Origin of the sequence: Butyrivibrio sp. VCB2001 (assembly GCF_000423965.1) — a bacterium.
Classification (GTDB): Bacteria; Bacillota; Clostridia; order Lachnospirales; family Lachnospiraceae; genus Butyrivibrio.
Genome location: NZ_AUIZ01000012.1, coordinates 56383 through 114053 on the forward strand (window position 1 = coordinate 56383; position 57671 = coordinate 114053).

At 45.6% G+C, this 57671-nt stretch carries 54 protein-coding genes and 1 pseudogene (2 of these 55 only partly in view); 46 read left to right on the forward strand and 9 right to left on the reverse strand.

Annotated features, from left to right (window positions below; all coding sequences use genetic code 11):
* The 12 genes from G589_RS19725 to G589_RS0111445 form a co-directional block, all read left to right on the forward strand.
* Positions 1–1510, forward strand: the 3' portion of a protein-coding gene (locus tag G589_RS19725; protein WP_051192338.1) for an ABC transporter ATP-binding protein. It extends 389 nt beyond the left edge of the window; 1510 of the gene's 1899 nt are visible here — the last part of the coding sequence; its start codon lies off the left edge, out of view; the stop codon is at positions 1508–1510.
* Between the two features lie 17 nt (positions 1511–1527).
* Positions 1528–2007 (forward strand): methylglyoxal synthase, encoded by a 480-nt coding sequence (locus G589_RS0111395; protein ID WP_026522235.1) that lies wholly within the window; start codon positions 1528–1530, stop codon positions 2005–2007.
* Between the two features lie 25 nt (positions 2008–2032).
* Positions 2033–2425 carry a pyridoxamine 5'-phosphate oxidase family protein gene (locus tag G589_RS0111400; RefSeq protein ID WP_022770239.1) on the forward strand — a complete coding sequence of 131 codons (393 nt, stop codon included), beginning with the start codon at positions 2033–2035 and terminating at the stop codon, positions 2423–2425.
* Between the two features lie 36 nt (positions 2426–2461).
* Entirely contained in the window at positions 2462–3193 is a 732-nt protein-coding gene (locus G589_RS0111405; RefSeq protein WP_026522236.1) for a PrsW family intramembrane metalloprotease, read from the forward strand.
* A gap of 146 nt (positions 3194–3339) precedes the next feature.
* A complete protein-coding gene (locus G589_RS0111410; RefSeq protein WP_035775948.1) occupies positions 3340–4443 on the forward strand; it encodes a TRAP transporter substrate-binding protein in 1104 nt (367 codons plus the stop codon).
* A gap of 20 nt (positions 4444–4463) precedes the next feature.
* Complete coding sequence (locus tag G589_RS0111415) at positions 4464–4988, forward strand: TRAP transporter small permease (RefSeq protein WP_026522238.1); 525 nt, start codon at positions 4464–4466, stop codon at positions 4986–4988.
* Positions 4988–6283, forward strand: a complete 1296-nt coding sequence (locus tag G589_RS0111420; protein WP_026522239.1) for a TRAP transporter large permease — start codon at positions 4988–4990, stop codon at positions 6281–6283. Before G589_RS0111415 ends, G589_RS0111420 begins: the two co-directional genes overlap by 1 nt.
* A 20-nt stretch (positions 6284–6303) precedes the next feature.
* Positions 6304–6774, forward strand: coding sequence for a YcxB family protein (locus G589_RS0111425; RefSeq protein WP_022770245.1), 471 nt, complete (start codon positions 6304–6306; stop codon positions 6772–6774).
* Positions 6775–6849: 75 nt separating this feature from the next.
* Positions 6850–8352: a sensor histidine kinase gene (locus G589_RS0111430; RefSeq protein ID WP_081669019.1), complete on the forward strand. Its 1503-nt coding sequence runs from the start codon at positions 6850–6852 to the stop codon at positions 8350–8352.
* A 10-nt stretch (positions 8353–8362) separates the two neighbouring features.
* Entirely contained in the window at positions 8363–9136 is a 774-nt protein-coding gene (locus G589_RS0111435; RefSeq protein ID WP_026522241.1) for a response regulator transcription factor, read from the forward strand.
* Positions 9133–10149 (forward strand): TRAP transporter substrate-binding protein, encoded by a 1017-nt coding sequence (locus G589_RS0111440; RefSeq protein ID WP_035775949.1) that lies wholly within the window; start codon positions 9133–9135, stop codon positions 10147–10149. Before G589_RS0111435 ends, G589_RS0111440 begins: the two co-directional genes overlap by 4 nt.
* Positions 10150–10165: 16 nt before the next feature.
* On the forward strand, positions 10166–10843 hold the full coding sequence (locus G589_RS0111445; protein ID WP_026522243.1) for a hypothetical protein: 678 nt from the start codon (positions 10166–10168) through the stop codon (positions 10841–10843).
* On the opposite strand, the gene G589_RS21210 is transcribed toward G589_RS0111445, so the two are convergent.
* The 3 genes from G589_RS21210 to G589_RS0111460 form a co-directional block, all read right to left on the reverse strand.
* Positions 10844–13333 (reverse strand): EAL domain-containing protein, encoded by a 2490-nt coding sequence (locus tag G589_RS21210; RefSeq protein ID WP_051192339.1) that lies wholly within the window; start codon positions 13331–13333, stop codon positions 10844–10846.
* 82 nt (positions 13334–13415) lie between these two features.
* Entirely contained in the window at positions 13416–13925 is a 510-nt protein-coding gene (locus G589_RS0111455) for a helix-turn-helix domain-containing protein (RefSeq protein ID WP_022770252.1), read from the reverse strand.
* Between the two features lie 67 nt (positions 13926–13992).
* On the reverse strand, positions 13993–14637 hold the full coding sequence (locus tag G589_RS0111460) for a phosphoribosyltransferase (RefSeq protein ID WP_026522244.1): 645 nt from the start codon (positions 14635–14637) through the stop codon (positions 13993–13995).
* 96 nt (positions 14638–14733) lie between these two features.
* Here G589_RS0111460 and G589_RS0111465 point away from each other — a divergent pair, with 96 nt between their 5' ends.
* Positions 14734–15720 (forward strand): diaminopimelate dehydrogenase, encoded by a 987-nt coding sequence (locus G589_RS0111465; protein ID WP_022770255.1) that lies wholly within the window; start codon positions 14734–14736, stop codon positions 15718–15720.
* A 72-nt stretch (positions 15721–15792) separates the two neighbouring features.
* On the opposite strand, the gene G589_RS21215 is transcribed toward G589_RS0111465, so the two are convergent.
* Positions 15793–17268 (reverse strand): diguanylate cyclase, encoded by a 1476-nt coding sequence (locus G589_RS21215; protein WP_051192340.1) that lies wholly within the window; start codon positions 17266–17268, stop codon positions 15793–15795.
* Positions 17269–17446: 178 nt separating this feature from the next.
* On the opposite strand from G589_RS21215, the gene G589_RS0111475 reads away from it, so the two are divergent.
* From G589_RS0111475 to nadE, 4 genes and pseudogenes are all read left to right on the forward strand, one after another.
* Positions 17447–18724, forward strand: a complete 1278-nt coding sequence (locus G589_RS0111475) for an O-acetylhomoserine aminocarboxypropyltransferase/cysteine synthase family protein (RefSeq protein ID WP_026522245.1) — start codon at positions 17447–17449, stop codon at positions 18722–18724.
* Between the two features lie 40 nt (positions 18725–18764).
* Positions 18765–18974, forward strand: a pseudogene (locus G589_RS22430) (adenylyltransferase/cytidyltransferase family protein); the annotation flags it as partial.
* Positions 18975–19286: 312 nt separating this feature from the next.
* The gene (gene pncB, locus G589_RS0111485; RefSeq protein ID WP_026522282.1) at positions 19287–20498 is read left to right on the forward strand and encodes a nicotinate phosphoribosyltransferase; all 1212 of its coding nucleotides are present in this window, start codon (positions 19287–19289) and stop codon (positions 20496–20498) included.
* On the forward strand, positions 20485–21225 hold the full coding sequence (gene nadE / locus G589_RS0111490; RefSeq protein WP_026522246.1) for an NAD(+) synthase: 741 nt from the start codon (positions 20485–20487) through the stop codon (positions 21223–21225). The genes pncB and nadE overlap by 14 nt, the downstream gene beginning before the upstream one ends.
* A 163-nt stretch (positions 21226–21388) precedes the next feature.
* On the opposite strand, the gene G589_RS0111495 is transcribed toward nadE, so the two are convergent.
* Entirely contained in the window at positions 21389–22531 is a 1143-nt protein-coding gene (locus G589_RS0111495) for an aldo/keto reductase (RefSeq protein WP_026522247.1), read from the reverse strand.
* 24 nt (positions 22532–22555) lie between these two features.
* Positions 22556–23035, reverse strand: a complete 480-nt coding sequence (locus G589_RS0111500; RefSeq protein WP_026522248.1) for a cyclic nucleotide-binding domain-containing protein — start codon at positions 23033–23035, stop codon at positions 22556–22558.
* Between the two features lie 554 nt (positions 23036–23589).
* On the opposite strand from G589_RS0111500, the gene G589_RS0111510 reads away from it, so the two are divergent.
* The 5 genes from G589_RS0111510 (at position 23590) to G589_RS0111530 (ending at position 28814) form a co-directional block, all read left to right on the forward strand.
* Positions 23590–24918 (forward strand): DUF2130 domain-containing protein, encoded by a 1329-nt coding sequence (locus tag G589_RS0111510; RefSeq protein ID WP_026522249.1) that lies wholly within the window; start codon positions 23590–23592, stop codon positions 24916–24918.
* A gap of 192 nt (positions 24919–25110) precedes the next feature.
* Positions 25111–26505: an MATE family efflux transporter gene (locus tag G589_RS0111515; RefSeq protein WP_026522250.1), complete on the forward strand. Its 1395-nt coding sequence runs from the start codon at positions 25111–25113 to the stop codon at positions 26503–26505.
* Positions 26498–27172, forward strand: a complete 675-nt coding sequence (locus tag G589_RS0111520; protein WP_035775951.1) for an amino acid ABC transporter permease — start codon at positions 26498–26500, stop codon at positions 27170–27172. The genes G589_RS0111515 and G589_RS0111520 overlap by 8 nt, the downstream gene beginning before the upstream one ends.
* A 12-nt stretch (positions 27173–27184) precedes the next feature.
* On the forward strand, positions 27185–27925 hold the full coding sequence (locus tag G589_RS0111525) for an amino acid ABC transporter ATP-binding protein (RefSeq protein ID WP_026522252.1): 741 nt from the start codon (positions 27185–27187) through the stop codon (positions 27923–27925).
* A gap of 70 nt (positions 27926–27995) precedes the next feature.
* Positions 27996–28814: a transporter substrate-binding domain-containing protein gene (locus tag G589_RS0111530; RefSeq protein WP_026522253.1), complete on the forward strand. Its 819-nt coding sequence runs from the start codon at positions 27996–27998 to the stop codon at positions 28812–28814.
* Positions 28815–28879: 65 nt separating this feature from the next.
* Here G589_RS0111530 and G589_RS0111535 read toward each other — a convergent pair whose 3' ends face one another.
* Genes G589_RS0111535 through G589_RS0111545 form a run of 3 tightly spaced genes read right to left on the reverse strand, consistent with a single transcriptional unit; the run spans position 28880 to position 31163 of the window.
* A complete protein-coding gene (locus tag G589_RS0111535) occupies positions 28880–30454 on the reverse strand; it encodes a DUF4153 domain-containing protein (RefSeq protein ID WP_026522254.1) in 1575 nt (524 codons plus the stop codon).
* A 2-nt stretch (positions 30455–30456) separates the two neighbouring features.
* Positions 30457–30669, reverse strand: a complete 213-nt coding sequence (locus G589_RS0111540) for a helix-turn-helix domain-containing protein (protein WP_022764961.1) — start codon at positions 30667–30669, stop codon at positions 30457–30459.
* A 17-nt stretch (positions 30670–30686) separates the two neighbouring features.
* Entirely contained in the window at positions 30687–31163 is a 477-nt protein-coding gene (locus G589_RS0111545) for a DUF2975 domain-containing protein (RefSeq protein WP_026519844.1), read from the reverse strand.
* A 277-nt stretch (positions 31164–31440) separates the two neighbouring features.
* Between G589_RS0111545 and G589_RS21220 the strand changes: the two genes are divergently transcribed.
* From G589_RS21220 to G589_RS0111665, 24 genes are all read left to right on the forward strand, one after another.
* Positions 31441–34353, forward strand: a complete 2913-nt coding sequence (locus G589_RS21220) for an EAL domain-containing protein (RefSeq protein ID WP_051192341.1) — start codon at positions 31441–31443, stop codon at positions 34351–34353.
* 794 nt (positions 34354–35147) lie between these two features.
* The gene (locus G589_RS0111555; RefSeq protein WP_026522255.1) at positions 35148–36077 is read left to right on the forward strand and encodes a transporter substrate-binding domain-containing protein; all 930 of its coding nucleotides are present in this window, start codon (positions 35148–35150) and stop codon (positions 36075–36077) included.
* Between the two features lie 3 nt (positions 36078–36080).
* On the forward strand, positions 36081–36602 hold the full coding sequence (locus G589_RS19750) for a GNAT family N-acetyltransferase (RefSeq protein WP_051192342.1): 522 nt from the start codon (positions 36081–36083) through the stop codon (positions 36600–36602).
* A gap of 13 nt (positions 36603–36615) precedes the next feature.
* Positions 36616–38079, forward strand: a complete 1464-nt coding sequence (locus tag G589_RS19755) for a glutathione S-transferase C-terminal domain-containing protein (RefSeq protein WP_051192343.1) — start codon at positions 36616–36618, stop codon at positions 38077–38079.
* 15 nt (positions 38080–38094) lie between these two features.
* Positions 38095–39141: a glutathione S-transferase family protein gene (locus G589_RS0111570; RefSeq protein WP_081669023.1), complete on the forward strand. Its 1047-nt coding sequence runs from the start codon at positions 38095–38097 to the stop codon at positions 39139–39141.
* 13 nt (positions 39142–39154) lie between these two features.
* Positions 39155–40153: a glutathione S-transferase family protein gene (locus G589_RS0111575; protein ID WP_026522257.1), complete on the forward strand. Its 999-nt coding sequence runs from the start codon at positions 39155–39157 to the stop codon at positions 40151–40153.
* Between the two features lie 9 nt (positions 40154–40162).
* Positions 40163–40678 carry a GNAT family N-acetyltransferase gene (locus G589_RS19760; RefSeq protein ID WP_022770490.1) on the forward strand — a complete coding sequence of 172 codons (516 nt, stop codon included), beginning with the start codon at positions 40163–40165 and terminating at the stop codon, positions 40676–40678.
* A gap of 99 nt (positions 40679–40777) precedes the next feature.
* A complete protein-coding gene (locus tag G589_RS0111585) occupies positions 40778–41518 on the forward strand; it encodes an amino acid ABC transporter permease (protein ID WP_022770492.1) in 741 nt (246 codons plus the stop codon).
* Positions 41515–42273 (forward strand): amino acid ABC transporter ATP-binding protein, encoded by a 759-nt coding sequence (locus tag G589_RS0111590; RefSeq protein ID WP_026522258.1) that lies wholly within the window; start codon positions 41515–41517, stop codon positions 42271–42273. Before G589_RS0111585 ends, G589_RS0111590 begins: the two co-directional genes overlap by 4 nt.
* Positions 42274–42298: 25 nt before the next feature.
* Positions 42299–43558 (forward strand): glutathione S-transferase C-terminal domain-containing protein, encoded by a 1260-nt coding sequence (locus G589_RS19765; protein WP_081669024.1) that lies wholly within the window; start codon positions 42299–42301, stop codon positions 43556–43558.
* A 24-nt stretch (positions 43559–43582) separates the two neighbouring features.
* Positions 43583–44713, forward strand: coding sequence for a M20/M25/M40 family metallo-hydrolase (locus G589_RS0111600; protein ID WP_026522259.1), 1131 nt, complete (start codon positions 43583–43585; stop codon positions 44711–44713).
* A 15-nt stretch (positions 44714–44728) separates the two neighbouring features.
* Positions 44729–45955 (forward strand): lactate racemase domain-containing protein, encoded by a 1227-nt coding sequence (locus G589_RS0111605; protein WP_035775958.1) that lies wholly within the window; start codon positions 44729–44731, stop codon positions 45953–45955.
* A gap of 97 nt (positions 45956–46052) precedes the next feature.
* The gene (locus G589_RS19770; RefSeq protein ID WP_051192344.1) at positions 46053–46961 is read left to right on the forward strand and encodes a transporter substrate-binding domain-containing protein; all 909 of its coding nucleotides are present in this window, start codon (positions 46053–46055) and stop codon (positions 46959–46961) included.
* 12 nt (positions 46962–46973) lie between these two features.
* Positions 46974–48155: a mandelate racemase/muconate lactonizing enzyme family protein gene (locus tag G589_RS0111615; protein WP_026522262.1), complete on the forward strand. Its 1182-nt coding sequence runs from the start codon at positions 46974–46976 to the stop codon at positions 48153–48155.
* Positions 48156–48176: 21 nt separating this feature from the next.
* The gene (gene cysK / locus G589_RS0111620; protein WP_026522263.1) at positions 48177–49106 is read left to right on the forward strand and encodes a cysteine synthase A; all 930 of its coding nucleotides are present in this window, start codon (positions 48177–48179) and stop codon (positions 49104–49106) included.
* 131 nt (positions 49107–49237) lie between these two features.
* Complete coding sequence (gene cysK / locus G589_RS0111625) at positions 49238–50173, forward strand: cysteine synthase A (protein ID WP_026522264.1); 936 nt, start codon at positions 49238–49240, stop codon at positions 50171–50173.
* A 176-nt stretch (positions 50174–50349) separates the two neighbouring features.
* The gene (locus tag G589_RS0111630) at positions 50350–51537 is read left to right on the forward strand and encodes a MalY/PatB family protein (protein ID WP_026522265.1); all 1188 of its coding nucleotides are present in this window, start codon (positions 50350–50352) and stop codon (positions 51535–51537) included.
* Between the two features lie 93 nt (positions 51538–51630).
* The gene (locus G589_RS0111635) at positions 51631–52779 is read left to right on the forward strand and encodes a trans-sulfuration enzyme family protein (protein ID WP_026522266.1); all 1149 of its coding nucleotides are present in this window, start codon (positions 51631–51633) and stop codon (positions 52777–52779) included.
* 99 nt (positions 52780–52878) lie between these two features.
* A complete protein-coding gene (locus tag G589_RS0111640; RefSeq protein ID WP_026522267.1) occupies positions 52879–53502 on the forward strand; it encodes a GDSL-type esterase/lipase family protein in 624 nt (207 codons plus the stop codon).
* A gap of 125 nt (positions 53503–53627) precedes the next feature.
* Positions 53628–54530, forward strand: coding sequence for a LysR family transcriptional regulator (locus G589_RS0111645; RefSeq protein WP_026522268.1), 903 nt, complete (start codon positions 53628–53630; stop codon positions 54528–54530).
* A gap of 107 nt (positions 54531–54637) precedes the next feature.
* Entirely contained in the window at positions 54638–55579 is a 942-nt protein-coding gene (locus tag G589_RS0111650) for a MetQ/NlpA family ABC transporter substrate-binding protein (protein ID WP_026522269.1), read from the forward strand.
* Positions 55580–55745: 166 nt separating this feature from the next.
* Complete coding sequence (locus tag G589_RS0111655) at positions 55746–56717, forward strand: methionine ABC transporter ATP-binding protein (RefSeq protein WP_026522270.1); 972 nt, start codon at positions 55746–55748, stop codon at positions 56715–56717.
* Between the two features lie 28 nt (positions 56718–56745).
* Positions 56746–57408: a methionine ABC transporter permease gene (locus tag G589_RS0111660; RefSeq protein WP_022770507.1), complete on the forward strand. Its 663-nt coding sequence runs from the start codon at positions 56746–56748 to the stop codon at positions 57406–57408.
* A 51-nt stretch (positions 57409–57459) separates the two neighbouring features.
* Positions 57460–57671, forward strand: partial view of a ZIP family metal transporter gene (locus G589_RS0111665; protein WP_026522271.1) — the 5' portion only. Its footprint extends 571 nt past the window's final position; only the first 212 of its 783 coding nucleotides appear in the window; the start codon lies at positions 57460–57462; its stop codon lies off the right edge, out of view.

The window sequence follows — 57671 nt, forward strand, 5'->3', positions numbered from 1 at the left end:
GCCACATTCCTTCTTTACCACAGAGAAACAGGGTGACATCATAACCCGCATGAATACTGATATCAGCGGAGTCAGCAGCGTCATTTCCGGAACGCTCTCAAGTGTTGTTTCAAACGCAGCGACACTTATAACCACGCTGGTTGCGCTCTTTGCCATGAGCTGGAAGCTGGCCATTGTGGGCGTTATCATCATTCCGCTTCTGATCCTTCCGACCAAGAGAGTCGGCAAGAACCAGTGGAAGATCCGCACGGATTCCCAGGCCAAGAACGACGAGATGAATCAGCTGATAAATGAAACCTTAAGCGTCAGCGGTTCAATGCTGGTCAAGCTCTTTACAAGAGAGGAGCGCGAGTTTGAGAAATTCAAAAAGACCAACGAGGAGCTCACAGCGCTGAACTTAAAAGAGCAGAGGAGCGGCAGCTGGTTCAGGGTTGTCATGGGCATGTTCACCCAGGTAGGACCTCTTCTTATGTACTTTGCAGGTGGTTACCTTATCATTTCAAAGCTTGATGAGAGCCTTACCGTCGGTATGATCACCGCCATGGTTGCCTTGATAAACAGGCTCTATCGCCCGGTTCAGGAGCTCTTAAACCTTCAGGTCGACTTCACAAGAAGCCTTGCGCTATTCACCAGGATATTTGCCTACTTCGACATGAAGAGCAATATAGTTTCACCTGAAAATGGTAAAAGACCTGACGTCCGCTGCAAGGATATCGAATATAGCCACGTGCGTTTCTCCTACGACCCGGAGGTTCCAATCTTAAAAGACGTGAACTTCACGGTACCGGGAGGCAAGATGTATGCCATCGTAGGCCCATCCGGTTCAGGCAAATCCACCGTTGTAAACCTTATCCCAAGGCTCTACGATGTGCTTGGAGGCTCAGTTAAGATAGGCGGCGTCGACGTCCGCGACTTCGATCTTTCATACCTTAGATCAAACATCGGAGTGGTAACTCAGGAGACATATCTTTTCAATGGAACGATCAAAGAGAACCTCCTCTATGCCAAGGAAGATGCCACGGATGAAGAACTGATACAGGCCTGTAAAAATGCCAACATCCACGATTTTATCGCATCCCAGCCTGAAGGCTATAACACAATGGTGGGTAACAGAGGACTTAAGCTTTCAGGCGGTGAGAAGCAGAGACTCTCAATCGCAAGAGTAATCTTAAAAGATCCCAAGATCCTGATCCTGGACGAAGCTACAAGTGCTCTTGATTCAATATCAGAGAACGCGATCCAGGATGCCCTTGAGCTGCTTATGCATGGCAGGACCAGCATAGTGATCGCCCACAGACTCTCGACCATCTTAAAAGCCGACGCCATACTGGTTGTCAAAGACGGCGTCATAGCCGAGCAGGGATCACACGAATCACTTCTTGCTCTGGGCGGTATATATAAAGAGCTCTACGAAACCCAGTTCCGACTTGTCCTTGATATGGAGGGCGAGGGAGACGTGCAGAAATCAGACTATTGGGGTAATATAGAAGAAGACACAATTGGCTTCTAGCTACAAAGGAGATTTATATGAACGAAACAGTTACACTTACAATCGGAAAACAGAAGAACATTGCCCTTATCGCCCATGACGGCAAGAAAGCTGAGCTTATAAAATGGTGCAAGGACAATTCAGAAATATTAAAAAGACATTTTCTCTGCGGAACAGGTACCACAGCCCGTATGATAACCGACGCGACAGACCTTCCCGTAAGAGGCTATAACTCAGGCCCTCTTGGAGGAGATCAGCAGATTGGTGCCAAGATAGTTGAGGGCAAGATTGATTTTGTAATATTCTTCTCAGACCCGTTAACAGCTGCACCTCATGATCCTGATGTAAAGGCCCTCATGAGAATTGCACAGGTTTATGACATTCCTTTTGCCAATAACAAGGCAACAGCAGACTTCCTCATCAACTCCAAATTTATGGATGAGGAGTACGACCACGAGGTTATCAATTTCAAGCAGAACATTGCAAACAGAGCAGAGACACTACCAACGCAGATGTAAATTGTATTTCAAAAGGAGAGAGATTATGCAGAGAGTAGTAGATTTTTTGAAAGCAGCAAACACATATTATCTTGCAACGGTTGACGGAGATCAGCCAAGAGTAAGACCTTTCGGAACAGCTCATGTTTTTGAGGGCAAGCTCTATATCCAGACAGGCAAGGTAAAAGACGTATCCAAGCAGATTCACGCTAATCCCAAGGTTGAGATCTGTGCATTTATGAACGGTGAGTGGCTCAGAGTAGCAGGTGAGCTTGTTGAGGATGACAGGATCGAAGCAAGACAGTCCATGCTGGATGCTTATCCATCACTTCAGGGAATGTATAAGGCAGATGACGGAAACACAGAGGTGTTCTACTTTAAGAATGCAACAGCAACCTTCAGCTCCTTTACAAAAGCACCTGAGACTGTTACATTCTGATAGGACAAAAACTAACGTTAGGAGATTTGAATTTACATGCTGTTCTTTTTGATGAACCCCGTTGTTATGCACGGCGGACTGCTTGTGGCAGCAGCTGCCATACCTGCGGTATTTCTTATGATCAAGGTTTACCGCTCTGACAGACTTGAGAAGGAGAGCCCATATCTTATCAAAAAGCTTATCTGGGCCGGACTGTTTTCAGTGCTGCTGGCACTTGTTGAAGAGACCGTGCTGTCGTTTATATTGGGGATCTTTGTACCGGTTGAATCGCCGCTTTATAACATCATCATGTTCTTTGTCATTGTGGCATTTTCCGAGGAGACTTCCAAATATCTTTTCATGTACAGAAAGACCTGGAGGAATCCTGAGTTTAACTGCCAGTATGACGGAGTTGTATATGCGGTCATAACATCCCTTAGCTTTGCACTCTTTGAAAACATCACTTATGTAGTGAGCTATGGCCTTGGTACAGCGCTGATAAGAGCTGTCACAGCAATCCCGGGTCATGCGAGCTTTGGTGTATTCATGGGAGTATTCTACGGAATAGCCAAGAGATGCGATTACAGAGGAAATAAGTCAGGTGCATCGTTCTTTAGATGCATGGCAATACTGGTTCCGGCTCTTTTACACGGAGCATATGACTACATCGCAACCATTGAGGCAGACAGTGGCGACTGGTCCTTCCTGGTGTTCATTATCATCATGTTTATCATCAGTTATATCCTCATTGGCAAGCAGGCAAAAAAGGACAGACCTATAAACTATTAATTAAGCAAGTATAAACAAATTGTTAAAAATGTGCTAGTCAATGCTAAGAATGTCCGATTTTTTTCTGAAAACTTCCAAAATATAATGACATTATCAAGACAAGATAATGTCATTATTTTTTTTTAGGAAAAGGGAGGTTTTAAGAAATGAAGAGAAGTCTTTCAGTAATCGTAACAGCAGCGATGGTTCTTTCACTTGTTGGCTGTGGTGTTCAGGCACCTGAGGCACCTGCAGCTACAGAAGCACCCGCTGCAACAGAAGCACCTGCAGCAGAAGCACCTGCAGCAGAGGCACCTGCAGCAGAAGCACCTGCAGCAGAGCCTGCAGCTGATGCAATCACACTGGTTATGGCAGAGGTTAACCCTCTTGACACAATCGTTGGTATGACAGACCAGAAGTTTAAAGAAGAGGTTGAGGCAAGATCAAACGGATCAATCCTCATCGACCTTCAGGCAAGTGGTGTTCTTGGATCAGAGAACGACGTACTTGATTCAATGCTCGGCGGCGGCGGAACAATCGATATGTCCCGTATCTCAGCTTTCGCTCTTACAAGCTACGGCGGACAGAAGTCAATGCTTCTTTCACTTCCATACATCTTCACAAGTCGTGATCACTTCTGGAAGTTCGCTACATCAGATCTTGCACAGGAATTCCTTCAGGAGTCTTCAGAGAACGGCTCAGGCGTAAGAGGTCTTTTCTATGGTGAGGAAGGTTTCCGTCATTTCTTCACATCTTATGAGATCACAGATATCAACTCCTTCAAGGGCAAGAAGATCCGTGTTTCTAACGACCCTGTTATGAACGGTCTTGTTGAAAGTCTTGGAGCATCTCCTACAGTTGTTGCATTCGGTGAGCTTTATTCAGCTCTTCAGACAGGTGTTGTTGACGGTGCTGAGCAGCCTATCGCTAACTACAAGTCAAACGCATTCCCTGAGGTTGCACCTTACATGATCCTCGACGGACATACACTTGGTGCTATCCAGGTTGTTATCACAGACGAAGCATGGAACAAGCTCTCAGCTGAGCAGCAGCAGGTTCTCGTTGATGCAGGTAAGGCAGCATCAGAGTATAACCGCTCAATCTCAGAAGAGAAGGAGAAGGAAGTTCTCGAAGAGCTCAAGGCTGAGGGTGTTACAATCGTTGAAGTTGACGACATCACACCTTGGCAGGAAGCAGTTAAGCCTGTAATCGAAGAGAACATCAAGGGTCTTGAGGACTACTACCAGAAGATAGTTGACCTTGGCAAATAATTTAGAGGAATAGGTGCCGTATGAAATCATTTTTCGATGCGGTAGATAAGATCAAGCCTATATACGATGTTGCTTATAAAATCGTACTTTTCATATGTAAGCTCTTGCTGGTGGCAGATATTCTGATCACCAGCATGAGCGTTCTTGGAAGATACGTGTCTTTTGTTCCGGACCCGGCCTGGAGTGAGGAGATAGTCCTCACCCTGATGTCCTATATGGCCGTTTTGTCAGCAGCCCTGGCCATCAGACGCGGAGCTCACATTCGTATGACTGCGCTGGATGTTTATCTCCCCAAAAAACTTTTAAAAATTTTAGATCTGCTTGCAGATGCATTTATCATGGTACTTGCATTTGTAATGCTCATAGTTGGTTGGCAGTATGCTACAACACTGGGTGCCAAGGCATCCTACGTATCACTGCCTAAGCTCTCAAAGTTCTGGATGTATTTCCCGATTCCAATCGCGGGATTTGCAATGATCATCTTTGAACTGGAAGCGATCTACAACCACATCAAAGGATTTTTCATAAAGGGGGAGGATAAGTGATGGCTGTGAATACAACTGCCATTGCGATATTGCTGGTAAGCTTTATCGTAATGATATTCTTAAGATTCCATATCGCTTACGCGGTAGCACTTTCATCTATCTTCTGCCTTTTGTATCAGGGACTTCCTCTGACAACAGTATGTCAGCAGATGGTTAAGGGAATCAGCTCCTTCAGTCTTATGGCTGTCCCCTTCTTTATCACCATGGGCTGTCTTATGGGCAGCGGTGGTATTTCCGAGAAGCTGATCGCCCTTGCTGACTCCTGCGTTGGATGGATGACAGGTGGAATGGCGATGGTTAACATCGTTGCTTCCTACTTCTTTGGAGGAATTTCAGGTTCTGCTGCTGCAGATACTGCATCCCTCGGAAGTATCCTTATTCCTATGATGGTTGAACAGGGATATGATGATGACTTTTCAACAGCGGTAACAATTACCTCATCCTGTGAGGGACTTCTTGTTCCGCCAAGCCATAACATGGTCATCTATGCCATGAGCGCCGGCGGTGTGTCTGTAGGAAGCTTGTTCCTCGCAGGATATCTTCCCGGAGCACTCCTTGCAGCTTCCCTTATGATCGGCTCTTACATTATTTCAAAGAGACGTCATTATCCTAAGGGAGATGCATTTAGTTTAAAGAAATTTGCAAAGCAGCTCAGTATTTCCTTCTGGGCGCTGGCAGCGATCATCATCGTTGTTGTGGGCGTTGTAGGCGGAGTTTTCACAGCTACTGAGTCAGCTGCTATTGCTGTTATCTACAGCCTTATCGTCAGCGTATTTATCTATAAGGGACTGGATTGGAAAGGTGTTTGGAAGACTCTCGAACAGTGCGTAGACACACTTTCAATCGTTATGATCCTCATCTCAACGTCCAGTATCTTCGGATATTGCCTGACAACACTTCATGTGCCGGATCTTGCAGCTAATGCAATCATCGGCCTTACAAGAAATCCGGTTCTTATAGCACTTCTCTTGAACCTGATCCTTCTTGTACTTGGATGTATCATGGATATGGCGCCGATCATCCTGATCGCAACACCTATCCTTCTTCCAATCGCAACATCAATTGGCATCAACCCTATCCAGTTTGGTATAATGATTATACTTAACTGTGGTATCGGACTCTTAACACCTCCTGTAGGTGCGGTTCTGTTCATCGGTTCTGCGGTTGGTAAAGTTAAGATGGAGAAAGTAGTTAAGGCAACACTGCCATTCTATCTGTGCATGATCGTTGTTCTTATGCTGCTTACTTTCATACCTGAGATCAGTATGTTCCTCCCGGATTTACTGACCAAATAAGATTTCCGAAAGGTCTTTTTATGGAATATAGATTTAAATGTGATGTGAAGGCCGGGGATCTGTGGAAGATGGCCATGGCCAGGACTTACAGGTCGCTGATAGGACTGGTCAATGTTATCTTCACTGTAGCGATGATCCTTTTGACAATTCGTTTTTGGCCGACAGCATCGGATCTATTCAGAGTACTTATGATTCTTGGATGCATTCTTTTTCCTGTTATCCAGCCTCTTGCGATCTACGGCAACAGCGTTAAGCAGCTGGAAGATCTGCCAAAGGATATGGAGCTTCTCTTTAACGATGGTGGCGTTCGCGTCTTCGTTGGGGAAAAGAGCGAGTCCCTTGCCTGGAAGAGAATTAAGAACGCAATAAAGAGGAGCAACATGATAGTGGTAATGTCCGATGACAGCCACGGATACATGCTCACCAACAGAGTCCTGGGTGATCAAAAGGAGGAGTTTTATCAGTATATCTGTAAGAAGATCAGGGGCTAGTTTTAAATAGTAATTTAAAAGGGGCAGCGCTATAATTATTGATATAACTATAACGCGGCCTCTTATTTTTTGATTATGGACAAGATACGAAATTTCTGGGAAACTCTCACCATTAAAAATAAAATAGCGGTCTTCACCATAAGCGTATTTGTGGCGCTATCTCTGTCGGTGCTCTTCGATGCATGGGTTGTTAAGCTCTTTACCAAGGACTTCAACGACATCATGGAAGATAACTCAAGAGGCGGAGAGATTGTAAATGCCATTAAGCGTGAGACAGACGCCTTTGATGAGTATATACGCGGAACAGGCTCCACGGATCAGGAGGCCTGGGAAAAGAGTGTGGAGGCTACCCGCGAGGCTATCTATGCCGTTCCGCTGGACTATACGCACCTTGGGGATTCCAGGTTTGCCGTACTTCAGTCGCTGCAGAGCGCTTACGAGGTCTACTGCAGCAAAAGAAATCAGGTCATAACGGACTATAAGTCCGAGAACATATACGTTGATAAACTCTACGACGTTTACAACATGCAAAGTTATCTCGCAGCTTATGCCCAGAGATTTGTTGACGTCACCATGCAGGAAGGAAATGAGAGCTACAGGACCATGCTCCCTGTGGTTGCAAGAGTTCCGTTTATCACAGCGGCACTCAGTATTGTCCTTTTCTTTGTAATATTCCAGATATCACAGATGCTTAACAGCAGTGTTACAAAGCCCGTACTTAAGCTGGCTAACGCCTCAAGGCGAATCGCCAACAACGACTTTTTTATCGACGACGTTGTGGTTGATAACAAGGATGAGCTTGGGCAGATGGTATCGGCCTTTAACAAGATGAAATTTGCCACCGGCGAATACATCAAGGCCATGGAGGAAAAGAGGGAAGCTCTGGATCAGCTCCACGTGCAGGAGCTTGAAAATCTCGAGATCGAGAAGCAGATGGAGACCATGAACTTAGAGCTCTTAAAGAGCCAGATCAATCCGCACTTCCTTTTCAATACCCTGAACGTTATTGCAGGAACAGCCAATCTTGAGGGCGCCCAGACCACCGAGCAGATGATAGAAGCCTTGAGCTCACTCTTTAGATATAACTTAAAGACCCAGGCAAAAGAGTCTCTCCTGGCCCAGGAGCTCAAGATTTCAAGGGACTATATGTACCTTCAAAAGATGAGATTCGGCGACAGGGTGCAGTTTGATATTGAATGTGATGTAGACGAGAACAAGGTGATCGTTCCCACCTTTACCTTCCAGCCGCTTCTTGAGAATGCCATAATCCACGGCATTTCCCCAAGGGTTGAGGGCGGTAAGGTACAGATAAATGTTAAGCAGCAGGAAGATAAACTCCTTATTGAGGTGTCGGATACAGGCGCCGGAATGGACGAGGAGACCCTTTTAAGGATAAGAGCCGGCCTTGAAGGCGGCGAGGATACGCCTCTTGATGCAGATATAGTCGGCATCGGACTTGGCAATATCAACAGGCGGATCAAGGGAATGTATGAGGGCGGAAGCCTTTCGATAAACAGCACACTGGGAGAGGGAACAACAATCCTTATGACCCTTCCCCTTCACAGAGTAGATGACTAAAGGAGCAGCGATGTACAGAATACTGGTTGCAGATGACGAGCCCATAGAGAGGCTGGTAATTGACAAGAAGATAAAAGCTTTTTTCCCTGACCAGGCAGAAGTGGTGCTGGCTGAGAACGGCATTCAGGCTGTGAAGCTCTTTTTTGAAAAAGACTGCCAGATCGCAATCCTGGATATTGAGATGCCGGGAATGAACGGCCTTGATGCTGCGGCTGAGATAAAGAAGGAAAGTCCTCACAGCAGCGTTGTGTTCCTGACGGCCTTTGATGAGTTTAATTACGCCAAAAGAGCTATCGAAATAAGGGCACTTGATTACCTGCTTAAACCGGGCTCTGATGAGGATCTTGTGAACGTACTTGAAGAGGCTTTTAATATCTGCGACAGATATGGAAGTGGCGTAAGTACCGTGGACAGAGCGCCCATAGCCCGGCCTCATGATGATGAAAATGATACACCACCCAACGTTTTTGTTGGTCAGGTGCAGGAATATATTGATGCACATTACAAGGAGGACATTGCTCTCCTTGATCTGGCCGGAGTTTTCGGATATTCGGATGTCTATTTCTGCAAGCTATTTAAGCAGAACTTTGGCAAGAACTTTATTACCTACCTCAACGAATACAGAATGGACAAGGCAAAAGAGCTTTTGGCAAACCCTGCAATTAATATCAAGGACGTCAGTGCCCTTGCCGGCTACAGGGATGCCAACTACTTCACCAGAGTATTCAAGAGAATGGTGGGCAAGACACCAAGTGAGTATAGAATAGGGGTTATGGGAATATGAACAGCAGACGCAGATATATAGCTATAACTGCATGTGTCCTTTTGCTCCTTGTTGTAGTAGCCTTTGGGATTAGTACCATCAGGGAAAAGAAAGCGGAGGAGTCGGCACCTGAGTATGTCTTTTTATACGCAGAGAACCAGATCGCTGACTATCCGACAACCCATGGAGCAAACAGGTTTGCTGAGCTTGTCTATGAGAGGACGGACGGCAGGATAAAGATACTGGTCAAGCCCGATGCGGAGCTTGGAAGTGAGATGCAGGTTATTCAGCAGATGCAGTACGGAGGCATTGCTTTTGCAAGAATATCTCTGTCACAGCTTGCTGAGTACATGCCTGAGATGAATGTGCTTCAGATGCCCTATCTTTACAGCGGACCGGAGCACATGTGGCGTGTTCTTGACGGTGAGATCGGGGATGAATTTCTTTTGAAAACAAGAGATCACGACCTGGTGGGGCTGTCCTGGTATGACGCAGGTGCGAGAAACTTCTACAGCACATCGCCTATTACCTGCCTTGAGGATTTAAAGGGCATGAATATAAGAGTTCAGGAGTCTGACATGATGGCGGACATGGTATCGGCTCTTGGAGCAAACCCGTCCAAGATCGTTTATTCCGAAGTATATTCTGCCATTGAACAGGGACTGGTTGACGGAGCTGAGAACAACTGGCCTTCTTACGAGGCCATGAGGCATTACATAGTTGCCAGATACTACACAATAGATGAGCACACAAGAGTTCCGGAGCTTCAGATTTGCTCCAAGGCAGTATGGGACAAACTCTCAGAGAGCGATCAGCAGATCATAGAGGAGTGTGCCAGAGAGTCAGCGCTTTATGAGCGCGTGTTGTGGGAAGAAAGGGAAAAGAGCTCCAGAGAAGTTGCGGAGAGGAGCGGTATAACCGTGATTGAGCTTTCACCTGAAGAAAAGCTCCGCTTCCGTGATGCGATGCAGTCGGTATATACCAAGTATTGCAGAGACCAGATGGATATTCTGCAGGCTATTATGGAGTACTGAGAAAGGGTTTGGATTTATGGAAAATATCTTTTCCATCATAATTGCAATGATTGTGAGCTTTGTATCTGTCACAGGTGGCATGGTGAACTTGCCAAAGGCGGCAGATACCAAAGAGGCAGCAGTCACAGAGAGCGTCAAGGCAGTAGATGAGACTGTACCTGAGCAGGTGGAATATGGGCGTATACTTGCTGTGGGTGATTCAAGAACCGTCGATATTTTCACCGGTGATCAGAGTGAGATTTTGGGAGCTGTATACGACGGAATTACAGTGTACTGCAGGGACGCAGTAGGATTTGGATTTCTTGAGGAGGCAGTCGGATCCTGTGGTATTAACAATTTTGATACGCTTCTTACACTTATGGGCTGCAACAGCTATGGTGATTTTAGTAAGTACGGGCCATACTATGACTCACTACTTGCTCAGGGGAAGAAAATAGTTGTCTGCACTGTGGGACCTACTGAGGACCGGTATCTGTCAAACGAATTTGACATGACGCATTATGAGAATGTAAGACAGATACAATACAATAATTCTCTTGTGGCCTGGGCAAAAGAAAGAGGAGTAAAGATCATAGATCTCTACTCCTACATTAGTAATAGCAGCACTGTTATAGTAAGTGAAGCGGATGGAATCCACTATTTTCCTCAGCCCACCACAGAGCTTTGGAACTATATTAAGGCTAATCTGAAATGATCACATAAATTCCTGAAGGACCGCGGAATACATGTTTTCGTCGGTTATTCCTTCGTCACTGCGGAGCTTGGAGGCAATCCTTATCTTAAGGGTTATGTTGTTGCCATCAAGCTCTTTTATTTTGCCAAGCTCAGTCTGAATATTATTCTTAAGAATATCAAGCTCAGAAGGATCACATATATTTGTCAGCAGCGCAAAGTCAGACGCGAGGCATTTTGCTATGGCGCCGCTTCCGCCGGAGCTTTCGACAATTGTATCTCCAATCTTTTTCAGGAGCCTGTTAGCGAAATCTTCTCCAAAGTCCTTTATTATTCGCTGATGAGTATCGTTTCTTATGATCAACAGAGTGAAATCAACACCGTTGCTTAAATAGTTTTGGGAATAGCTTTTGCTGACTTCTGCTAAGGCTGCTAAATTCATAAGGCCGGTTACGCTATCGAGTCTTCTTGCCTGATAAAGCTCATCAAGACGTTCAAGTTCCTGATCGACGTCTATGAAATATCCCATCAGTCCCACTATCTGACCGTTTTCATAAATGGGACTCTTGTTGACCATAATATTGTGAACAACGCCGTTTACAATACACTGACCCGGGGCGTTTTTGATGTAGACGCCCTCATTTAGAACATCGATCTCATCGTTATGGAAGTCGGCATTATTAATGTGCCAGTTCATTTCTTCATCGGTCTTACCGGTAATGTCATCGATGGTAAGTTCAAAGAACTCAAGGAACGCCTTGCTGGCACCAAGGAACCTGCGGTTTCTGTCTTTCCAGAAGAACTTGACGGAAGCGCCCGATAAAATATTCTCCCACATCTTGGTAAATAGGGACGGATCAAGGTTAGCGTTGCTGTAATGCGATATGTCGAAAACTGCGGTGTTCCTGGAAAGGAACTTTTGAGCATCGTCAGCTGTTGCCTTGGTGCTTATCATAAACTCTTTTCCATGAGTACCCGGGATCATCATAATGGCAACTTCTCGCCAGCCGTAATTTCCGTCTCTTTGCCTGAGTCTGAATAAATTCTCGATAAAGCCTTTTTCGGAGTGCTCAATGCGCTCACCCAGGGTTTCAGAGTCAGCAAATTCCAGAAACTTTTCTCTGTCGGTCGCAGCCACGATATTGTCAGCCATTCTCTTTATATGTTCGGATAAAACACCGATGGTCTCGTCTGAGTCTCTTCCGGAGTATGCGAAGTTTCCAAGCAGAGGAGTAATGGTGTTTCTGCTGGGATTGATCACAAGAACAGATTCAAAGATGTGATTTAATTCCTTGAGCTTATTATCTACATTATTCTGCTTCCTTAAATTGCTGTCCATGGAGATGTTGCGGTTAGAAGCTTTTATTATGTGCCTTCCACCGTGTTCAACAATCTCTTTTGCCTGAAGACACAATATGTTTCCGTTATAGGTGTAGTAGAAGGTCTCCAGGTTCTTAGTGGCTTCCAACTTGTTTGCAAATTCGCGATATTTCTTTAAAAGAGGCGACTTGGTCTTGTAAATGAGGTTATCAAGCTCTTCCAGGGAAAGAGAGGTCTTAAGCTGGATCTGCCTCTTGTACTCATCATTCATGAAAAGAGTGCTGAAATTCTCACCGTCATCCTCAATGATCTCTAAGGGCTCATCTGTATATCTTGCAGCAAAACCTGCTTCCTGATAGTAATGGCGCCACTGTCTGGGCTCTATTGTTATGCCGAATTCTTCAATGTGTTTAAAGAATTCATCTACAGGCATAGGCTGTCCGTAGAAATAGCCCTGAAGCATGCCACAGCCGATGGTCTTTAAAAACTCCACCTGTTCAGCAGTCTCAACACCTTCTGCCAAAGTCATGATATTGATGTCCTTGGCCATGGAGATGGCTGATGTCATGATGGATTTGGATCTGTCTGTGAAAGACTTAAGGAAGTCCATATCCATCTTGAGGGTGTCAAAGTAATAATCTTTAAGAAGGGTAAGAGAGGAGTATCCGCTACCGAAGTCGTCCATCCATACTTCATAGCCGGCATCTCTGAAGCTGTCGATGACTCTGCGCATCAGGTCAGCATCGGATACGATCATGCTCTCTGTTATTTCTACGTGAATATTGTCCTTGGGTATGTCGTATTTAGTGATGGCATCTTCGAGGACCTTAAGCATATCTGTAGCTTCGAAATCAAGACGCGAAAAATTCACCGATACCGGAACGGCATCGAGACCATTGTTTATACGCTCTGAGATGTCAGAGCAGACCTTGTTCACGATAAAGCAGTCCAGTTTGTGAATCTGACGGCTTGCTTCGAGAGCACCTATGAATTTGTCGGGGGAAAGAAATCCGAATTCGGGATCGACCCATCTGGCCAGGGATTCTGCACCACAAAGCTGCCCTGTGAGCGAACGAATAACCGGCTGATAATATACCTTTATCCAGCCGTTCTCAAGGGCAGTATCGATATTTTTGATCACGTATTCCGCAATCTTTCTGGTATCCTGTTGGTTTTGATCGCCAGATGCCATTTACGTAATCTCCATCACTAATTAGTGCTATATTGAGCATAACACATTAAGTGACAGAGATTGTAAATAAAGAATAAATTTTTTATTGTTTTCTTAAATTCTGTAATTTTGTTTTATTGATCTTGCCGTCTGCAATAGTGCTGGCAACCCAGATCTTGAGAGACTCTACTGTGGAATCAATAAGATCGAGCTGCTTCTCTATGCTAACAAAATCAGGAAGCTCATCATCTGAGATGACACCGTCTGCTGTGATGTCGATAAGGCGGTTTTTCTGGTCATCGAGAGAGTTAAGGGCTGCAAGCATTCCAAGAACTATCTCGGAGAGGCTGGCGTTCTTAACTTCCGGAACAGAGTCTTTTCCTATACGACACTCATGTGTGCAGTAGTAGTTGCAAAGCTCGGGCTTCTTGTAGGCAAGGGCCATATCTACGACGTCTTCCGGAACGATGGCTGTCTTGCCGGTCTCAAGCTTCTCAAGACGGCTCTCGCTGATGGTTCCGATGAGCTCACTGGCCTGGGCTCTGGTAAGGCCTGCCTCTTCCCTGGCTACGAAGTAAACATTCTTATCCTCTTTGATCGACTTTTTTCCCATTTTTTCCTCCATATATAAAAAGGGTCGGCGCTGATGCTTTCGGCGCCAACCCTGCATGATACTAAGATTATTTTAGCTCGCTGTAGCCAAAACTGTTAACCAGTGCATCGATCGGTGTTCCGTTTTTGCAAAGCGGACACTCAGCCGGTGAATAGGACTGGTAGTTAGGTATTTCTTCAGGGTGGAATACGGCATTTACAAGTATGCCATCAACCTCTTTTACCGCACTGAAGATTGCGCAGGCACCGGATACGTTGGCTCCGTAGTAGCGTACGCCCTCCATGAGGTGCTCTAAAGTTCTTCCGGTTGTAAGTGAGCCCATAAGAAGCAGTACGTGTTTGCCTCTGATGGCGAGCTGAAGATTGTCGCGGAAGATGATCTGGCCACTTGATGTGTACTCAGGCGCAATGACATAGACTGTTCTGTGTGCATTGTAGTTGAGAACTCCGGCTCTTGTGAGCTCTTCTGCAAGGTAAGTTCCGATAACTTCAGTTCCGTCAGCACATACAATGGTATCCACAGGTGTGGAAATTGTGTAGTGCATTGCCAGAATTGCTGCTACACCATGAGCTTCGCTGCAACGAGTCTTCATGGTACCAATCTCCATATAATTGGTGATATGAGAGTGGGTGGTAGCGTAGTGGCCTGGTATAATTTTGAGGGCCACATTCGAATTCATTGATGCTGGTATCTTGGTGTACTCACTTAGCATACCCAAAAACCCCCTTTTTTTCTTTTAGTATACCATCTTTTGCTGTATAATACACTTTAATTGCACATGATTTATCAGTTTGGAGGAGGAAATTTAATGAGTATCAGAATTGGTATCCTTGGTTACGGTAACCTTGGAAAAGGCGTAGAACTCGCAGTTGCAGCTGCTCCCGATATGGAGCTTGTAGCTGTTTTCACAAGAAGAGATCCGGCATCTCTATCTATCAGAACTGCCGGTGTTCCTGTTGTTTCTGTCAGCGAAGCTGCTGATTGGAAAGACAAGATCGATGTAATGATCCTTTGCGGCGGAAGTGCAACCGATCTTCCTGTTCAGACTCCTGAGTATGCAAAGCTCTTTAACGTAGTAGACAGCTTTGACACTCACGCAAGGATTCCTGAGCACTTTGCAAATGTTGATGCTTCAGCTAAGGAAGCCGGCAAGGTTGCTGTTATCTCCTGCGGATGGGATCCAGGAATGTTCTCACTTGCAAGAGTATATTCAAATGCTATTCTTCCGGACGGTAACGACTATACATTCTGGGGCAAGGGCGTATCCCAGGGACATTCAGATGCCATCAGACGAGTTAAGGGTGTCAAGAATGCCAAGCAGTACACAATCCCTGTAGAGAGCGCACTCGAGGCAGTTAGAAGCGGCAAGAACCCTGAGCTCACCACAAGAGACAAGCACACAAGAGAGTGCTTCGTAGTTCTTGAAGAGGGCGCAGATGCTGCAGCTGTTGAGAAAGAGATCAAGGAGATGCCTAACTACTTTGCTGACTACGACACAACAGTTCACTTCATCAGCGAAGAGGAACTCCTTAAGAACCACAGCGGAATGGCTCACGGCGGATTCGTATTCAGAAGTGGTAAGACCGGTGCTGACAAGGAGCACAACCACATCATCGAGTACAGCTTAAAGCTCGATTCAAACCCTGAGTTCACAACCAGCGTACTTGTTGCTGTTGCAAGAGCAGCATACAAGCTCCAGGCAGAAGGCGCTAAGGGCTGCAAGACAATGCTCGACATTCCACCTGCATACCTTTCAAGCCAGAGCCCTGAAGAGCTCAGAGCACATTTACTTTAATTATGAAGGAGTCAATGGGGACGGTTCTCATTGACTCCTTTTTTTGAGTCACCGGGGACGTTTCAGTTTGACTCATTTACTGAGTACAGTTTCAACACTTTCATCGCCGTCAGCATAAACAGCCATCCGGCAGCTTGCATTGTACCGCTCCCAAGCTGATACTGCACTATTCTCAGCAGTTTCTTTATATCTGTCTTTAAGCTCCTCAAAGAGCTTATCCCTGTCATAATAATCCCTGTTAGTCAGAACTACCGCAAAGTCATCTCCGCCGATCCTGAATACCTGAGAGTTCACAAATATCTGGCAGATAATCTTGGATGCTCCGACGATGTAGTCGTTTCCTTTATCATGGCCATATCTCTCATTGATCATGGCAACATCTAAGAGCTTAATTATAACGATACCGAACTGAGCGGTCTTATTTTGAATATCCCAGTTCAGGGATTCGATCATCTTATCATAAGCAGGTTTGTTCTTGACCCTGGTGAGCGGATCCTGATAGGAGGTTGCACTGTTATTTCCGCCGCCCATAACATTCACAACCTTATTCTTGCCGCTGTGCTTGCCGGCATAGAGCTTTTCATCCGCATCTCTGATGGCGCCGTAGAGTCCGTCACTTCCCCTGAAATATGACATTCCGAAGGTCATGGTAACAGCGAGCTTTTGGCCCTCATAACTGAAGTTGGTCTGCTCAATTTCTTTTCTTATGTCGTCAACGTACTTGAAGGGATCGGTGTCTTTTTCCATCTTCTTGAGGAAAAGAAATTCTTCTCCACCCCAGCGACCTACAAGAACATCTTTCTTTCCAAATATTTCACCTATTGTTTTGAGAACATAGTCTCCGCAGTTGTGACCGTAGTTGTCGTTTATCTTCTTGAAATTGTCGATGTCTGAGATAGCTATCCAGTAATCCGAATTCTCTTTTTCTACATTCTCAAACTGAGTGGAGAGGTAGTAGCGATTAGGAAGACCGGTGAGCTTGTCGTGGGAGAGCTGGTATTCAAGCTGGTTCTCCGAGGAGATTGCGATGTAGACCAGGAGCTGCAGGACAAACAGCATGATCACAAATACAATAACGCCCCATAAGAGGGAGAGTGCAAATTCAGTTTTTGCAGGAAGGGAGTATGGAGCCGGGTGATACTGAAGATACACGTAAGAACCAAGATAAAGAAACATGCCGAGAATGCATGCAGGCATCATTCTGATAATCTTAAGCTTAAGGGCTTTTCCTGTGTATTCCGAATAAAGGGCAAGAACGCTCATACCTATAAGCGTTATCTGAAATCCGCTGTTCCAGCCGGTAAGAATGACAGAGCAGGTCATGTGGGCTGCAACTTCCAGATATATGGCAACTGCAAAGAAGGGGAACCACTCTTTATATAGAACAAAGAGCATAAAGATGTAAAAGACAATGCTGAATGCGTTAAAGATCACCATAGGCGTAACGCCGCACTTATAAAAGACGCAGATCATCAGGATATGGATCATCAGGAAACTGATGGCCATACCCCAGCCGAGTATTTTAGTTCTTTTAAGGGTCATGAACATAAGCACAGCCGCCTTTAAGAGAAGCAAACACCTTTACACGATAATTTTACTATGGTTTTGCGTCAATGTGTCTAAAAAAAGCATAAAAAGAGTATGACCCGTGCGCTATACTTTTGAGGGCAATATTAGTATAATACTGTGAGGTAGAATCTAAAAAAAGTTTTTGGAGGAATTGAAAATGAGTCAGCAGGGAATTGGAACAAGATGTGTACAGGCGGGATACACTCCCGGAAACGGAGAGCCAAGGCAGATACCGATCATTCAGTCTACTACTTTTAAGTACGACACCAGCGAGGATATGGGTAAGCTCTTTGACCTTGAGGCTTCCGGATATTTCTACACAAGACTTCAGAATCCCACCAATGATTATGTAGCTGCCAAGATTGCAGCGCTTGAGGGCGGAACTGCAGCAATGCTGACATCTTCGGGACAGGCAGCAAACTTTTTTGCCCTGTTTAATATATGCGAGGCAGGAAGCCACATCGTAGCTTCTTCATCAATCTACGGCGGAACCTTCAACCTCATTGAAGTAACCATGAAGAAGATGGGCATCGATGTTACATTCGTTTCACCTACAGCTTCCGATGAGGAGCTGGATGCAGCTTTTAAGGACAACACACGTGCAATGTTCGGTGAGACCATCGCAAACCCTGCGCTTACAGTTCTTGATATAGAGAGATTCGCAAATGCAGCTCACAGACACGGAGTTCCGCTTATTGTGGACAACACCTTCCCGACACCTGTAAACTGCAGGCCTATCGAGTGGGGCGCAGATATCGTTACACATTCAACCACCAAGTACATGGACGGCCACGGAGCAGCAGTTGGCGGAGTTATCGTTGATTCCGGCAAGTTCGACTGGATGGCTCATGCTGATAAATACCCGGGACTTACAACACCTGATGAGTCCTACCACGGAATTGTTTATGCCGAGAAGTTCGGAAACGCCGGCGCTTTCATCACAAAGGCTACAGCACAGCTGATGCGCGACCTTGGTTGTATACAGTCACCTCAGAATGCATTTCTTTTAAACCTTGGTCTTGAATCCCTGCATGTCCGCATGCCTCGCCACGTTGAGAACGGCCTTGCTGTTGCTAAGTTCCTTCAGACAAGAGAGGAAGTTGCCAAGGTTAACTATCCCGGACTTGAGTCTGATCCATACTATGAGCTGGCACAGAAGTACATGCCAAACGGCGGCTGCGGCGTTGTTTCCTTCGAGCTTAAGGGCGGAAGAGCAGCTGCAGAGAGCTTCATGAAGAAGCTTAAGCTGGCAGCCATCGAGACTCACGTTGCCGATGCAAGAACATGCTGCCTGAATCCCGCAACATCAACACACAGACAGATGACAGACGAACAGCTCCTTGAGGCAGGAATCCCTGCAGGACTTGTAAGAATGAGCTGCGGCCTTGAGGACAAGGAAGACCTTATCGCAGATATCGCAAACGCTCTTGGCTGAAGTGCTATAATTGAGACGGCGATTTCAAAGGAGATAACCTATGGATAATATAGGAATAGTTTTCGGGTGCTTTATACCGTTTCATAAGGGACATGAATCTCTTGTAAAAAGAGCTTTAGACGAGAATGACAGAATGATCATCGCCGTGTGTGGTTATCAGGAGGACAGGGGAAAAGACTTCCTTCCTTTCACCGTGCGTTATAAGCTCGTCAAAGAGATGTTCAGAGATAACCCAAGGGTTACCGTTGCCATCATCGACGACAAGAAGATCGGCCTCGACGGTACCTTCACCCACGAGAACTGGGTTGCATGGGGAAAAGAGCTCTTTTCCTCCGCAGGTATAGACCCGGACAGCGCACACTTTAACTGGTACACCGGTGAGCCTTCCTATGTGGAAAAGCTGGGGCCTATCTATCCCGATCATACATTTAATCTGGTGGATCGAACCATTGTGCAGGTGAGCGGAACCGAAATCCGCGAAAACCCCATGGATCTGTCAGAGGACATAAATGTTGTATTTAGAAATTACCTGTTAAAAACAGGAAAATTAGAGGAGGATCCAATGAATCCAATTATTGACAGTTTACTTGAAACAGACCTGTACAAATTTTCAATGGGACAGGCAATCTATCACAACTTCCCTGATTACACCACAACCTGGACCTTCAGGTGCCGTAACAAGGACGTGAAGTTCACAGCCGAGATGGTTGAGGAGATAAAGAGACAGATATATCTCTACTGCGACTTAAACTTTACTGAGGATGAGCTTAACTACCTTGCAAGCATCAAGTGGATCAAAAAGTCCTACGTTGATTTCCTCAGACTGTGGCACCCAAGATATGAGGACTTCACCATTACAACAGATGCAGAGTGCGGACTTTCAATCGAGACCAACGGTACATGGCTCAACACTTCAATGTACGAGATTCCTACTCTTGCGATTGTAAACGAAGTATACTTCAGAATGAATTATGACTATGAGGAGCTCATGGAATCCTTTGAGCAGAAGCTCGTTGAGAAGATAGCTCTTTTAACAGATGGAACATACAAGATCGGGGCATTCTCAGAGTTCGGCTTAAGGAGAAGGCTCTCAGCTGAGGCTCAGGAGCTTGCAGTACTTAAGTTAAAGGAAGCTAAGCTCGACGGAACAGGCTCTAAGTTCGTTGGAACATCAAATGTACTTCTTGCCAAGAAGCACGGTGTTACACCTGTCGGAACCATGGCTCATGAGTGGATCATGTGCGTAGGACAGGGCAATCACAAGCACAATCCGGCTTACTCAAACTGGTACGCTCTTGACTACTGGGTAAAGGAGTACGGAATCCTGAATGGAACAGCGCTTACCGATGCAATCACTACAGACTGCTTCCTGCGCGACTTCCAGCTGACATTCTCAACTCTGTTCTCAGGTGTTCGTCATGACTCAGGAGATCCGATCGAGTGGGGCGAGAAGATGATCGCACACTATAAGAGCCTTGGCATCGATCCTGCCACAAAGACACTGCTCTTTAGTGACAGCCTTGATTTCAAGCGCGCTAACGACATCAATGCACACTTTGCCGGAAGAGCAAAGGTTGCTTTCGGAATCGGAACCTACATTTCAAATGATACCAAGGTTCCTGCTCTCAACATCGTTATGAAGACAACAGCCTGCAACGGACAGGATGTAGCAAAGGTTTCTGACGTTGAAGGCAAGGGAATGTGCAAGAATCCTGATTATGTTGATTACCTTCAGAGGTGTATAAATTGGAGGATGGAGAATGAGGAGCTTTGATGCAAAGAAAGAAATAGAAAATATTGTTGCCTGGATTCAGGAATGGTTTTCGAATAATGGTCCGAAGGCCAGTGCCGTCATTGGTATTTCCGGAGGCAAGGACTCAACGATTGTTGCAGCGCTCCTTGTTAAGGCTCTGGGAAAAGAGCGCGTGGTAGGCGTTATGATGCCTAACGGCGAGCAAAAAGACATCTCGGATTCACAGAAGGTTGTTGAGTTCCTTGGAATCAGGAATTACACAGTCAACATCGCTGAGGCTTTTGAGGGCGAGATGAATGCTCTTAAGGCAGCAGGCGTTGAGCCCGGTAAGGATGCAATCATCAACACTCCGCCAAGACTTAGAATGACTACACTATATGCAATTGCGCAGTCACTTCCCGAGGGAGGACGTGTGGCTAATACCTGCAATGCTTCCGAGGACTACGTTGGTTATTCAACCAAGTACGGCGATGCAGCCGGCGATTTCAGCCCCTGCTCAGACTTCCTCGTTTGCGAGATGCTTCAGATCGGTGATGAGCTGGGACTTCCTTCTGAGCTTATTCACAAGACTCCATCAGACGGACTTTCAGGAATGTCAGATGAGGACAAGCTTGGATTTACTTATGCGATGCTGGATAAGTACGTAAGGACCGGTGAGATTGAGGACCTGGAGATAAAAGAGAAGATCGACAGACTGCATAGACTTAACCTGCATAAACTGCAGACAATTCCGATGTATAAGAGATAAAGAAAAGGCCTGAGGAGCAATTCCTCAGGCTTTATTTTTTTGGGGTGCTTGCTTAGCCGTTTTGAACCCTGGGGACGGAGTCAGTGGCTCATTTTCAGAAAGAAGTTTCTTTTTGAAATAATTGTCAGAAAATGAGCCACTGACTCCGTCCCCAGGGTTCATTTTATCCGATTTCGGAAACAAAATCGCTCATCATGTCGGAAATCTTTATCTGCTGAGGGCAAACCTGCTCGCAGCAGTGGCAGTGGAGGCAGGAGGCAGGTCTTTTCTCATCAGGAATGGCTGAAAGTGCCATGGGAGCGATGAAGTCGAATCCTCCGCCTTCAATTGTAATAAAGTGTTCATTATAAAGAGAGATCAAATGTGGTATATCAAGGCCCTGTGGGCAGTGGCTTACGCAGTAGTGACAGGCAGTGCAGGGAATGGACTTTCTCTCGAGCATTCTGTCGACAACTGACATAAGTGCCGTCATTTCTTTTTCGTTAAGAGGCTTATCTTCCTTGAAGGTCCTGATGTTATCTTCAAGCTGCTGCATGTTGGACATGCCTGAGAGCACCATGGTTACACCCTTTGTGCTCTGAAGGAACCTGAAGGCCCAGGCGGGAATTGCTTCATCAGGTCTTAGCTCTTTTAACTCGGTTTCAAACTTATCGTCGAGCTTAGCCAGCTTACCTCCGCGGAGGGGCTCCATAACCCAAACGGGAATTCCCTTTTCATTTAAGAGATCTACCTTAGCCTTGGCATCCTGGAACTTCCAGTCAAGATAGTTGAGCTGGATCTGGCAGAATTCCATGTGCTCGCCATAGGCATCAATAAAGCGCTTTAGCGTCTCCATTTCGCCGTGGCAGGAAAAACCAAGATGCTTAATCCTGCCATTCTTTTTCTGTTCCATCAGATAATCGAAAATGCCAAACTTGGGATCCAGGTACTGATTGATATTCATTTCGCAGACATTGTGGAAAAGATAAAAATCAAAGTACTCCATGCCGGTCTTTTCAAGCTGCTTTTCAAAGATCTCTTTTACCTTGGACATGTTTGAAAGGTCATAGCCGGGGAACTTGGTGGCAATATAAAAACTCTCCCTCGGATACTTGGCGAGGGCTTCGCCCATGACGATCTCGGAGTTGCCGTTGTGGTAGCCCCAGGCAGTGTCATAATAATTGATGCCTTCGGACATAGCCTTGTCCACCATCTCAAAAGCCTTCGGCTTATCGATATTACTGTCATCACCGTCAATTACCGGGAGTCTCATTGCGCCAAAACCGAGACCTGAAAGCTTTATTCCCTGAAAATCCCTATATACCATAGCCATTACCTCCTGAAAAATGTATTATGCCTTTTGGTTAAAGTGTGCCATTGGATCCATCATCATTGTTGCGTTATATTGTGCAAACATCTTTGAGTAAAAACCTGAGAATTTCTTGAGACGGGCATTATTGCTGGACAGAGTCCTGTCCTCCATAACCATGTCCATCCCGAATTTCATGCTGTACATGGTTTCAGCAAAATGCTTCATTATCTTGTAGACGTCTACATGGTTTTTCAGGATGAATTCATCCACGTCTGCTTCTGTGATGCGCAGAAGCAATAGATCCGAGTAGGCAACAACCGTGTAAACAGCAGGCTTTCCGCCTGTAAAAAGACCCATCTCTCCAAAATAATCATCCTTGGATTTGATGGCCAGAATGGATTCGTATTCAGTACCATAGCCCGTGTATATTTCTGCGTGACCGGATATGATCTTGTACATATCCATATTGGATTCACCTTCCTGAATGATCACGGTGCCTGCAGGAATCTTCATCATCATAGTCGTATCCTCCGAGTGAGAGTATAGGGTGATGTGTTCGATAAGAAATAAATTAATGTTTTTTATATTATAACATGAATAACTATTCAATATGTAAAGTGAGTCACCGGGGACGTTTCAGTTTGACTCATTGCATGCAATGAGTCAGTGGGGACGGTTCTCTTTGACTCCTTGTGTGCAATGAGTCGATTGCGGGATTTATGGCAGGGCGAGGAGTTTTAGGTTTTTTGACAGGTAAAAAGAGTGCACGTAATCCTTTTTGGGGGATTATTTTATGGCAGGAAAGGGAGTAGTTGGCTTGTTAACAGGTAAAAAGCTTGCACAAAATCTTTTTTCGGGCTTTATTTTATGGCAGAGAGGAGGGGATGAGGTCTTTTGACAGGTAAAAAACTTTTGTGAGTCAAACTGAAACGTCCCCGGTGACTCACCCGGTGACTCAGAGGAGTCAAAGAGAACCGTCCCCAATGACTCCCCGGTGACTCACCAAAGAGGTGGCGGAACATGTTATAATTATCCAATGGGTAATCAAACTATGTATAACAGGGGGAATAACTATGGCAGAACTTAAGTGCCCACACTGTGGACAGGCATTTACGGTAGATGATACAGAGCTTAGCTCAATCGTTCAGCAGATTAGGGATAAGGAATTTGAAAAAGACCTGACAAGAAGAACGGAAGAGCTTCAGAAACACCTTCAGGAGAAACACAAACTGGAGCTTGATTCTATTGAAGACAAGATAGTCTTAAAGACCAGGCAGCAGTACGAAGAAGAGATAGACAAGTTAAGAGAAGAAAAGACCAAAGAGATTGAGAAGCTTAAGGAAGAGAAAGCTTCCGAAGCAGACAAACTCAAGGAACTTCTAAGGCAGGAGCAGGAGAAGAACACTAAGCTGTCTCTTGAAATGCAGAGCAGTGACGACAGGCAGAAGCTCGCTGTAATGGAGGCGGTCAAGAAGGTTGAGGATGAGAAGCAGGCAAGGCTCGATGAGCTGACCAGAAAAGCTCATGAAACGGAACTTGAGCTTTCCGAGAAAGCCCATGACCTTGAGAATCAGCTTCAGCAGGAGAAGGACCGCGGTAAAGTCCTGCTTGAACAAAAGGAGAAGGAAGTTGAGTTCTACAAGGACTTAAAGACCAAGATGTCCACTAAGATGGTGGGCGAGACTCTGGAGCAGCACTGCGAGATCCAGTTCAATCAGCTAAGGGCAACTGCCTTCAGGAATGCATATTTTGAAAAAGACAATGACATAAGAAGCGGAAGTAAAGGCGACTACATCTACCGCGAAACGGACGATAACGGCGTCGAGATCATCTCCATCATGTTTGAGATGAAGAATGAGATGGACGAGACAGCATCCAAGCACAAGAACGAGGATTTTTTCAAGGAGCTTGATAAAGACAGGAAGGAAAAGAACTGTGAATATGCGGTACTTGTATCCCTTCTCGAGAGTGATTCCGAACTCTACAATGCAGGAATCGTCGATGTTTCCTACAAGTATGACAAGATGTACGTGGTTCGTCCGCAGTGCTTTATTCCAATGATAACGCTCCTTAGGAATGCGGCCTTCAATGCCCTTACCTACAAGCAGGAGCTTGCAATGGTTCGCAACCAGGACATCGACATCTCAAACTTCGAGGATTCTCTTATGAAGTTCAAGGATGACTTTGGCAGAAACTATGAGCTTGCACACAGTCACTTCGACAAGGCTATTGATGAGATAGACAAGACAATTCAGCACCTTGAGAAGGTAAAGAAGGAGCTCCAGGGCTCTGATAATCAGCTGCGTATTGCTACCAGCAAGGTAGAGGATGTAAGCGTCAAAAAGCTCACCAGGAACAATCCCACCATGAAAGCTAAGTTCGACGCATTGAAGGACGACTGAACTAAATCGGGAGTCATTGGGGACGGTTCTTTTTGACTCCCTTTTTCTATAATCAAGAGGGCATAAAACATCCAAGCAAAAGGGAGTCAAAGAGAACCGTCCCCAATGACTCCCTACTGACTCAAAGACTTGACAGGTGTGATACCATAGATTACATACAAACAAATTGCGCAAAAGGAATACTAAAGATAAATGAAACAACCAAGAGACAGGCGTGAATATCTCACAACCACGCCGGTTCCGAAGCTTATCTTATCGCTCTCGGTACCAACAATCATCAGTATGCTGGTGACAGCAATCTACAACACAGCGGATACATTCTTTGTGGCGAGAGTATCCGATAACCCGGCGGTGAACACCGCAGCTACAGCATCCGTAGGCCTTGTGTTCACGGTAATGGCCATAATCCAGGCTTTTGGATTCTTCTTTGGACACGGATCAGGCAATTACCTCTCAAGGATGCTTGGAGCAGGAAATCACAAGGAAGCTAATGAGATGGCATCCACCGGTTTTGCCATGGCGGCAATCGTCGGAGTCATCTTCGCAATTGTAGGAAATATCTTCGCTGCACCCATAGCCCATTTCCTAGGAGCTACGGACACAACAATGCAGTTCACCATAGACTACATGAGGATAATCCTCTTCGGAGCGCCTTTTATGATGGCTCAGTTCGTCATAAACAACCAGCTCCGTTTCCAGGGGAGCGCTGTCTACGCCATGATAGGACTTATGTCAGGCGCGGTTATGAACATGGTTCTCGACCCGCTCCTTATCCTGGTTTTCCACATGCAGGTAAGAGGCGCAGCCATCGCAACAGTGATGGGCCAGCTCACCAGCTTCATCGTACTGTTCATCGGAACCAGCAAGGGTGAGAACATCAGGATGAGCCTCAGCAATGTCAAGCTCAACTGGCATTACCTTCTTGAAGTACTAAACGGAGGTGCACCATCTCTTTTCCGTCAGGGACTTGCAGCTATTTCCACATTGCTCCTCAATCGTACAGCCGGAGCCATCGGCGGAGATGCAGCCATTGCCGGAATGAGCGTTGCCGGAAGACTTATGCTGATGATGGGCTCAGCTCTCATCGGATTCGGCCAGGGCTATCAGCCGGTTTGTTCCTTCAACTACGGCGCAGGTCTTACCAAAAGGGTAAAAGAGGGCTTCTGGTTCTGCGTTAAGTATTCAACCATATTCCTGATCATCATCGGCGTCATCTTCTACAGATTCGCGCCACAGATCATCAGCCTGTTCTTCAGGGAAAAGGCAGCAGCCGACCTTGATTCGGCTCAGACCCTGCAGTACGCCAAGGAAGTCGGAACCACGGCGCTGCGCTATATGTGCATGTCGACTCCCTTGTCCGGCGCAATTGTTATCAGCAACATGATGCTTCAGTCCATCGGAAAGGGCTTCAAGGCATCAGTCACAGCATCAGCAAGAAACGGCTTTTGCTTTATCCCACTTATCCTGATCCTTCCACAGTTTCTCGGAATTCAGGGCGTTGAGATGGCTCAGGCCTGTGCAGATGTTTTATCACTATTAATTGCCGTACCTATGGCATATTCGGAGCTTAGAAAGTTTAATGATTAGTCAAAAGACAATGGAGCTGCTCATCAGCTCTTTTCCCAAAATATTAGAATTCGGACTCAAAGTCACACTGCCACTGGCAATCATCGCCTTTATCCTCTCAACGGTCCTGGCGGTGCTTGTGGCCATGGTCCAGTTTGCTGAGGTGCCAATCCTTAAACAGATCTGCAGATTTTATATCTGGGTCATAAGAGGAACGCCGCTCCTGGTTCAGCTCATGGTGGCATTCTACGGACTTCCGCTTATCGGAATACACGCAAACCCCTTTGTTATGGCGGTTATCGTGTTCACCATCAACGAGGGAGCCTACAGCGCAGAGACCATGAGGGCTGCAATGGAGGCAGTTCCGGCAGGACAGCTTGAAGCCGGCTACTGCGTCGGCATGAACTTTATGCAGATCATGTGGCACATCATTCTTCCGCAGTCCTTCAGGACAGCATTCCCGTCCCTGTTTAACGCGCTTATCAGCATGGTAAAAGACACATCTCTTGCTTCAAGCATCACCGTTGTCGAGATGTTTACAAGAACCAAGCAGATTGCAGGACAATCCTATAACTATCTGCCGCTCTACATAGAGGTTGCAATCGTCTACCTCTTATTCTGTACGGTGCTTACCTTTGTGCAGAAGAAGGGCGAGAAGATACTTGGAAGCTACGGAGTCAGAAAGTAATAAGAGGTTTATATGGCATTACTTGAAGTTAAAAATTTACATAAAAAGTTCGACGCCACCGAGGTCCTTATGGGCGTCGACCTCACTGTTGAAAAGGGCGATGTGGTATCGATCCTTGGGCCTTCGGGTTCAGGAAAGACCACGCTTCTTCGCTGTATAAATTTCCTTGAGAAGGCCGACGAGGGAGAACTTGTCTTTGGGGAAAAGACCTATCATCTTCCGAAGGTTTCCAGAGAGGATATCTCAGCCATCAGAAAGAGGACAGGTTTTGTGTTCCAGAACTACAACCTCTTTGCCAATAAGACGGTTCTTCACAACGTGACGCTTGGCCTTACTTCAGCAAGACATGTGCATACAAAGGAAGCTGAAAAGAAGGCGCTTGAAGTCCTGAGAAAAGTCGGAATGGCAGATTATGCTGGCCAGTACCCGAGCCAGTTATCAGGCGGTCAGCAGCAGAGAGTTGCAATAGCAAGGGCTTTGGCAACGGACCCGGATATCATTTATTTCGACGAGCCTACATCAGCGCTGGATCCCGAGCTTACAGCGGAAGTTCTGGAAGTTATGAGGGAGCTGGCACATGAGGGCATGACCATGATAGTGGTGACCCACGAGATCTCTTTTGCAAAAGAAGTATCCTCAAAAGTGGTATTCATGGCAGACGGAAAAGTGGTGGAAGAAGGCACAGGAGCTGAGTTCTTTGAAAATCCTAAGATGGATAGGACAAAAGAGTTCTTGCGTTTGACCAAAAACTGATGTATTATTATTCAAAATGAATTTTGTGCAATCTAATTTAAGGAAAGAAGTTTTATAAGGAGCAGAAATTATGAGAAAAAAGCTATCTATGTTACTGATGACTGTCCTTACAGCTGTTACAGTAGCAGGTTGTGGAGCACAGGCCGGTGGCAGCACAGAGTCTGCCGGCAGTAATGACCACCTTGCAAGGATCAAGGCGGCAGGCAAGATCACAATCGCTACAGAGGGTGTTTGGGCACCATTTACTTATCACGATGAGACTACAGATGAGCTTGTAGGCTTTGATGTAGAGATCGCAGCAGCAATTGCCAAGAAGCTCGGCGTAGAGCCTGATTTCCAGGAGGTTGCATTTGACGGTGGCCTCACAGGTGTTACAACCGGAACCTTCGATATGATGGCAAACGGCGTTGACGTTACAGATGACCGTAAGGAGACATACGATTTCACACATCCTTATGCTTATGACCACGCTGTAGTTGTTACCCTTGCTTCCAACAATGACATCAATTCCTTCGATGATCTTGCAGGCAAGACAACAGCTAACTCAGCAGGTTCAACCTACGAGGCAATGGGCATCGAGCACGGCGCTACATGTTCAAACGTTGACACCATCGGCGAGACAATGACACTGGTTCTCAACGGAACAGTTGATGCTACGATCAATGCCAACACTTCAGCTCAGGACTATTTCAAGACCACAGGAACCACAGAGCTCAAGGTTGCAGCTATGGACGATGAAGTTACTATGTACGCAATCCCTCTTGCAAAGGGTGCTGACAACGATTCTCTCAGAGAGGCAATTAACCAGGCTATCTCAGAGCTTCGCGAAGACGGAACTCTTGCAGAGATCTCAAACAAGTACTTCGGTGCTGACATCACAAGTAACTGATATATTAAGGCTTTATAAAAGCCGGGCGATTTATGATTCGCTCGGCTTTTTTGTGTCCGTTAAACTTATTTGCCAAGTATCTTCTGAGCTCTGTAGTAGGAGAAGTTAAATCTTCTAAAGCCGACAAAATCCTTGTTCTCAAATTCATGATCATGATACTTCTTGAATTTGGCCAGTACTTCTGCATCATCTTTAATGGCAGGAACGGCATCGAATGACAGACTGTCCTCGATATATTCTGCAACAGAAGTATATTCATCAATCTTGTTGGCAGTTGCCTGAAGGTCATACTTTGCAATCCGGTAATCGGGATTGCTGTAGATGAAGGCGATAAATGCCAGGGTAATGGCTACCATGCATGCCTTAAATACAGGGAAGCTTCTCACGTACATGCTGATGATAAGGAATGAAAGCCAGAAGCACAGCACTGCCAAAAACCAGAGTACAAAGAGCCTTAAAAATGTCAGGTGATAAACCCTTACGTACATGATCATTCTGTAAGCCGATGATGCGATCATGATGTAAGTGCAGGCAGCGATTATTGTCAAAAGAGCCTTTAAAACCTTGGAGTTTTTAAAGAATGCCTGACAGATCGAAACCATTACAATGTTCAAAACGCATACAGCAAGCAGCTGATAGAATCCCTCGTGTGCGTACTCTGCGTAGGTGTAGCCTGCCGGAAGAGCCATCTTACCGCTGAAAAGGTACAGGAGCTGGATTGCGCAGAACAGGATGTAAACAAGTCCGATAATGCTTGTAAAGGTAATGGCTATAACAGGATTTGTCTTGCCCTCGCTTCTTGCTTTTACCTTGAGCTCCTGCTTTACCATGGAGGTGATAATGGTATAAGCACACCAGAAGCCGACTATAGCTGTGCAGAACATCATTACTGAATGGAAGATGTACTCCGGAATATCAATATCCTTAAAGAGGCCATCGAGCATGTGCTCAAAGACTGCATCCGCTGAAGCAAGGAGCGGTACGATAACGAGCAGAAGCGGAATAGTAATTGCAAGACCCAAAAGCACTGCGTTTACGGTTTTCTTTCTGTCGCTGATCTCTTCGGTGGCTCTGGATCTCCTCAGAGCTTTGTAATCCGAAACCGGGCTTGGAAGATGCTCAAGAGGCTTAATAAAAGTGATGAGTAAGCTGATCACCCATGCGCCTATATCAAATCCTGTTGTGTCTGCGTAGAGATAAATGATGTAGCTAAAGAGCAGCAGGAAGATCGCGCATCTCTCAAGAAAGTTCAGGGCAAAGCTTGTTGTAAGGCATCTGTGCACTGAGAGCAGCAATAGGGAAACTACGTAAAATACACCTAAAGCTCTTTTACCATTGCAGTCTGTGATTAGGGATAAGCCATCCTTGGCTCTTATGAGTTTCAAAATAACAAGAGCGCAGACCATGAATATTGGGTAGGTAATGCTTGAGTGGTTGTTGTAAAGGCAGAATCCGTAGATAAGTCCGAAGACTACGGATAACAGTCCGTATTTCTTAAAGTGCTCGGCGTTTCCTCTTGCCACGGGTTGCATCTGAACCACGTTACCCATTTGCGAACCGGCTACCTGCGGATTAACCGGCTGTGGAGCTACCGGCTGCTGATTATAGTTATACTGTGATGACTGATTATTGGTATCCATACTTAGTTCTCCTCTTCGTCAACATATTCCAGGATATCTCCCGGCTGACATTCAAGTGCCTTGCATATTGCATCAAGGGTCTCAAGCCTTACGGCTTTTGCTTTGTTGTTTTTGAGGATGGATAAATTGGCCAGGGTTATACCGACTTTGCCGGCCAGTTCCGTAAGGCCCATCTTTCTCTTAGCCATCATGACATCTAAGTTTATTACGATCATATCTTTCACCTGCCCCGTTAAATGGTTAAATCATTTTCCTGCTTGTATTTCACTGCTCTGTCAAAGACTCTTGCAAGAACCTTGCTAAAGAGTCCTGCAAAAAGAAATACACCGGCGATGACCACAGCGGCGGTGGTGAAATATACAAAGCATCTAAAGATCTTGATGCCTGCGATGACAAATGCGTAAGTGCCCATTCGGTATAGGCTCTTAACATTGGCTTCCACAAAACAGTTATCATCAATTACTGTCTTCATCATCTTCCTGAGCTCAAACAGTATGAGGAGTGTGAAGACTCCTACAGCCATGATCGAAACTACTGCGTACCAGAAGTGATCCGCAATGGCTGCGTATTCTGTCTGCTCACCCAGGGTTCGGATCGTCATCTGAACTGAGTATCTCAAGGTGAAGGGGACAGATGCAACTGCCAAAAGTCCGAAGTAGAAGCACATATCCAAGATAGTCTTAACGAAAATATTCAATTTGTTATCCATGTTATCCTCCAAGTACTTGTATATTTTCTTTATAGCACGTCCTTTTTCGAATTGCAATATAAATTTATTGTAAAACAATAAATATTTTCCGAAAGTCAATGTTATGTAATGTTTGCGTAATGTTTATGGACGTTTAATAATTTGGTACACACTATTATGTTAAAATTAGAATGTAATAATGTGCACTTTCCTTTAGCTATAGGTGAGTATGAATATTCACAAACTGAATCAGAGTCACAAATTACATAGAAGTATTCTTATAAGGCAGGTCCTTCGGATGACTGCGCTTGCTTTGCTTGCAGTTATTCTGATCGGAACTGTCTTTATGTCTTTTACGGCAAAAGTAAATGCCGGCGAGGAAAAGAAAGTCCGCGTTGGCTGGTATGAATCGACCTATTGCCACCTTGATCAGCTCGGAAGGCGCTCGGGTCTTGCCTACGATTATCAGCAAAAGATCGCAGCCTATACCGGTTGGACCTACGAATATGTGGATGGAACATGGCCGGAACTCTTACAGATGCTAAGAAACGGTGAGATCGACATGCTCAGCGATGTCTCCTACACCAAAGAAAGGGCAGAGGATATCCTGTATTCCAGGATTCCGATGACATCGGAGACTTACTATATCTTCATCAAGGCCGGAAACGACAAAATGAGTCTTGAAGATATAAACACATTTAACGGAAAAGTATTTGCAGCCGACAAAGACAGTATGCAGGCTGAATATATTAAAAAATGGGCTGATAATGTAGGCATAAAGATTGACCTTTTGGAACTCATGGATTCATCTGTTGACGAAAGTTTTGAAATGCTGAAAAAGGGCGAAATAGACGCCTATGTGACCGTGGAATCCTACGGCAACAGGGAAGGATGCATGCCTGTATGTTCAGTTGGCTCATCCGAGAGCTTTTTTGCCGTGACCAGAGGTCGTACGGATCTTATAAAAGAGCTGAACTCAGCCATGGCAAAGATCCAGAATGAGAACCCGTATTACAACCAGAAACTCCTTCAGAAGTATATCTGGTCAGCAAAGACTAATACATATCTTACGGCAAAAGAAATCGCCTGGCTTTCCGGACATGGAAAGATCAGAGTGGGCTACAGAAACAACTACATGCCATTCTCTACGGACGAGAGAGGCGTTTTGGCAGGCGCGTTGGGAGACTTCCTTGCACTTGTGCCTGATAATGTCAAAGATACCGGGATAGAATTTGAAACAGTTCCTTACGCTACTGCACAGGGATGCCTATCTGCTCTACAGAACGGAGAAATAGATGTTGCTGCTCCAATCTTCTTAAGTCCGTCAGATGCTGAGAATATGGGACTGCTTAGCACGGAATCCTTAATGGAAACCGAGATCTTTGCTGTTGTAAAACCCGGAAATCCTAAAGATATCTTCACTGATGAGAATGTTAAGGCTGCAATTCTGTCAGGAAGCGTCAATTTTGAGGTCTTTGTAAAAGACAATTATCCGGATTGGGAAATTGTATTTGAACCGTCACTTGAAGAATGCTACAAAGCTGTTTATATGGGAGATGCAGACTGTACATTCGTAAACAGCTATCGAATAACGCTGGTTGACAGACTTAGAAGGCGCTACAAGCTATCCCTCCTGGCAACGGGACAGAACATGGAATTTGCCTTTGCGGTGAAAAAAGGAAACAGCGAGCTGTATTCTATCATGAATAAGCTGGTTGTTCTCACAGATTCAAGTGAAACTGCGACCAACCTGTCACGATATGCAAGTTCTACTGATAAAGTCACATTTGAGGATTACCTTCAGGACAATGCAGCATCATTCCTTGCTGTGGCAGCAGTTATCCTGTTTATCATGCTTCTGCTTACGGTGGCAAAGGTTCGCTCGGATAGAAAGGCTTTGGACAGGCAGAAACTTATCGATGCTACGGAGCTTGATCCTCTGACCAAGCTATACACCAGGAACTATTTCTTTGAATATGCAAACAGAATGCACAATGAAAATCCTGACTATAAGCTTGATGCAATTGCATTAAACATCGAACAGTTCCATGTAGTAAATGCTATTTATGGCTGGGATTTCGGTGATAAAGTCCTGCTCGCACTTGGCGAAGAGGTCAAGGCTTATGTAGGTGAGAATGATGGAATCGCCTGCAGATCTACAGCTGACAGATTCTATATTTACTGTCTGCACACTGATGATTACAAGGGAATTTACGAAAGACTTCAGAGGGCTGTGGATGTCTTTTCCGAAAATGTAAGCATACGCATCAGGATGGGTGTTATGCCTTATCAGCCGGATCTTGGTCCGATTGAACTATTTGACAGGGCGAGAACAGCCAGCAGCATGGTAAGAGGCGGACATCATGACAGGATGATGGTCTTTAATGAGGAGATGAGGAAAAGAGAAATCCTCGAGCAGAAGCTGACTAACGACCTTAAGTACGCGCTGGAACAACATGAATTTGTTGTTTTCTATCAGCCTAAGTACAACGTTCAGGCAGATCCGCCTATTCTGCAGAGCGCAGAGGCGCTGGTAAGATGGAACCACCATGATCTGGGCATGATACCTCCCGGAACTTTCATAAATCTCTTTGAGAGAAACGGACAGATCGGACAGATCGATAAATATGTCTGGAATGAAGCTGCAAGGCAGATAGGTGAGTGGAAAGAGAAATATGGCATATCCATTCCGGTATCTGTAAATCTCTCCAGAATGGATATGTTCGAGCCGGAGCTGATCAAAAATATCGATGAAATTATTGAACGAAACGGCATTTCAAGAGCTGCGCTCCATTTGGAGGTTACAGAGTCAGCCTACACGGATGATGCCGAGCAGATCATCGGCGTAGTCGGAGACTTAAGGAGCCGCGGCTACATCATAGAGATGGATGACTTCGGAACAGGCTATTCGTCGCTGAACATGCTCTCCAGAATGCCTGTTGATATCTTGAAGCTCGACAAGAGCTTCATCGACAAGATAGAAAAACCCGAAGAGCGCAAGGAGAAAGACATCCGCATGATCGAGCTGATCCTCGACATCGCCAAGAGCCTAAAGCTCATGGTTGTAGCCGAAGGTGTAGAGAACGGCGATCAGCTTGAATTCCTTAAGGGACACGGTTGCGAGATGGTTCAGGGATACTACTTCTCGAAGCCTGTACCGGCGGAGGATTTTGAGAAACTGGCATTTGGGGAGAATAGGTATAAGTTATGAGGAGAGCATAACATCTCTGCCCCGCAGAAAATGAATTGTAGCACAAAAAAAGAAGGCGGCAAGGGCTGCCCGAGCACAGAGCTCAGCGTACTGTCCCTTGCCTCCTTCTTTTTTTGCGCGTATTGGTCACTAAGCGGGGCAGGGATGTTGGGGTATTGGTCAGCCGGGGCTTTTCTCATGTCCCGGGGACAATAAAGTGGGATTCTGCCACAGATTTTCGGAAGGAATAGTGCCTTGTGCAAGCTTTTCTCATGTCCCGGGGACGATGAAGTGCGGATTTGCCACAGATTTTCGGAAGGAGTAGCGCCTTGTGCAAGCTTTTTTCATGTCCCGTGGGCGATGAAGTGCGGATTTGCCACAGATTTCCGGAAGGAGTAGCGCCTTGGGCAAGCTTTTTTCATGTCCCGGAGGCGATGAAGTGCGGATTTGCCACAGATTTCAGGAAGGAGTAGCGCTTTGTGCAAGCTTTTATCATGTCCCGGAAGCGACATAGTGCGGATTTGCCACAGATTTCAGGAAGGTGTTGGATGAGCTTGTGGCAGAAAGGGGTGTTTGGGGCTTTTTGACAGGTAAAAGGCTTGAACGCAATCTTTTTTCAAGCTTCATTTTATGGCAGGAAGGAAGGATACAGGCCCATTGACAGGTAAACGGTAGTGGGCACAGAGGAGCCACAGTGTTGTAGGGGATAAGTAAAACTTATAACCCCCTATAAGAACCATGTCTTTTACAAAGGAGCCGGGCTAAAGCATAATCCTAAATAACAAATTTGATTAAGTTTTGAGGAGGACAAAGATATGAAAAAGAATCTCATTGCTACAGTTTTAGGAACAGCGTTAGTTATTGGATCACTTACAGGTTGCGGAGAGGCTGCTACAGCTAGTGCAAATGCAGCTGAGACAAAGGCAGAGGAAGCAACAGAAAAGACAGAAAGCTCAGAGACAGCAGATCAGGCACAGGCTGTTGAAGTGAAGACCATCAAGGCTGCAACAGGTGGCGGACCCAAGCCTTACGTATATGTTGGAGAGGATGATCAGCCTACAGGTTATGACATTGAGGTATTGAAGGCAGTATTCGACATTATTCCTGAATACGATCTTGAGATCGAGGTTACAGATTTCCCTTCAGTATTTGCAGGACTTAACGCAGGTAACTACCAGATCGGTGTTAACAACTTCTCATACAACGAAGAGAGAGCGAGCTCATATCTATATTCACTTCCTTATGATAAAGTAAGCTACGTGTTCGTATATGGTAAGGACCAGACACCTATCACATCACTTGCAGATGCAGCAGGACTTTCATTCGAAGGTGGTGCGGGCGTATCAGTAACAAATGCAATCGAGCATTGGAACGAGCTGAATCCTGATGCACAGATCAACATTACATACACAGAGGCAGATACAACAGTTGAGCTTCAGCACATCCAGGACGGAACGACATCATTCGGAATCATTGATGGTCCTATGTACACAGCTTATGTTGATGAGTACGGATTTGATATCGACAAGTCAAACATTCCTGAGGACGAAGTTAAGCTCATCGCTGATAACCTCTATGCATACTACATTCTTCCTAAGGATGAGACAGAACTCAGAGATAAGATTGATGAAGCAATCAAGCAGCTCAAAGCAGACGGAACATTAAAGAAACTCTCAGAGCAGTTCTTTGGCGGAGTTGACCAGTCACCTGAAGATGAAATCCTTAACGCAGGAAAGACAAACTAAATTATGAATATTACTTATAAGACAACAAAAGAGAATATCAATTGGGAAGAGGTTGCTGAGGTGCTTAGAAAGTCCCACCTCTCCGACCACTCTGCAAAAGAGCAACAGATTGTCTTTGAGAACAGCTACGCCGTCGTATTTGTATACGACGGCGAACGTATAGTAGGAGTTGCCAGGGCGCTCTCTGACGGACTCTTCCAGGCAGCTGTTTACAACGTTGCCCTTGATGAGGAATATCAGGGAAAGGGAATCGGAAGACAGCTCATAGGTAAGCTCCTGGAGCAGCTTAAGGGTCAGAATGTAATTCTTTACACTCATCCGCACACTGTGGAGATGTATGAAAAGTTTGGCTTTAGAAGAGCCAAGACGGCGCTGGAACTGTTTGATGCAACTGAGGAAGAGCTTGGATGGCTTGAAAACGCAGGTTTCTTCCTTCCTAAGGATTACAGATTTGAGGATGAAAAAGACAGATCCGATATGAAGGGACCTACATGGAAAAATCCGGATTCAAGGATCGAGGTATAAAGGGGAGGCAGGTATGTCATATATAGTGCCGTTTCAGACAGTGGAGCTGTTTGAGAATACATTCAAAAAGCAGATAAATAAGACAACGGGAAAGGTTGAGGGAAGGAAATTTGTCTTTGATAAATTGTTTGGGGACGGAGAAGACAAACTACCTGTGGAGGCAGACAGATACAGACTCATTTGGATGCCGGGATGTCCGCATTCGAATAAGGCAGTCATTACACTGCGCCTTCTTGGCCTTGACAGAGTTATCAGCATTGGTGAAACCGGCATACTCAGAGACCCGAGAGGATGGGTGTTCTCAGAGGACCTTGGGGAAGTTGATCCTGTTCTGAAGATCCATTATCTCGATGACGCGTATTTAAAAGGAGATCCAACCTTTACCGGAAGGTCCACGGTTCCTGCGATTGCAGATGTTACAACAGGAGCGATTGTGCAAAACGATCCGGTGAACATTCCCAAATATTTTGTTCTTGATTGGAAAAAGTTCCACAAAGAGAACGCACCGGATCTGTATCCTAAGGCGCTTCGCGAAGAAATAGACGAGTGGAGCGATTTTATCAACAAGAAGGTAGACGCCTACGGATGCGGCTTTGCGAGGGACCAGGAGACCTTCGATGAGTCTTTTGAAAACTATTTCAAGACTTTAGATACGCTGGAAGAGAGGCTGAAAGACAGGAGATTTATAAATGGTGATCATATCACACTGTCCGATATACATCTCTATGTAGCCCTGATCCGTTTCCACATCAACTATCACCTGGTGTTTGGCGTCAACAAGAAAAGACTTCAGGACTACCCGAATCTCTGGGGATATACAAGAGACATTTATCAGACAAAGGGCTTCTATGAATATACGAAGCTTGAGCTTATCAAGAAGCACTACCAGCTTTCTCCTCACATGAGAGCTAAGCTCGGAAACGTCTACGGCCTCATAGGAACAGGCCCTGACAATCGCCAGCTCCTTGCTCCCACAGGAAGAGAGAAGTTGTCAAAAGACCCTGAGCACAAGTTCACTTTGGAGGAAAATGCCAATGGACTTTTTAGCCATGATACTTTGGAACATGAAAAAGAATATCTTGAATATGCTCTCATTAAGCCCATTAAAAGGGCAGCAGAGGCAAACTATCAGAACGAGCTTGAGAGATGGGCTCATCAGGAGGAAGACGCCTTTGAAAGTATTAACGACAGGCTCAGTGATTCCGAATTTCTTCTGGGAGATGAGATAAGTGAGGCAGATAAGGAGCTTTACAAGATACTTCTTCGTCACGATCACATCTACTACTATCTGAGCAAGCTAAACTTTGCCAAGGCTACCGATTATCCGAATTTGAAAAGATATATCGAAAAGCTCTCAGGTATAGAAGAAATAAGGAATTCTATTGACATTGTAAAAGAAAAAGAGCAGGCCTTTCTGGAACTGGAGGATGAAAGAAATCCCTATCATCTGATATTCAGAGGACCTGAAATCATATAAATGTTGGAGGTAGATATGCCGGAATTTGAAGCAGCTGCATGCTCACTTGCAGCACACAGAAAAAAGATTGAAGAACAAAACAAGAATAATTCAGGATTTGGCAATGTTGCCTCATCTGAGCTTAAAAGAGAAATCGCAGATAACGGAGCCTTTGTAAGGCAGCAGAACAGGTTTGATACGCCTTTTGGAAACGAAGAGGGACAGCTCCCTGTAGAAAAAGGCAGATACAGACTCATCTGGACTCCGCTCTGCCCCTGGGCCACAAGACAGGTCATTGCCTTTGGTCTTCTTGGAATAACCGAGGACGTTATAAGTGTAGGTAAGGTTGCACCTGTAAGAACCGATAAGGGGTGGGAGTTTTCCTTGGATGAAGGTGGAGTTGATCCGGTACTAGGGATACGCTATCTTCCGGAAATCTATGCTGAGACAGATCCTGAATATCAGGGCAGAGCTACAGTTCCGACAATAGTTGATGTTAAGACGAGAAAGGTTGTTAACAACGATTATCACAAGCTCACCAACTACTGGGAGACAGTATGGAAACCATTCTGGAAAGATGGCGCACCTGACCTTTATCCACAGGAACTCAGAACCGGAATAGATGCTCTTAATGAAATCCTTTTTAACGAGATCAACAACGGTGTTTACAAAGCCGGATTTGCCAGATCTCAGGAGCAGTATGAGCTCAACTACAAGCTTGTATTTGACAGACTTGACTGGCTTGAAGACCACCTTAAGGACAACAGATTCCTGTTTGGCGACAGACTTACCGACTCAGATATTAGACTCTATGTAACGCTTGCACGCTTTGACACTGCTTATTACTTTGGCTTCAGGCTCAACAAAAAGCGCATAAGAGACTATGAGAATCTCTGGAATTATGCAAAAGAGCTATATTCTATCCCGGCATTTAAAAATGCAACGGATTTTGACGCAATAAAGAGAGGCTACCTTCTTGGTGCCGAGGAAAATCCCAACAACATACTTCCGCTTGGACCTGATAATAGCGTATGGGAAGAGCCAAATAACAGAGCGGAGAAATTCGGAAAACTTGTGATTTGAGGGGGATAAAAAAGTGGCAGTAGTAGATCACGTTACAAATAAAGAAGTACAGCAGAACGGAAAATTTGAAAGACAGCCCAACAGGTTTACCACACCTTTCGGTGATGGAGAAGGAGAGCTTCCTGTAGAAGCAGGCAGATACAGACTTCTGTGGGCACCTGTGTGCCCCTGGGCAAACAGATCGATCATCGTTAGAGAGCTCATGGGACTTGAAGATGTTATCTCGGTTGGAACCCTTGATCCCATAAGACCCGACGTTCCGTGGTCAGATTGGTCTTTTACCCTTGATGAGGATGATAAAGACCCGGTTCTTGGCATCAAGCTCCTTTCAGAAGCCTACAAGAAGGCAGACCCCGACTACGACGGAAGATTCACCGTTCCTGCGCTTGTCGATGTTACAACAGGCAAGGTTGTAAACAACGATTACTTTAATCTCACTTTGTACTTTGAAACAAAATGGGATAAGTTCCACAAAGAAGGCGCACCGGATCTTTATCCGGAAGAACTTAGAGATCAGATAGATGAGCTCAACGCCTTTATCTTCCACGACGTCAACAATGGCGTTTACAAGGCTGGATTTGCCAAGAGTCAGGAGGCTTACGAGGATGCATTCCATCTTGTATTTAACGCTTTTGACAAGCTTGAGGAGAGACTTTCGGAAAAGAGATTTCTCTTTGGCGACTACATAACAGAGTCCGACGTAAGACTCTATGTCACTCTTGCAAGATTTGATGTGGCATACTTCAACGGCTTTAGAGTGAATAAGAAGATGCTGAAGGACTATCCGAATCTCTGGGGATACGCAAGAGATCTTTATGAGGAAAAAGCCTTTGGAGGAAATACGGATTTTGACGCGATAAAGAAGCACTATCATCTGTGCTGCCTTGAGACCAATCCGCTGAATATTCTTCCCGCAGGTCCTGATCTTTCTATCTGGAAAGAACCTCACGGAAGAGAAAAACTTAGCAAGGATCCCGAACATAAATACAGGTCAAAAAAACAGATAAGATAGGAGAAAACCATGGACATATACAGAGTTACTAAAGATTCGCCACAGTGGCAGCATAAAGTCTATGAATATGCAAGAACCGATGCTTTTGTTTTCGGGCAGGGGATTCCTATAGAAGCAGAATATAGTCATGATGAGCCAATTGATGAAGATTATAAGGCAGTGATCATTGTGGATAATGGGAAGCCTGTTGCAGGTTGCAGGATTACATTTCCGGCAGATGATATCGGCAAGATCGGTAGAGTATGCGTTACAAGAGAATATCAGAAAAGCGGAATAGGAACTCTTCTTATTGGGGAAGCTGAGAAGTGGATCCTTGAAAGAGACGTCTCAAGAATTGTGATCAATAGCCAGGACAGAGCACAGGGATTTTATGAAAAAGTTGGATATGAGCTGGTTCCGGGCGTTGATCCGCATCCTTTTGAGAGCAGATTATCTACAGCATACGATGATATTCCAAGGGATTATGTACCCAAGAAGAATCCGCTCGGATTCTCATGTGTACTGGTAGAAAAGAAGATATCATAAAGAAATCTTATAACCACCTATAAGAACCATGTCTTTTACAAAGATAGCGGCCTCAAGCATAATTGCATTTAATAAAACAAAGGAAACGAGGAGTGAGGTATGGCTAATCTATTTGATTTCAAATTGGTATTTACACAGATACCGGATCTGCTCAGGTATCTCCCGGTAACACTTGAGCTTTCAATTATTTCGATGCTTATCGGAATTATCCTGGGACTTATACTTGCGATCATCAAGATCCGTCAGGTTCCGGTCCTTAAGCACATCGCAACATTCTTTATATCACTGATCAGAGGAACACCGATACTGGTGCAGCTCTACATCGCATACTTTGGAATCCCGATGTTCTTTAAGTGGTTCAATGCCAAGAACGGAACGGACTTCAAGGTGGCTGAGGTTTCAGGCTTTGTATACGCGGTAATCGCGCTCGGCATAAACCAGTCAGCCTATAATGCAGAGTTCATCAGAGCAGCTCTTTTATCTGTGGGAGAGGGACAGATCGAGGCAGCAAGTGCGCTGGGAATGACATACCTTCAGGCACTTCGAAGAATCATCCTTCCCGAGGCAATCACGGTTGCACTTCCATCCCTTGGAAATTCCTTTATCTCAGTAATAAAAGGAACATCACTGGCCTTCACCTGTGCAGTGGTTGAGATGACAGCCCAGGGCAAGATCCTCGGCGGAAGAACATACAGATACTTCGAAGTGTATGTATCTCTTGCCATCATTTACTGGGTGATCACTATCATCATTGAACAGTTACTTAAGGCAGCAGAGAAGAAGATTGCCATACCGGATCAGGTGGCAAACTACATTCCGGAAGATGAGGTAAAGGCATGATACAGATAGATGGACTTTCAAAAAGATATCACGACAATATAGTTCTTGAAGATGTTTCCCTAAACATCAACGAGGGCGACGTAATAGGAATAATCGGACCTTCGGGCACAGGTAAATCAACACTGCTTCGTTGCATAGACCAGCTTGAGATCCCGGAGAAGGGCACAATTAATCTTGGGGAAAAGACAATTGACCTGTCCAAAAAGAATAAGAAGGATATAAACGAGATAAGACAGAACACAGGAATGGTCTTCCAGAGATTCAATCTCTTTGAGAAGAAGACAGCTCTGGAAAACGTAATGGAAGGTCTTATCGTAGTAAAGAAAATGTCCAAGGAAGAGGCGAAAAAGATTGCGCTTGAAGAGCTTGCAAAGGTTGGAATGACAGCCTGGGCAAATCACTATCCAAAGCACATGTCAGGCGGACAGCAGCAGAGAGTTGCCATCGCAAGAGCACTTGCCATGAAGCCTAGACTCCTTCTTTTGGACGAGCCTACATCAGCTCTTGATCCCGAACTTGTTGGGGAGGTTCTGGATGTTATAAAAGAGATTGCAGGTAAGGGCTATACGATGCTTCTTGTATCCCACGAGATGAGCTTTGTAAGGAACGTATCAAACAGAGTTATTTTCCTTGATAAGGGACACATCGTGGAAGACGGAACACCGACAGATGTCTTTGAGCATCCTAAGAATCAGAGAACAAAAGACTTCTTTGCAAAAATGAATTTAATGAACCAGCCGGATTATATTATTTGATCATCATATCAGGAGGAGAGAAAAAATGGGAAACGCATGCAGCTTAGAGGAACACAGGAAAAAGACACAGGCAGGAGCACCTGCAGACGGATACACAGATGAACTTGCAGCAAAGTTCGCAGAAGAGGTGGGCGTTCCACCAAGACCAAGCGAAGTTAAAAATGAGATTGATGAGAGAGGCGCATTTGTAAGACAGCCCAATGCTTTCATTGCTAAGGCAGGAGAGGGCGAAGGCGAGTGGAAGCCTGAGGCAGGAAGATATCAGATATACTGGATGAAGGGCTGCAACTGGTCAAACAGACCCGTTATTGTAAGAGATATACTTGGCCTTACAGATGTCATCTACGACATCAGAACTTCTCACAGCGGAGAGACTAACAGATATGGACACGGCTTTGGTGATCAGGAGGGCTTTAAGGATCCAAGAACCGGAGCATACTTCCTCTCTGAGTTTTATCAGAGAGCAAACCCTGATTTTAAGGGCAGAGCAACAACACCTACTATCGTTGATATCAAGGAAAAGAAGGCAGTTAACAATGACTACCACAGAATGACCAACTACCTTGAGGTTAACTTCAGAGCTCTTCAGCCTGAGGATGCGCCGGACCTTTATCCTGTTAAGTACAGGGATGTCATCGACGAGTTCAACGACTGGCTCTTCCCTCACGTAAACAACGGACATTACAGAATGGCTTTCTGCCAGTCTGTTGAAGCTTATGATGAGGCCTTTGATGACTTCTATGATTCACTGGATAAGCTGGAAAAGAGACTTTCCGAGAACAGATTCCTCTTCGGAGATTACATCACAGATTCTGACATCAGATTCTTTGTAACCATTGTGAGATGGGATACAAGCTACTTCAGAAATGTAGGACCTACTAAGCACAGGATTGCGGATTATCCCAACATCTACGCTTACATGAAGGAACTTTACAACATTCCTGCATTCAAAAATGCAACATTTGTACATGACCTTGTACTTGGAAGAGGCGGAGACAGAGATGCTCTCTTTGCAGACTACAACGTAAGAATTTCAAGCCAGATCGACTACGATAAGCTCTGGGCTGACGATGGCAGCAGAGCTGCACTTTCATCCGATCCTAACGGAGATATTTACTTACGTCACCCTAAGGGAGAGACAGTAGAGGATTACCAGAGCGAGATTTCTGTTTCACACTGGAACTTTGAGTCACATGCTGACAGAGATCCTTCAGATCCAAAGAACAGTCCGCTCAGAGTTGATGCGAGCATCAATCCTCTTAAGGGTCTTTTAAAGAACGAGTAATGATTAAACGCCGGGAGTAAAACCATGGGAAAAGAGATTGCAGACAGGATTACGGATTCATTCATAAAGCTTGCTGAGATTGACGGCATAAGCTACGGGGAGAGAAAAGTTGCCGATCATCTTAAACGGATATGGAAAGAGCTTGGAGTGGAACTTCTTGAGGATAAAGCTGGAGAAAAGATCGGAGGCGATACGGGAAATTTGTTCGGCTCCGTACCGGGAAATGGCAGCCTTAAAGATGCTGATCCGATTCTGTTTTGCGCTCACATGGATACGGTATCTCCGGGAATTGGAAAAAAAATAATCCTCCATGAGGACGGAAAAATAACCAGTGATAAAACTACAGTACTTGGGGCAGACGACAGAGCTGCCCTTGCTGTTATTTATGAAGGCTACAGGCAGGTCCTTCTGGAGGGTGCTGACCATGCACCTATCGAGTTTTTGTTTACGCCTGCGGAGGAGACATATACGGTTGGCGCGTCGGCCTTTGACTACTCCGTAGTGAAGGCAAAGAAAGCTTTTGTTCCGGATTGCAGCGGTGATTTCGGAGTGTACTCATCTCAGGAGCCGACGCTTATTTACTTTGAGATAACGGTAAAGGGCAAGTCGGCACATGCGGGATTTGAGCCAGAGAACGGCATAAATTCCATAGCTGCTGCGGCGAGTGCAATCAGCAGGATTAAGCAGGGCTGGGTCGACGATCATACATCGCTTAACTTTGGAACCATTGAGGGCGGAACTGTCAGCAATGCAGTATCTGCACAGGTGCTGATAAAGGGCGAGATCAGAAGTGCGATTCACGAGGATGCACTTGCAGCGTTTGAGAATGTCAGGAAGGTATTTGAGGAAGAGACAGCTGCGATTGGTGCGGCGGTAGAGTTTTTCAGCGATATAAGGCTGAAGGCTTACAAGGCCAACGAGAACGAGACGGGAAGCGCTCTGGAACTATACAACAAGGCACTTTCGGTAATAGGAGAAAGGTCTTTTCCCAAGAAATCATTCGGTGGAAGTGACAACAACGTGCTGGTGAGGAACGGAATCGACGGTCTGTGCATCTACAATGCCATGCATGAGATCCATACGGTAAACGAGTACACAACTGTAGAAGAACTGGTGAAAACAACACAGCTCGTTAAGAACATCATGACGGGCTGATCACGGGAGAATATTATGCCTAAATATAAAGTATGGCAGAATGCCTGGAAGGACGGCTATGATGAGCCGCTTGAAATTGATCTTCCGGATGACTGGAAGGTTACATACCACGGGACGGTGGCTGATACGATGCCTCCGGCGCCAAAAGAGCTGATCCGGGACAGGATAAGAAATCCTATAGATTCTAAAACTTTGAAGCAGCTTGCAAGACACGGAAGTGAAGCTGTTATTGTCTTTGATGATCTGAGCAGAGGAACTCCTGTTAAGGAGATTGCGGAGGTGGTCCTGGAGGAGCTTGAAGAGAACGGAATCGATAAGGACCACATCCGGTTCATCTGTGCTCTCGGAACCCACGGAGCTATGACCAGAGTGGATTTTGTCAGGAAACTTGGAAAAGACATTGTGGAGAATTATCCGGTATATAATCACAACGCCTTTGGAAACCTGGTGGAGATCGGAAAAGACAGGGACGGAGAGCCGGTGCTCATAAACAGGGAGTTTATGGAGTGCGATGTCAGGATCGGGATCGGTTCTGTTTCGCCTCATCCCATGAACGGATTCGGCGGGGGAGGAAAGATTCTTTTCCCTGGCATTGCAGGCGCAATAACTACAAAAGCGAACCATGGAAGAGGTCAGTTTACAAAGTTTGGAACCCAGAAAAACGACTGCGGATTCAGAACGGATATTGAGAGCATGACTTCCATGGTGGGAAGCTTTTTCAAGATTGATGCTGTCATCAATGACAAGCTTCAGATAGTTGATATCTACGCGGGAAATCCCCTTAAAGAGTACTATTTCGCAGCCGCATCATCGGGCAAAGTCAACGCTCTTACACTTCCACAGAATCAGAATAATGACGTTGTAATAGTCAATGCAAATGCCAAATACAATGAGGCGCTTATTTCTGTGAAGATTGCTTCGCAGGTGCTTAAAAAGGGCGGAGACATTGTGCTGATAAATCACTGCGAGACCGGGCAGGTTGTGCATTATACCTTTGGCCCGTTCGGGAAGAACAGCGGAGGAACTCTTTTTAAGAAGTTTGAGGACAGACCGAAGATGAAGTGCGGAAGGCTTATTTTCTATACGCCGTTCCCGGATCATTTCACGAAAGCCCAGTTTGATGAGCCTGAAAAAGTGGTGCTGGCAAGGACCTGGAGAGAGGTGCTTTTAGCTCTTTCAGACCACGGAGAAGGCACCAGTGCTGCGGTCGTAAGCGATGGAAGTATCAGCTATTGGAAATAATAACATTTTCTTATAACTGCCTATAAGAACAGTGTCTTTTACAAATAAAGGGTGCTAATGGATAATTGCAATAACAAAAAGAGAGGAGATCATTGTTATGAAGAAAAAAGTTATTTCATTGGTACTTAGTTCACTGCTTGCACTTGGAGCACTCGCAGGTTGCGGAAGTTCATCTGATACAGCAGAAGTTGCAGGAGCACAGAGAGCAGAGGAGACTACCGAGCAGACAGCAGATGGGGCACAGGAAGCTGCAGATAATGCAGAGGCAGCAGGCGAAGTTACTGTGATTCATGCAGCAACAAGTGGAAATCCCAGACCATTTACTTACATTGATGAAGAGGGAAATCTCGTTGGACAGAACATTGAACTTATCAAGGCTGTTTTTGATAAGCTTCCACAGTATGAGCTTGAAATTGAAGTTACCGAGTTCCCTTCAATTTTCACAGGAATTGATGCAGGAATCTATGACCTTGGTGTAAACAACATTGCCAAGAATCCTGACAGAGAAGCAAAATATCTTTTCACAGATCCGGAGATGGTAAATCACTACATTGCAGTAGTTAATAAGAATATCGATATCACTAGCATTGAGGATCTGACAGAGCTTGCAGGAACAAAATATGTAGGCACCGCCGGAAACGATAAGACAACAGTAGTTGAGAAATATAATGAGGAGCATCCCGATAAACAGATTACCATTGATTACACTGAGGCTGAGCTTCTTTCACAGCTCTATGATGTTGAATCAGGAAAAGAGGATTTCCTTATCATCGATGCACCTATGTACAACGGCTACTATGGACCTGAGTTCAAGTTTGATGTAAATACCTTTGACCTTACAAATGTTAAGTCATCAAGTTACAGCTATTTCATCGTTGGCAAGGACAACACCAAGCTTGCAGAGGATATCAATGCGGCTCTTAAGCAGGTAATCGAAGAAGGTATTTCAACTGAGATTGATATAAAGTACCTCGGCGAGGATTATAGCCCGATCATCACAGAGTGATGGAGGATAGACATGAAGATAACATCTGTAGATATCATTAAACTAAATGCCCTGCCAAGTGCAGGCCAGACACCTGTAATTGTCAGGATAAACACTGATGAGGGAATATACGGATACGGAGAAGCGGGAGTATCCATCATGAATTATTCTCTTGGATGTATCGAGCTTCTTCGCTCGTTCTCAAGGTTTCTGATCGGCAAGAATCCTTTATCTAATGATGTGATCTATACAGAACTCGTTAATACTTTCTGGGCAAAGGGAAACGGCGGCGTTATCATGGCCGCCATCTCCGCAATAGATACGGCGCTCTGGGATATCAAAGGTAAGTTCTTTAACGTTCCTTTGTATGAGCTCCTTGGAGGTAAGTACAGAGATAAGCTCTGGTCATACGCCAGCCAGTTACAGAATGGCTGGAAGTATGAGGACTTTCTTGGCTCTCCGGGAGACCTTCAGTTTTTGAAGGATGCCTGCAAGAGCGCAGTTGATGAGGGATATACCTGTGTCAAGATCGACTTTGTTGCCAAGGATTTTGAGGGAAGGCACATAAGCCGTGACGAGGGACAGAATCATCTCTCTGTAAAGACCATGAGAGAGATTGAGAAAAAGCTTGAGGCTGTAAGGGAAGTTATCGGTGAGGACGTGGAGCTGATCCTTGAGAACCACTGCATAACTGGTGCATCAACAGCAATCCAGTTTGCTAAGCTGGCTGAGCCATTCCATCCGATGCTTCTTGAGGAGCCGGCCAATCCTTTGGATGAGCTTGATTACAAGAGGATCAGAGAGGCTACAAGCATACCTCTTGCAACAGGAGAGAGGAGCTACACAAGAAGAGGATTTCTGCACCTGCTTAAGAACGGATATCTGGATGTTGCACAGCCCGATCTTGGAAACTGCGGAGGTATCACAGAGGGCAGAAAGATCTCTGACCTGGCTGAGACCTTCGGAGCGCAGATCCAGACCCACACCTGCAACACACCTATCAGCGTGGCAGCAGCTCTTCATCTTGAGGCAGCTATACCTAACTTTATCATCCATGAGCATCACACAAACAATACACTTAAGAGATGCACTGAACTCTGCGTATACGACTATCAGCCTGTAGACGGATACTTTAGTGTTCCGGATCTTCCGGGAATCGGAAACGAGCTTTCCGAGAAGGCTCTGGCAGAGGCAGAGATAGAAATAGTCAAATAACGGAATGGGGGAGACAACAAAATGGGAAAGACATACGACAGCATACTTGAACTTGTTGGACGCACACCGATAGTGCAGCTTCACAAGCTGGAGGCGAAGGAGGATACGGTAGCTCACATTTATGCAAAGCTCGAGTTCTTCAATCCTACTGCAAGCGTTAAGGCACGTCCTGCTCTTAACATGGTTGAAGAGGCAGAAAAAGACGGCAGACTTAAACCCGGAGGAACCATCATAGAGGGAACCAGCGGAAATACAGGAATCGGCCTTGCGGCAGTTGCTGCAGCCAAGGGCTACAAATGCATCATCTGCATGCCTGATAATCTGTCAAAGGAGCGCCTTCTTACCCTTAAGAGTTTTGGAGCAGAGGTAGTACTTACCGATTCCAAGCTCAACATGGCAGGAGCAGGTGCAAAGGCAGCCGAGATATTAGAGAAGACTCCGGGCGGAGTTATCATGGGACAGGGCGGAAACCCTGCTAATCCCGGAGCACACTATAAGACAACAGGTCCTGAGATCTGGGAAGACCTCGATGGCAAGGTTGATATTTTCCTTGCTGCATCAGGAACCGGCGGAACCATTTCAGGAGCAGGAGATTATCTTCGCGAGAAAAATCCTAATGTTGAGATCATTGCAGTTGAGCCAAAGGGAAGCGCAGTTTTAAACGGCGGAGAACCTGGACCTCACAAAATTCAGGGAATCGGCGGCGGAGCAACTCCTCCTGTGACAAAAGTAGAGCTCTTTAACGAAGTAATTGATGTAACTGATGAGGATGCTTATGAGTATGCAAGACTTATTCCTCATCTTGAAGGATTCTCTGTTGGTATTTCAGCAGGCGCAGCGCTCTGGGCAGCAGTACAGGTGGCTAAGCGCCCCGAAAACAAGGGCAAGAACATAGTTACAATAATTCCCGATAATGGCGACAGATATCTTTCCAGCGATCTTTATGATTAATACTAAAATGTGGGGGCGGATAAGCAGACCTTATACCTCCCGATAAGCTTTCTTTAATTTTCAAAGCTCTTTTGCCGTGATAGTATCAATATATCAAAACAAAAGAACATAATTGATTGGAGGAAAAAATCATGGCAGATATAAAGCAGAGCGCATTAGAACTTATTGGGGGAACACCACTTCTTCAGCTGAACAATTACAGCAAGAACGCAGGAGCTACTGGAGCAACGATCCTTGCAAAGCTTGAGTACTTAAATCCAGCAGGATCAGTTAAGGACAGAGTTGCCCTTGCAATGATAGAGGATGCAGAAAAGAGCGGAAAGCTCAAGGAAGGCGCAACAATCATCGAGCCTACCAGCGGAAACACAGGAATCGGTCTTGCAGCAGTTGCAGCAGCCAAGGGATACAGAACAATCCTTACACTTCCTGAGACAATGAGTGTTGAGAGAAGAAATCTTCTTAAGGCATACGGCGCAGAGATCGTTCTCACAGAGGGCGCAAAGGGCATGAAGGGTGCCATCGCCAAGGCTGAGGAGCTTGCAAACGAGATTCCCGGAGCTATCATTCTCGGACAGTTTGTAAACCCTGCAAACCCTGCAATCCACAAGGCTACAACAGGTCCTGAGATCTGGAAGCAGACAGACGGCAAGGTTGACATCTTCATCGCAGGTGTTGGCACAGGCGGAACAGTTACAGGTGTAGGCGAGTACTTAAAAGAGCAGAATCCTGACGTTAAGGTTATCGCTGTAGAGCCCGCAACAAGCCCCGTTCTTTCAAAGGGAACAGCTGGACCTCACAAGATCCAGGGAATCGGCGCAGGTTTCGTGCCTGACACACTCAACACCAAGATCTATGACGAAGTAATCGCAATCGAGAACGAGGATGCTTTTGCTGAGGGCAAGAGATTTGCAGTTTCAGAAGGAATCCTGGTTGGTATTTCATCAGGTGCTGCACTTAAGGCAGCAACAATCGTAGCAAACAGAGAAGAGAACAAGGGCAAGAACATTGTAGTGCTTCTTCCCGACTCAGGTGACAGATATCTTTCAACACCGCTCTTTGCAGATTGATAAAGCTCATAATAGTTTCTTTTTCATAACATATTTAAGGTTGCTCCACGGCTCATTCGCTGTGGAGCAATTATCATAATTAAAATGAGTCACCGGGGACGTTTCATTTTGACTCATTTTGAGTCAAAATGAAACGTCCCCGGTGACTCATTAATAAAAAACAGGATATGGTGGCTATGGGAAAATACGATTTTGACAAATATATCGACAGAAGAAATACGGACTGCATCAAGTGGGATTTCGGTATGCAACGAAAGGGCAGGGATGACCTGCTTCCGCTATGGGTTGCTGACATGGATTTCAGGCTTCCCGAAGAAGTGATAAAAGACATCTCGGACAGAGTGCTGCACGGAGTATTCGGCTACACGGATCCGGGTGATAAATATAGAAACACTGTAAAAGAGTGGTATGAGAGAAGGCATGGTTTTACTTTTGATGGAAAAGACATCACGGTTACCCCGGGAGTCGTCTACGCCATAGCCATTGCCATCAGGGCATTTACAGAGCCCGGCGATGCTGTTATCATACAGCAGCCGGTGTACTATCCGTTTTATGAGACCATAGTTCTCAACAAAAGAAAAGTAGTAAACAATCAGCTCGTCTACAAGGACGGACATTATGAAATAGATTTTGAGGATTTTGAGAAAAAGATCATTGATAACAATGTAAAGATGTTCCTGCTCTGCAGTCCACATAATCCGGTGGGAAGAGTGTGGACCGTTGAAGAGCTGACAAGACTTGCGGAGATCTGCAAAAAGCATGATGTATATGTGTTTGCGGATGAGATCCACTCAGACTTTGTTTATCAGGGATTTAAGCACACTTCATTCATGAGCCTTGCGCCGGAACTGAGAGAGAAGCTTGTTCTCGGAACTTCACCCAGCAAGACCTTTAACCTGGCGGGACTTCAGGTTGCAAATATTATCATTCCCGATAAGGAAATGCACAGGTCTTTTGACAGAGAAAACGAAGCCGCCGGCTATTCACAGCCAAACGTCCTGGGAATGGTTGCCTGCATGTCGGTCTACACTAAGGGCGAGCAGTGGCTGGATGAGCTTTTGGAGTACCTTAAGGGAAATCTTGATTACGTGAGGGAGTTCATAAGAGAGAATATTCCACAGGTTAAGCTCATTGAACCTGAGGGAACATATCTTATCTGGCTTGATTTCTCGGAAGTGACGAATGATCACAAGGAGCTTGAGAAAATCATAGTTGATAAAGCTAAGCTCTGGCTTGATCCGGGAATCATCTTTGGCAGAGAGACCAATCTTTTTGAGAGGATCAACATAGCATGTCCGAGGTCAATATTGAAGCAGGCTTTGGAGCAGCTTAGTGAGGGAGTCAACGGGGACGGTTCTTTTTGACTCCTTTTTTCAGAAAAGTAGACATATAAGATGAAGTGGCGAAAAAGGAGTCAAAGAGAACCGTCCCCATTGACTCCCTGGGAGGAGACAAAGATGGAAAATTACAGTATAGAGACGGTCTGCCAACTTAATGACAAGTCGATTGCAGATCAGTGGGGCGCTCTGAGCTTCCCCATATATCAGTCGGCGACTTTCGCTCACAGGGGGCTTGGCGAGAGCACCGGCTTTGATTACACAAGAATGCAGAATCCAACAAGGCAGCAGCTGGAGTACGTTGTGGCATCGCTTGAACACGGCATTGATGCCATGGCTTTTGCCAGCGGAATGGCGGCAGTTGCAGCTGTGATGGAGCTCTTTAAACCAGATGATCACTTCATTGTGGATTCCGATCTTTATGGCGGAAGCATCAGGCTCTTTAACGAGATCAGCAAAAAGAATGGTCTGACCTTCACCACAGGCGACCTTAGCAGCGGGGATTACAGATTTCTTTTCCAGAATAATACCAAGGCTGTGTATCTCGAAACGCCCACAAATCCTATGATGAACGTTACGGACATTGCAGAGCTGGCTGTGGAAGCCCACAAGAGGGATGCGCTGCTGATCGTGGACAACACGTTCCTGTCGCCCTACTTCCAGAATCCGCTGGATCTGGGGGCTGACATCGTTATCCATTCCGGAACCAAGTTCCTGGGTGGACATCACGATACCATCGGTGGCTTCGTTGTTGTCAAGGATAAAGAGCTTGATGAGCGCCTACGCTATATCTACAAAACCACAGGCGCCGGCCTTTCGCCCTTTGACAGCTGGCTGATATTAAGGGGAATCAGGACTTTATCGGTACGACTTGACCGGGCTCAGGAGAATGCCTTCAGGATCGCTGAGTATCTTAAGACAAATAAGTACGTGACAAGGGTGATCTATCCGGGGCTTCCGGAGCACCCCGGCTACAAGATCTCTTCAAAGCAGGCTAGGGGCTTTGGCGCAATGCTGAGTTTTGAAGTGGAGTCAAAAGAGCTTGTGGAACATATTTTAAGGAGCCTTAAGCTCATCTACTTTGCAGAGAGCCTTGGCGGAACCGAGACCCTCATAACCTATCCCATAACACAGACCCACGCGGACGTGCCTAAGGATCTTTTGGCCAAGAACGGAATTACCGACAGGCTTCTCAGACTTTCAGTTGGAATTGAGAACGCGGACGACCTCATTGCCGATCTGGAGCAGGCTTTCGCTTCATTTAAGTGATACTTATAACAGGCTATAACAGATGTGTATTTTACGCAGGAACAGGCCTCGTGCATAATTAATTTGTAAGATAAACATGCACCTGAAAAGAGGTCTGATATGAAGAATATACTTGCTTTTGGCGATTCAAATACATGGGGACTGGTTCCCGGAACGAAGGAGAGATATCCCTGGGGAGTAAGATGGACAAGCCTGGTTCAGGAGAGCCTTTCCGATGCCAGAGTCATAGAAGAGGGCTTGTGCGGAAGGACAACGGTTTTTGAGGATGAGCTCAGACCTTTGAGAAAGGCTGTAGATGCGCTTCCCATGGTTCTTGAGAGCACATATCCGGTGGATGCGGTGATCATTATGCTTGGCACAAATGACTGCAAGTCCTTGTTCCATGCCAATGCGTACACCATAGCCAAGGGACTTGAGCAGTGCCTTAATACAATCAGCAGCTACGTTTCATCAGACAAGATCCTGGTTGTATCACCGATTCATTTGGGAGAAGAAGTTTGGAGAGAAGATAAGGATCCCGAGTTTGACAGCCGCTCAGTGGAAACCAGTAAGGATCTTCAAAAGTTCTACAGACAGGTTGCAAAGGAGAGAGGATTTAAGTTCCTGGCTGCTTCGGATTATTCAAGCCCCAGCAACATCGATGAGGAGCACCTTGATGAAGAGGGGCACAGGAGACTTGCCGAAGCAATCCTTGAAAAAATCCAGGAAATGAAAATAGCTTGATCCGCAGGCTCATGGATTTCAAGATAAAATACTACGCTGCGGGTATGTGTTTTTTTGCTTTATTGATTTAAAGATGCAAAGTGTGCTATCATGTTCAAAAATAATTTGGTGTGAGGAGTTTTAGCATGACCATACTTCAGCTGAAATACGTTATTGCCATAGATGAAGAGTGCTCCATGAGAAAGGCTGCCGACAGGCTCTATGTTTCACAGCCCGGTCTTTCAAGTGCCGTCAGGGATCTTGAGAGTGAGCTTGGAATCCAGATTTTTGAGAGAGTCCACAACGGTGTAGTAACAACAGCTGCCGGAGCTTCTTTTATTGCCTATGCAAGAAATGCAGTGGAGCAGTTTGAGAAGGTTGAGGACAAGTACCTTAACGCAAAGAACGAAAGGCCTACATTCTCAGTATCCATGCAGCATTACACCATAGCCGTGGATGCATTTATCGATACGGTAAAAGAGTATGATCTCCCCGAGTATCAGTTCTCAATCCGTGAAACACAGACCAGCGAAGTAATTGAGGATGTTAAGACCCTGAAGAGCGAAGTCGGCGTTATTGCCCTTTCCGATTTTAACAAGGCGACATTCAAGAAGATATTTGTGGATGCAGCTCTGGAGTTCCATGAGCTCTTTTCCCGTGATACCTACGTTTACCTTAGCAAGGACCATCCATTGGCTAACGCAAAAGAGCTATCGCTTGAGGACCTTCAGGACTATCCCTGCATGGTATTCGATCAGGGCGACAATACCTCTTTCTACTATAGAGAAGAGGCCCTTGCTACCTACGATTACAAGAAGGTGATTTCAACCAACGAAAGAGCTACATCGATCGAGCTCATGCTGGGGCTTGACGGATATGCTGTCGGCGCAGCGATGCTTGGTGAGGGCAAGACTTCATCTGATATCCATGTTATCAAGCTTAAGGAAGATGAGATGCTGACCTTTGGCTACATCACCAGAAAAGGTCAGGAGCTCAGCGACATGGGCAAGACCTTCGTTGAGAAGCTCGAGAGGCATAAGGAAAACTGATCGCCCTATAAGCTATATTTATCGGCGTCTATAAACCCCTTGTTATTGCACGGGTGCAAAACGGGGAGTATATTATAGAAAATAGTTAATAACTGAGGAGGACAATTATGAAAAAGAACGTATTGGCAAGCCTTGTACTTGCAACAACATTAACTCTTGGCGCTTTAACAGGCTGCGGAGACGCAGCACCTGCACAGACAACAGAGACAGCAGAGGCAGCTCCTGAGGCTCAGGCTGAAGCTCCTGCAGAGACAGCAGCTGAGGCACCTGCCACAGAGTCAGGTGATAAGAAGATCACCGTTGGTGCAACACCTGTACCTCACGCTGAGATCCTCGACAATATTGTAAAAGAGGTTCTTGCAGAGGACGGATGGGAACTTGAGACTGTAGTTTTCTCAGATTACGTGCTTCCCAACACATCACTTGAGCAGGGAGAGCTTGATGCAAACTACTTCCAGACTCTTGGTTACATGAACCAGCAGAACCAGGATGCAGGCCTTCACCTTACAGCAGTAGCAGGCATCCACATCGAGCCAATGGGTATCTACTCACAGAAATATAAGGCTCTTTCAGAGCTTCCTGATGGCGCTACAATCGGTATTCCTAATGATCCTGACAACGGCGCAAGAGGACTTGACCTTCTTGTTCAGAAGGGACTTCTTGTTTCAAAGGGTGACTTCGGTACAGATCCAAGCTACACAGAGGATACACTTACAAAGGATAAGGACGCTAACCCTCACGGATATGTGATCACACCTCTTGAGGCAGCAAACCTTCCACTTTCACTTCCTGATCTCGATGCAGCAACAATCAACGGAAACTACGCACTTGAGGCTGGACTTCCTGCTGAGTACCCTGCACTCGACATCGAGACATTTGATGATGAGACAACTGTAAAGAGAACCAACTTCCTTGTTGTTAAAGAGGGCAACGAGTCTTCAGAGAAGACACAGGCTCTTATCAAGGCTCTTCAGTCTGACAAGGTTCAGAAGTACATTGACGACACATACAAGGGTGCAGTTATCACATCTTTCATTGATGCACAGTAATTTTAGCCATTAGCCATAACATAATAATCCTACCAATGAGAAAAGACACGCTGCCCATTTGCAGACGTGTCTTTTTCCATATAATGCGAAGCAGTCCGCATTGTGGTACAATAGAGCATGTTTAGGGCAAAAGAGCTCTTATCAAATCAGATTGGAACGAGAAGAAATGATAACTATCAGTAATGTTAAGAAAACCTTCGACAGAACAGAGGTACTTAAAAACGTCTCCATGGAAATTGAGAATGGAGAGATATTCGGAATAATCGGTCAGTCCGGAGCAGGAAAATCAACACTGCTGCGCTGTATCAACGGACTCGAGACCTATGACAGAGGAGAAATCAGGGTAGACGGCAAGCTCGTTGACGTTAAGAACAAAAAAGAGCTGCGCCTTCTTCAGAAGAGAATGGGTATGATCTTCCAGGGCTTTAATCTGCTTGAGAGACTGGATGTTTACCACAACGTGGCACTGCCCATGAAGTTCTGGGGAATTCCCACCAATACTCCGGAGGCAAAAGAGAAGATCATGAACCTCATACGTCTTGTAGGCCTTGAGGAGAAGGTCCACGCTAAGCCCAGGGAGCTTTCCGGCGGTCAGAAGCAGAGAGTTGCCATTGCAAGAGCGCTGGTACTTGATCCGGAGATTCTTCTTTGCGATGAGGCAACAAGTGCGCTGGATCCGGAGATTACAAAGGGTATATTAGCTCTTTTGCAGAGGATCAATAAAGAAATGGGCATCACCATCGTGGTGGTTACTCATCAGATGGAAGTTGTTAAGCAGATCTGCCAGAGAGTTGCTTTCCTTAGTCACGGACAGATGCTGGCCATCGGCAAGCCCGAGCAGCTCTTCGTATGGCCCAAGGAGAGGGAGATCAGAGACTTCCTGCGTGAAGAGTCTGACAAGCTTCCTGCAACCGGAATCAATCTAAAGCTCTTTTTCTTCGGAGAGGGCAACCAGAGGCCTATCGTTACGCAGATGTCTCAGGAGCTTCAGACAGATTTCAACATCTGCTGGGCTAAGCTTGAGGACTTCAGAGAGGATGTTTACGGAAGCCTGGTTCTCAACATGGAGGAAAAAGACCTTGAGAGAGCATGCGCTTTCCTGGATTCCAAGGGCGTTACCTGGGAAGTGATCAAATAAGAAAGTAACTCATTCGGAGGAAAAATAGATGTTAGAGCAAATACTTAATCCCGCCATTTATCCAATTATTCTGCAGGCGTTTTGGAAGACCCTTGTCATGGTTTTCTGGTCAACGCTCTTTTCTGTGATACTTGGATTTATTCCGGCGGTAATACTTACACTTACAGCACCCGGCGGACTTAAGCCAAACAAGATCGTGTATGGAATCCTGAGCTTTATTGTAAATGTGTTCAGAAGCTTTCCTTTCATCATCCTGCTGGTTATCCTTATTCCCTTCACAAGGGCACTGGTTGGAAAGTCCATCGGTACAACGGCTGCGATCGTACCGCTTACCGTTTCAGCGATTCCTTTTATCGCAAGGGTGTTTGAGACGTCTCTTCGTGAGACCAACCCCGGAGTTATCGAGGCTGCAAGATCCTTTGGGGCTTCAAACTTCCAGATACTTATGAGAGTTTATGTAAAAGAGTCTATTCCGAGAATGCTCAATGGAATCGTGCTCCTTGTGATCTCACTTGTCGGCTACTCAGCTATGGCAGGAACTGTCGGAGGCGGTGGTGTCGGTGATATCGCGATCCGTTACGGTTATCAGCAGTACAAGACTGAGTACCTGATTGTGTGCTCACTGATACTTATCATATTTGTACAGGCTGTGCAGGCGCTTGGAAATCTGATGTACAAGAAGATGAGCTGATAGGATTTTTAGGTAGTTGCTTCTTTTGACTTTTCAATGGAGGTGAACTTTATGAACGCTAATATCTGGATTGGTATTTTGATTCCTTTTGTTGGAACAGTACTGGGCTCGGGCATGGTCTTTTTCATGAAAAAAGAGCTTGGTGGTCAGGTGCAGAGAGCTCTTACGGGCTTTGCCAGCGGAGTCATGGTGGCAGCATCCATATGGAGTCTTATTGTGCCGGCGCTTGAACAGGCTGAGGGGATGGGGGCTTTGTCTTTTGT

Coding starts and splice junctions, on each gene's coding strand:
- G589_RS0111395 (WP_026522235.1), top strand. CDS start 1,528: ATGAACGAAACAGTTACACTTACAATCGGAAAACAGAAGAACATTGCC.
- G589_RS0111400 (WP_022770239.1), top strand. CDS start 2,033: ATGCAGAGAGTAGTAGATTTTTTGAAAGCAGCAAACACATATTATCTT.
- G589_RS0111405 (WP_026522236.1), top strand. CDS start 2,462: ATGCTGTTCTTTTTGATGAACCCCGTTGTTATGCACGGCGGACTGCTT.
- G589_RS0111410 (WP_035775948.1), top strand. CDS start 3,340: ATGAAGAGAAGTCTTTCAGTAATCGTAACAGCAGCGATGGTTCTTTCA.
- G589_RS0111415 (WP_026522238.1), top strand. CDS start 4,464: ATGAAATCATTTTTCGATGCGGTAGATAAGATCAAGCCTATATACGAT.
- G589_RS0111420 (WP_026522239.1), top strand. CDS start 4,988: ATGGCTGTGAATACAACTGCCATTGCGATATTGCTGGTAAGCTTTATC.
- G589_RS0111425 (WP_022770245.1), top strand. CDS start 6,304: ATGGAATATAGATTTAAATGTGATGTGAAGGCCGGGGATCTGTGGAAG.
- G589_RS0111430 (WP_081669019.1), top strand. CDS start 6,850: ATGGACAAGATACGAAATTTCTGGGAAACTCTCACCATTAAAAATAAA.
- G589_RS0111435 (WP_026522241.1), top strand. CDS start 8,363: ATGTACAGAATACTGGTTGCAGATGACGAGCCCATAGAGAGGCTGGTA.
- G589_RS0111440 (WP_035775949.1), top strand. CDS start 9,133: ATGAACAGCAGACGCAGATATATAGCTATAACTGCATGTGTCCTTTTG.
- G589_RS0111445 (WP_026522243.1), top strand. CDS start 10,166: ATGGAAAATATCTTTTCCATCATAATTGCAATGATTGTGAGCTTTGTA.
- G589_RS21210 (WP_051192339.1), bottom strand. CDS start 13,333: ATGGCATCTGGCGATCAAAACCAACAGGATACCAGAAAGATTGCGGAA.
- G589_RS0111455 (WP_022770252.1), bottom strand. CDS start 13,925: ATGGGAAAAAAGTCGATCAAAGAGGATAAGAATGTTTACTTCGTAGCC.
- G589_RS0111460 (WP_026522244.1), bottom strand. CDS start 14,637: ATGCTAAGTGAGTACACCAAGATACCAGCATCAATGAATTCGAATGTG.
- G589_RS0111465 (WP_022770255.1), top strand. CDS start 14,734: ATGAGTATCAGAATTGGTATCCTTGGTTACGGTAACCTTGGAAAAGGC.
- G589_RS21215 (WP_051192340.1), bottom strand. CDS start 17,268: ATGTTCATGACCCTTAAAAGAACTAAAATACTCGGCTGGGGTATGGCC.
- G589_RS0111475 (WP_026522245.1), top strand. CDS start 17,447: ATGAGTCAGCAGGGAATTGGAACAAGATGTGTACAGGCGGGATACACT.
- pncB (WP_026522282.1), top strand. CDS start 19,287: ATGAATCCAATTATTGACAGTTTACTTGAAACAGACCTGTACAAATTT.
- nadE (WP_026522246.1), top strand. CDS start 20,485: ATGAGGAGCTTTGATGCAAAGAAAGAAATAGAAAATATTGTTGCCTGG.
- G589_RS0111495 (WP_026522247.1), bottom strand. CDS start 22,531: ATGGTATATAGGGATTTTCAGGGAATAAAGCTTTCAGGTCTCGGTTTT.
- G589_RS0111500 (WP_026522248.1), bottom strand. CDS start 23,035: ATGATGATGAAGATTCCTGCAGGCACCGTGATCATTCAGGAAGGTGAA.
- G589_RS0111510 (WP_026522249.1), top strand. CDS start 23,590: ATGGCAGAACTTAAGTGCCCACACTGTGGACAGGCATTTACGGTAGAT.
- G589_RS0111515 (WP_026522250.1), top strand. CDS start 25,111: ATGAAACAACCAAGAGACAGGCGTGAATATCTCACAACCACGCCGGTT.
- G589_RS0111520 (WP_035775951.1), top strand. CDS start 26,498: ATGATTAGTCAAAAGACAATGGAGCTGCTCATCAGCTCTTTTCCCAAA.
- G589_RS0111525 (WP_026522252.1), top strand. CDS start 27,185: ATGGCATTACTTGAAGTTAAAAATTTACATAAAAAGTTCGACGCCACC.
- G589_RS0111530 (WP_026522253.1), top strand. CDS start 27,996: ATGAGAAAAAAGCTATCTATGTTACTGATGACTGTCCTTACAGCTGTT.
- G589_RS0111535 (WP_026522254.1), bottom strand. CDS start 30,454: ATGGATACCAATAATCAGTCATCACAGTATAACTATAATCAGCAGCCG.
- G589_RS0111540 (WP_022764961.1), bottom strand. CDS start 30,669: ATGATCGTAATAAACTTAGATGTCATGATGGCTAAGAGAAAGATGGGC.
- G589_RS0111545 (WP_026519844.1), bottom strand. CDS start 31,163: ATGGATAACAAATTGAATATTTTCGTTAAGACTATCTTGGATATGTGC.
- G589_RS21220 (WP_051192341.1), top strand. CDS start 31,441: ATGACTGCGCTTGCTTTGCTTGCAGTTATTCTGATCGGAACTGTCTTT.
- G589_RS0111555 (WP_026522255.1), top strand. CDS start 35,148: ATGAAAAAGAATCTCATTGCTACAGTTTTAGGAACAGCGTTAGTTATT.
- G589_RS19750 (WP_051192342.1), top strand. CDS start 36,081: ATGAATATTACTTATAAGACAACAAAAGAGAATATCAATTGGGAAGAG.
- G589_RS19755 (WP_051192343.1), top strand. CDS start 36,616: ATGTCATATATAGTGCCGTTTCAGACAGTGGAGCTGTTTGAGAATACA.
- G589_RS0111570 (WP_081669023.1), top strand. CDS start 38,095: ATGCCGGAATTTGAAGCAGCTGCATGCTCACTTGCAGCACACAGAAAA.
- G589_RS19760 (WP_022770490.1), top strand. CDS start 40,163: ATGGACATATACAGAGTTACTAAAGATTCGCCACAGTGGCAGCATAAA.
- G589_RS0111585 (WP_022770492.1), top strand. CDS start 40,778: ATGGCTAATCTATTTGATTTCAAATTGGTATTTACACAGATACCGGAT.
- G589_RS0111590 (WP_026522258.1), top strand. CDS start 41,515: ATGATACAGATAGATGGACTTTCAAAAAGATATCACGACAATATAGTT.
- G589_RS19765 (WP_081669024.1), top strand. CDS start 42,299: ATGGGAAACGCATGCAGCTTAGAGGAACACAGGAAAAAGACACAGGCA.
- G589_RS0111600 (WP_026522259.1), top strand. CDS start 43,583: ATGGGAAAAGAGATTGCAGACAGGATTACGGATTCATTCATAAAGCTT.
- G589_RS0111605 (WP_035775958.1), top strand. CDS start 44,729: ATGCCTAAATATAAAGTATGGCAGAATGCCTGGAAGGACGGCTATGAT.
- G589_RS19770 (WP_051192344.1), top strand. CDS start 46,053: ATGAAGAAAAAAGTTATTTCATTGGTACTTAGTTCACTGCTTGCACTT.
- G589_RS0111615 (WP_026522262.1), top strand. CDS start 46,974: ATGAAGATAACATCTGTAGATATCATTAAACTAAATGCCCTGCCAAGT.
- cysK (WP_026522263.1), top strand. CDS start 48,177: ATGGGAAAGACATACGACAGCATACTTGAACTTGTTGGACGCACACCG.
- cysK (WP_026522264.1), top strand. CDS start 49,238: ATGGCAGATATAAAGCAGAGCGCATTAGAACTTATTGGGGGAACACCA.
- G589_RS0111630 (WP_026522265.1), top strand. CDS start 50,350: ATGGGAAAATACGATTTTGACAAATATATCGACAGAAGAAATACGGAC.
- G589_RS0111635 (WP_026522266.1), top strand. CDS start 51,631: ATGGAAAATTACAGTATAGAGACGGTCTGCCAACTTAATGACAAGTCG.
- G589_RS0111640 (WP_026522267.1), top strand. CDS start 52,879: ATGAAGAATATACTTGCTTTTGGCGATTCAAATACATGGGGACTGGTT.
- G589_RS0111645 (WP_026522268.1), top strand. CDS start 53,628: ATGACCATACTTCAGCTGAAATACGTTATTGCCATAGATGAAGAGTGC.
- G589_RS0111650 (WP_026522269.1), top strand. CDS start 54,638: ATGAAAAAGAACGTATTGGCAAGCCTTGTACTTGCAACAACATTAACT.
- G589_RS0111655 (WP_026522270.1), top strand. CDS start 55,746: ATGATAACTATCAGTAATGTTAAGAAAACCTTCGACAGAACAGAGGTA.
- G589_RS0111660 (WP_022770507.1), top strand. CDS start 56,746: ATGTTAGAGCAAATACTTAATCCCGCCATTTATCCAATTATTCTGCAG.